A 57,671-nucleotide genomic window follows, 5' to 3' on the forward strand; every position below is an offset into this window, starting at 1 on the left:
TCTATGGTTTCTGGAACTTCAATAACGTGATCTGCTAATTCCTTAACACTCTTATCGCCTTTAGTGACTATACCAATGATTTTACCTTTTCTAGATTTTATTTCCTGAATATTACTTACTACTTTTTCGTAGTGTCCTTTTTTGGTAGCAATCACTACAACTGGCATTTGTTCGTCAATAAGTGCAATAGGCCCATGCTTCATTTCTGCAGCTGGGTAACCTTCAGCATGAATATATGAAATTTCCTTGAGTTTTAATGCGCCTTCTAAAGCCACTGGGAAGTTAAAACCACGTCCTAGATATAAGAAATTAGTAGCATCCTTGTAGATGTCGGAAATGGTTTGAACATAAGCATCAGATTTTAATGCTTCTTCTACTTTACCTGGTATCAATTCCAATTCTATCAGGTGATGTCTAAACTCGGAGCTAGAGATAGTTCCTTTAGCTCGAGCTAAACGCAACGCCATTAAAGTAAGTACAGTGATCTGAGTAGTAAATGCTTTTGTAGAGGCTACGCCTATCTCTGGACCAGCATGTGTATAAGCACCAGCATCGGTTTCTCGAGCAATTGATGAACCAACCACATTACATACACCAAATACAAAAGCACCTCTTGATTTGGCAAGCTTAATGGCAGCTAGAGTATCAGCTGTTTCACCAGATTGGGAAATGGCTATTACAATATCTTTTTCAGTAATAACTGGATTTCTATATCTAAACTCTGACGCATATTCAACTTCAACAGGAATTCGTGCTAAATCTTCGAAAATATATTCTGAAACCAAACCAGCATGCCATGAGGTCCCACAAGCTACAACAATAATTCGATCAGCAGCTAAGAACTTTTTCATGTTGTCTTCTACTCCCGCGAGTTTTACCATTGCTTCTTTACTGAGCAATCGTCCTCTAAAGGTGTCTAGTATAGCCTCAGGTTGCTCATAGATTTCTTTTAGCATAAAATGGTCGTACCCACCTTTTTCAATCTGTTCGAGATTAAGCTGAAGTTCCTGAATATAGGGATCGACTAAGGCATCATTCTTAATTTTTCTAATTTTAACCTCTTTGCCTCTTCTTACAATGGCCATCTCTTCATCTTCGAGGTAAATGGCATTCTTTGTAAACTCTATAAAAGGAGATGCATCACTGGCAATGAAAAATTCATCTTCTCCTATACCAATAGCCAGAGGACTACCTAATCTAGCTACTACAATTTCATTTGGTTTGTTCTTATCAAAAACGGCTATGGCATAAGCGCCAACAACTTGATTTAAAGCAATTTGAACAGCTTTGCCTAGTTTTATGTCCTCATTCTTTTTTACATCTTCAATGAGATTAACCAATACTTCGGTATCCGTATCCGATTTGAAGGTGTAGCCACGCTTAATCAACTCTTTTTTTAAGGCATCATAATTTTCAATGATCCCATTGTGAATTATGACTAAATCACCTGAGTTAGAATAATGTGGATGAGAATTAATATCATTGGGTACGCCGTGCGTAGCCCATCGTGTATGTCCTATCCCCAAAGAACCGATAGTAGAAATTTCACTTTCTAACTTTTCTTTAAGGTCAGAGACTTTTCCTTTGGTTTTTGAAAGTTTAATATCGCTACCGTCGTATAGTGCAATACCTGCACTGTCATAACCACGATATTCTAGTCTTTGAAGCCCTTTAATTATTATAGGATAGGCCTCTCGATGGCCAATATATCCAACAATCCCACACATAGGTTAATTTTTAGTTGTTTGGTTCGGTGTAAAATATTTCTAAATACACTTTTTTACTTTCATCTTCAGTGTTATTGCCATGCAATACTGTACCTCTTGGTGACATTACTGAACTTATCGGTGACCGTAAATCAGAATCGTCGGCTGTTTGTACTTCTCTCTGCACTGATGGGCCTTCTAAATTTACATTTAAGGAAACGGATAAACCTAACTCTACATTAGTTGAATCCCTCAATAAGAGATTGTTTAAGTGTTCAGTAAGTCTAAATTTATATTTAATGCCATCTCCATTTGGCTCATCATTAACACGTTGTAAAGGACCAAGATGGTTCAATTTTGAAAACGAAGGTAAAGTATTATTGGTTATGTCTATAAAAAAATCTGTCAATGGTGCTTTATTATCTATATCATACAAGTATAGGCGGTCTGGTTCACCACCGTTAACCATATCCTGATCTACGTAAAAAACTAAATTGGCTTCATTAATTAAACGTTTGGCTCTAACAAATTTACCTTCTGCGTCTGTTTCAACAAATTCGTTCTTCCATTCTTCAAAAGTATTCATTGTGTCGTCATCATCATCTAAATCCTCACCATTAAACAACTTTATTCTAGCTATTGAACCTTCACCACCTTTTAAGAACAGCCGTGCATCACCAGTATCGGGATCACCATCTGGAATAGACATATTAAAATCATTGTCTAAAAAGTTAATGCTATTACCAGCAAATCTCATCTCAAATGATGCCTGTTCCCTTGCGGTCTCATCGTCTGTGGTAGATTCTGTTAATCTTGAGTAATAAATGGTAATATTGGTAGCAGTAGAAGCCATACTGAGAAAAAGAAAACTACCCGTATCATTGATGGTTTCTGCCTTAAAGTAAAGCCCTCTAAAATATTCCAAGAAATTGTTTTCGTTGCTGAGTACAGCCTGTTCTTGTTGATTTATAATTTTGTCTTGCCAAAATGTTGGCTCTAACATAATTCTCATTCCAGGAGGTAATCTAGTGATGGAAGCTTCTACTTCTTCATCTTCTTCTTCAGGAGGCTCCGGACCTCTTAAAATGTAGCCCTCATCATTGATTTCTATTATATTATCAACAACAAACATATTGCCTTCATCATCATAGTCTACAAATGTTAACTCTTGATGTTCTAGAGCAGCATCTGAAATCATTTCAGTAGGTGATGCAGATCTATTTGAGAAATAAGCTTGTCTTTCGCTAAACTCACCGTTAGGGTCAAAATCCCTAATGAAATAGTTGCTCTCGTAAAGGCTTAGGCTTATAGGTTCCATACCTATGATTGAATCGACATCGTAGATTATGTTCTCATCTTCGTCTATTTCTGTGATACTAAAAAAATAAGGGATATATAAAGCAACAGAGTCTATTTGTACATCATCACCAAAATCAGGTGCATAGTTAGTTAGAGTCAATTGGGTTACAAAATCAGATTCTACTCTTCCGTAGGTTTCATCATCATACAGGCCAAGTGTGTTAAGAACTAGACCATTGGTCTGTACTGGTCCAAGCGTATTGGTGTATGTAATAATGTCGTACGTGTCATCTACAATGTCAAAGTTGGTTGCAACACCATCGTTTATAGCATCCGATTCTAATGTTGAAAAATCATTGTCACATGCAATAAAGCTTAGTGTTATGAGTATAAATACTAAAATTTGAAGGGCTATCTTATTTCTTTTCATGGGTTGTATTAACCGTTAAGGACTCTATTTTTGTAAAACTCTGTGTAAGGGTCGGCAAACTCTTCTATAGGATGGAAATCTAAAACAGGTTTTGTTAATTCACTTATGTAATTATCTAATTCCTTAGGCAATTCTTGAGAGCCTCTAATTACAGCATCAGAATTATCTATTGCTATTTTCATTAAGTTAATATAATTGGGCTTTTCAAGTAGATTAATAGCTTCTCCATCCAAGTCGTCGAATCTAACTTTATCTATCATTCCTTTATCTAACGTGCCATCAAAGTTTTGATTGTACACTGAGGTGACAATTTTACTTTCGGTAAATAAAGGCTCGGTTTTATAGAACTCTTTCAGATAGAGTGGTAATAATGATGCTAGCCAACCATTAACATGTATAATGTCTGGTGCCCAATTGAGTTTTTTTACTGTTTCTATTACACCTTTAGCAAAGAAAATTGCGCGCTCATCATTATCCGAGAATAAGTTGCCATCTTCATCCGTTAAGGTGGCTTTTCTCTTAAAATACTCTTCATTATCGATAAAGTAAACTTGAATACGCTCCTTAGGTATTGACGCCACTTTAATAATCAATGGCATGTCTAGATCGTTAATAACAAGATTAATCCCAGAAAGTCGTATTACTTCGTGCAGCTGATGCCTTCTTTCATTAATGTTGCCAAAACGAGGCATAAATATACGTATCTGGCCTCCTTGCTTGTTTACCATTCTTGGAGCTTCAAATGACATTGAAGAAATCTCTGTTTCTGGCAAATATGGAACGACCTCTGATGACACGTATAATATTCGTTTATCTTTCATAAATCTGCTGCTTTTGAAAATTAAGAGTAAAAAACATGCAAAATTACAAAAATTTGTGCAGATTGCCAGTAAAATATTATGTTTGCACGCGTTAATTTTTGTTACTGCCTTGAAAGTTTTTCATAATAAATCCGAATTATCTCACTACATAGATCAATTAAAAGTTAATGGTAAATCTATTGGCTTTGTACCTACTATGGGGGCACTTCATAAAGGACATTTGTCCTTGGTTAAAAAAGCAATGAGTAAAAACAATGTTGTTGTGGTTAGTATTTTTGTAAATCCAACACAATTCGATAATCAAGAAGACCTTATTAAATATCCCAGGACTCTTGAAGCCGACGTATTGCTTCTTAAGGCATTAAATGCCAGGGGGATCATAGTCTATTCGCCTACGGTAAGAGATATATATGGCGACAATGTACGGTCTCAATCATTTGAGTTTGATGGTCTGGAGCATGAGATGGAAGGTGCCTTTAGACAAGGGCATTTTGATGGCGTAGGAACCATAGTAAAACGACTCTTCGAAATTGTAAAACCAGATAGGGCCTATTTTGGAGAGAAAGATTTTCAGCAATTGCAAATCATTAAAAAGCTCGTTGAGCTTTACAACATTCCTGTTAAAGTAATTGGTTGCCCAATCCACAGAGCATCAGATGGTTTGGCCATGAGTTCTAGAAACACAAGACTGACAAAAGAACATAGAAAAGCCGCACCATTTATCTATAAAACACTAAAGTCTGCCAAAATTAAATTTGGCACAAAAAGTGCTAACTCTGTATTGGAATGGGTTGATAAGCAATTCAAAAAACAACCACTCTTAGAACTAGAGTATTTTATTATTGCAGATACAGAAACCTTAAAGCCAGTAAAACGTAAATCAACAAAAAAGACATATAGAGCATTTATAGCTGCATATGCAGGAGATATAAGACTTATAGACAATATCGCCTTAAATTAATTATCTTTGCCTCATGCAAATTCAAGTTGTAAAATCTAAGATACATCGCGTTAAATGTACAGGCGCAGACCTTAATTACATTGGTAGTATAACCATTGATGAAGATTTAATGGATGCTGCCAATATCATACAAGGTGAGAAAGTTCAGATTGTGAACAACAATAATGGTGAACGTTTAGAAACCTATTGTATACCTGGTCCTCGAAATAGTGGTGAGATCACCCTTAATGGTGCGGCCGCACGTAAGGTTGCTGTTGGTGATGTTTTAATCTTAATCACTTACGCTTTTATGGATATTGAAGATGCTAAAGTGTTTAAACCATCTTTGGTTTTTCCGGATGAGGCTACCAATCTTCTAAAATAAACTTTTTGAGTAGCTCAAAATCCATCCTAAAAGTTGTACTGCCTTTACTGTTAGGAATAGCACTTGTTTGGTACTCCTTATCTCAAATTTCAGTGTCAAAGCTTGTAGAGTATTTTAAAGACGCTAATTATTTTTGGGTGTTTCTCGGAACAAGTCTTGGAATATTGAGTCACACATCAAGGGCTTATCGCTGGTTATTTATGGCAGAACCTTTAGGTTATAAGCCTAAGTTTACAAATAGCTTCATGGCGGTATATTCAGCTTATCTCATTAATCTTACCATTCCTAGGGCAGGAGAAGTGGCACGAGCATCTATTCTTGCTAATTATGAAAATGTTCCTTTTGAAAAAGGATTTGGGACCATAGTTGCAGAAAGAGTTGCTGATACTATTATGCTACTCTTAATCATTGGTGTTGCGCTTATTGTAAAGTTTGATTTTATCTACGACGACCTCATGAAGAAGTTCAATCCTTCGTCATTAATAATTATGATGACTGCCTTACTGATCGTTGTTTCGGGAGTTTATTTTTTCATCAAAAAAAGCGCCTCAAAGTTTGCCTTAAAAGTTAGGAACTTTATCAATGGTCTTATAGAAGGTGCCCTAAGTATTTTTAAAATGAAAAAAAAGTGGGCGTTCATTTTTCATACGGTATTTATATGGGTGATGTATGTTTTGATGTTTTATGTCACCACAAAGGCTTTACCAGAGTTAAGTGGCATTTCTATAGGAGCGGTTTTAATAGGTTTTATTTTGGCGAGTTTTAGTATTGCTGCTACTAATGGTGGTATTGGTTCTTTTCCAGAAGCGATCGTCATTGCTTTTTTATTGTTCAATATGCCCGAAGATCCAAGCAGGGCTTTTGGTTGGATCATGTGGTCTACCCAAACATTAGTTATCATAATTCTAGGAGGATTATCTTTAATTTACCTGCCAATCTACAACAGAAAGAAAGCTAAAATATAGAAATATTTTTTACCTTGCTTTAACTTTTAATTCTACCCACAACATGAGGAATTTTTATGTGTCAATCATCTTGTCCCTGTTAGCATTCAACCTTCAGGCTCAGGCTATTTACAAAACCATTGACTCTTATAAACTCGATGGTACACGCGAGTTAAAAATTCAACTGCCAAGAAACTATGATTCTGAATCTGAACGTAGTTATCCTTTGGTTATAGTTCTAGATGGTGATTATCTGTTTGAACCAGTAGCTGGCAATATAGATTATCAAGCTTATTGGGAAGACATCCCAGACTGTATAGTTGTTGGCGTAAAGCAAGATGAAACAAGAGAAGACGATTTTTTTTACAGTGATGATACTTATTTCCCATCTGATAAAGGTGCCGATTTTTATGAATTTCTCGGTGCTGAACTTTTGCCATACATAGAAGACAGTTATAAGATTTCAAATTTTAGGGTAATTGTAGGTCACGACTTAAGTGCTAACTTCATTAATTATTATCTTTTTAAGGATGTTCCATTATTTCGAGCTTATGTGAGCTTAAGTCCAGAATTGGCGCCAGAAATGATCGATAGGCTATACCAGCGATTGCCTACTGTAGCACAAGAAACATTTTACTACATGGCCACTGCTGATGCAGATATAAGGGCTTTAAGAACCGATATCCTAGAGTGCGATGCCAAACTTAAGACCATTGAAAATACAAACTTGAATTATAAGTTTGATGATTTTGAAGATGCTAATCATTACTCGCTTGTAGGAAGAGGAATCCCAAAAGCACTAAACGAAATATTCACTATTTATAAACCAATAAACGGAAAGGAATACAAAGAAAAAATTCTGACTTATGAAGGCTCTCCTTATGATTACCTCATAAAAAAGTATGAAAACATAGAGCATTTTTATGGGTTTGAAAAAAAACTAATTGAAAATGATATTAGAGCTATTGCCGCTGCTTGCAAAAACAGAGAAGATTTAGAATCCTTAGAAAAATTAGCAAAACTTGTTAAAAAGGAGTTTCCAAAATCTATGTTGAGCGCCTATTATATGGGCATGTTCTATGAAAAAGAAGGGAATCTTAAAAAAGCACTAATGCGCTACAAAGGGGGGCTTTTAATGCAACCTTCGCAATACATTGATAAAGAGGTAATGCTCGAAAAAATGTATGAAGTTCAAGATGCAATGGATAATTGATTGCATTTCATCGAAAAAAATTTACAACTTAACGATATTTTAGTATGTTTGGTAATCCAAAGCTAAACCTACTTATAAATGAGAAAAACTACCCTAATAGTTTTGGCATATGTGCTTTGTATGCCTTTATTTGCTCAAATTAGTTATGATGAAATACGATCATCAAAATTAAATACAGTAAGAAAATTAAAGATTAAGCTCCCAAAGAACTACGACCCTTCCTCAGAACTAAAGTATCCTCTAATTATAGTTTTTGATGGTGATTATTTGTTTGAACCTATAGCAGGTCAGGTTGATTTTCAAACGTATTTCGACGATATGCCAAGTTCAATCATAGTAGGCGTGGTACAAGGCAGCGAAAGACGTTACGATGGCTATTGTGATGAAGTTACAGGCTTGCCCAAAGAGTCTGGTTTACGTTTTCATGATTTCGTTGCTGAGGAACTTATTCCTTACTTAGATGAAAAATACAATACAAGTAAGTTTAGGGTTGCCGTAGGCCACGATTTAATGGGGAACTTTATCAATTCTTACTTGTTTAAAGACGATCCACTTTTTAATGCCTATGTATGTATTAGTCCAGATTTATCAGGAACTGTTAGAGACTATCTGGGAAAACGTTTGGAGTTTTTTAAGGACGACATTTTTTACTACATGGCCACCTCAGATAAAGACTTACCCTACATAAGAGAAGCTGTTTTAAATGCCAATTCACAGATATCACAAGTTAAAAACCAGTATCTAACATATTACTTTGATGATTTTAACAACGATACACACTATACATTGGTGAACAGTGCCATTGCGAGATCGTTCGACAAAATTTTTGAATTGTACAGGCCCCTTCGAGAAAAGGAACTAGAGGAAAAGGTGTTTCCCTATGAGGGAACTTTAGATAGGTATCTTGTAGATAGATACAATAGAATTGAAGAATTGTTTGGTATAAAAAAACCCATAACTGATGAAGAATTTGAAAAGGTTGTTAAGGTAGCTGAGGAAAGAAACGATTTAGAGTCTTTAGAGAAAATAGGGAGACTTGCAAAAAAAATAAATCCCGAGTCATTATTAGGTACATATTACCTAGCCCAACATTCTGAAAAAATAGGAAAGAATAAAAAAGCTAAGAAATTATACGAATCTGCATTGACACTAAATGATGTGAGTCACATTGACCGAGACTTTATTTTTTCTAAAATTGACGAACTCACAGTTGTTGATACCGATGATGAAAACGAGGAGGGAGACGATGAAGAAAATTAAGAAGAAACCACTATCAACTGATTACTTTTTTGAAGCTTTGTTTAAAAGAGCGAGAACATTTTTGCTTACAAATATTTCTGCGAAATTGGCTACTTTAAAAATTTTAGCTGTCATAAATTGGTTTAAAGACATCAATTAAAATTGTATTAATTTAGCAGTTCTAAAAATACTTCTCTAAGCATTTAGTTTTATAATTAGAACATGGCTAAAGTAAAAACATCCTTTTTCTGTCAAAATTGTGGTGCACAATATGCCAAATGGCAAGGGCAATGCACATCTTGCAAACAATGGAATACCATTGTTGAGGAAGTGATACAAAAACCAGAAAAAAACGATTGGAAATCACCCTCTTCCAATACAAAACGTGTTTCAAAGCCTCTCAAAATTCATGAAATTGACACCTCGTTAGAAGCTAGGCTAGATGTTCAGGATTCCGAATTTAATCGTGTTTTAGGTGGTGGAATGGTACATGGTTCAGTAACCCTCTTGGGGGGTGAACCGGGTATCGGTAAAAGTACACTTCTACTTCAAATGGCATTAAAGCTTAGGAAGAAAACCCTTTATGTCTCAGGAGAAGAAAGTCAGAAACAAATTAAAATGCGTGCAGAGCGCATCAACCCTCAAAGTAATGATTGCTATATTCTAACGGAGACAAAAACTCAAAATATCTTTAAACAGATTGAGCAGTTAGAACTCGATGTTGTAATAATCGATTCGATCCAAACGTTACATAGTGATTACATTGAGTCTTCAGCAGGGAGTATTTCACAGATCAAGGAATGTACTGCTGAATTCATCAAGTTTGCAAAAGAAACTGCAACTCCTGTGTTGTTAATAGGTCATATTACTAAGGATGGCCATATTGCAGGGCCAAAAATATTGGAGCATATGGTCGATACTGTCTTACAGTTTGAAGGCGACCGAAATCATGTTTTCAGAATTCTTAGAGCTCATAAAAACCGTTTTGGCTCAACCAATGAAATAGGCATTTATGAAATGCAAGGTTCAGGCTTAAGAGAGGTGTCCAATCCATCAGAAATTTTAATATCTGAAAAGGATGGAGAGCTTTCAGGTAACGCTATTGCAGCAACACTAGAAGGATTAAGACCAATAATGATAGAAGTACAGGCTCTGGTAAGCACGGCCGTTTATGGTACGCCGCAACGCTCCACAACTGGGTTCAATGCTAAACGTTTAAATATGCTTTTGGCAGTTTTGGAAAAGCGTGCTGGTTTTCGCCTAGGAGCTAAGGATGTTTTTTTAAATATTACGGGTGGTATTACTGTCGATGATCCTGCAATTGATTTGGCCGTTGTAGCATCCATATTATCCTCTAATGAAGATATTGCCCTTCCGAATGATTATTGTTTTGCTGCCGAAGTAGGCTTATCTGGTGAAATAAGACCTGTACAGCGAGTAGAACAGCGCATTTTAGAAGCAGAAAAACTTGGATTCTCAACAATTTTTATTTCTAAGTATAGCAAGTTTGCTCTTAAGAAGACTTGTATTAAGATTCAGCAAATTTCCAAAATCGAGGATTTAGTTAACTTTTTTGTTTAACTACTTAAAAATATCTGTTTTGCTTTTAGTCTTTATAAGTCAAAAGATCTGCAAGAATACTGTGATGCGTTTGAATAATTAACTAGAGTATTGTCTATTATTGGTGAATGGTCTTTTTTCTTTAATAAAACAACTAATTGTCTATCTTTAGATGTTGATTTAATCAATAATTAAGTAGCTTAATATTTAAAATTTTAAATTCTTAAAATCATGGAAGACCCTAACTTTGATTTTTTGAGATCAAAATTCCATGTTTCAAAAGAAGCATATGCGATTTTAAAAAGTCTGGCATCTTATAAAACATTAAAACAAGATGAAGTATTAGTAGAACAAGGTTCAAAAAGTAATAACATCTTTTTTCTAAGTTCGGGCTTAATGAGGGCATATCAAGTGCTAGAATCTGGTAAGGAGATCACAAAGAATCTTTATACATCCTATAGTTTTGTTGGTCCTTTTTCCTCAATATTGAAGAATGAAACCTCTTTACTAACTCATCAAGCTTTGACCGATTCTATCCTATATGAGATAAATTTTCTAGAATTCATAAAATATTCTAAAACCAATATCGAAATAAGCAATATATATAACAGAATATTGGAGTATATATTCATTGTTTATGAAAAAAAGTATCTAGATCATATTTCATTGAATGCTACAGAGCGCTACCAAATTCTAAAAAAGCAAATACCAGATATAGAAAGCTTAATCCCGCAATACCAAATCGCGTCTTATCTCAACATCACCGCTGTTCAATTGAGCAGAATTAAAAAAGACCTGCCTAATTAACATATGTTAATCAATAAAAAAATTATTCAACCTACTTTTGAGTAAGATTAAATTACTAACCAAGATTAGTTAATGGCCCTAACAAAAAGAAGCAAACGAACATCGTTTGCTTTTTTTTATGATATAAACGGCCTTTTGGTAAGAAATTATTAATTTCGCGATTCGATAAGGATATTTGATGATATGACTACAAAGTTCCCTGAATATAAAGGACTTAACTTGCCAAAAGTTGCTGATGAGATAAGCAATTATTGGGAAGAAAACAACATCTTCGAGAAAAGTGTCACCACTCGACAAGGTAAATCACCTTTTGTGTTTTTTGAAGGGCCACCTTCAGCAAATGGTTTACCTGGAGTACACCATGTTTTAGCAAGAGCTATTAAGGATATTTTCCCTCGCTACAAAACCATGAAAGGTTTTCAGGTAAAACGTAAGGCCGGTTGGGATACCCATGGATTACCAATAGAACTCGGTGTTGAGAAAGAACTAGGCATCACTAAAGAAGATATTGGCACTAAAATTACAATCGAAGCATATAATGAGGCTTGTAAAAAAGCCGTAATGCGTTATACGGATATCTGGAATGACCTCACCAAAAAAATGGGTTATTGGGTAGATATGGAGAATCCATACATCACCTACAAATCCAAATATATGGAGTCTGTTTGGTGGTTGTTAAAACAAATCTATGATAAAGACCTCTTGTACAAAGGCTACACCATTCAACCGTATTCGCCAAAAGCAGGAACGGGTCTAAGCTCGCATGAGTTAAACCAACCAGGAACCTATCAAGATGTTACGGATACCACGGTAGTAGCTCAGTTTAAAGCAAAACCAGAGTCATTGCCAGAGTTCTTGCAAAATGAAGATGATATTTACTTTCTAGCTTGGACAACAACCCCTTGGACATTACCAAGTAATACGGCATTAACCGTTGGGCCAAAAATTGATTATGTGTTAGTTGAAACCTATAATCAGTATACTTTTGAGCCCATCAATGTTATTTTGGCCAAGAGTTTAGTTTCTAAGCAGTTTAGCGGGAAGTATAATGAAGTTGAGGCAAAGTCAGAGTTAGTAGGATTTAGTAAAGAGGATAAAAAAATTCCTTTTTATATAGTTAAAACATTTAAAGGGGAAGACTTAGTTGGTATTACATACGAACAGCTTTTAGCCTACGCTTTACCAAATGAACATCCTGAAAATGCATTTAGAGTAATATCAGGAGATTTCGTAACTACCGAAGATGGTACAGGTATTGTACATACAGCGCCAACATTTGGTGCAGATGACGCCCTAGTGGCAAAACAAGCGCAACCAGAAGTACCACCAATGTTAGTAAAAGACGAAAATGGAAATCTGGTGCCACTAGTAGATTTACAAGGTCGCTTTAGACCAGAAATGGGCGAATTTGCAGGGAAATATGTGAAGAATGAATATTATGAAGATGGTGAAGTACCAGAGAAATCTGTAGATGTAGAGTTAGCTATTAAACTAAAGATTGAAAATAAAGCCTTTAAGGTCGAAAAATACAAACACAGCTATCCAAATTGCTGGCGAACAGATAAACCGATACTTTACTATCCTTTAGACTCTTGGTTTATAAAGGTAACCGATGTAAAAGATCGTATGCATGAGTTGAACACTTCCATTAACTGGAAACCAAAATCTACTGGTGAAGGCCGTTTTGGAAATTGGTTGGCAAACGCAAATGATTGGAATTTATCCCGTTCGCGGTTTTGGGGAATACCATTACCGATATGGAGAACAGAGGACGGCAAAGAACAAAAATGTATTGGCTCGGTTGAAGAACTAAAAGCCGAAATGCAACTTGCCGTTGAGGCAGGTATAATGCAGTCTGATATCTTCCAAAGTTTTGAAGTTGGAAATATGAGCGAGGACAACTATGAGAAGATTGATTTGCATAAAAACATCGTTGATAAAATTGTTTTAGTATCACCAACGGGCCAACCCATGAAGCGCGAAAATGATTTAATCGATGTATGGTTCGATTCGGGTTCTATGCCTTATGCACAGTGGCATTATCCTTTTGAAAACAAAGATCTTATCGATAAGAACGAAGCTTTTCCGGCAGATTTCATTGCTGAAGGTGTCGATCAAACACGTGGATGGTTTTATACCTTACATGCTATAGCTACAATGGTATTCGATTCGGTGGCCTATAAAAATGTGGTATCTAACGGATTGGTCTTAGATAAGAATGCACAGAAAATGTCTAAGCGTCTTGGAAATGCTGTGGATCCTTTTGAGACATTAGCCAATCATGGTGCAGATGCAACCCGATGGTATATGATTAGCAATGCGAATCCTTGGGATAACCTAAAGTTTGATATTGATGGTGTTGAGGAAGTAAAGCGCAAATTCTTTGGAACGCTGTATAATACCTATTCATTCTTTTCGCTTTACACCAATTTGGATGGATTTAATTATTCAGAGGATGATATTCCTTTAAATGAACGGCCAGAATTAGACCGTTGGATACTTTCAGAATTAAATACACTTATTGAAAAGGTAGACAAGTTTTATGCAGATTATGAACCAACCCGAGCAGCTAGGGCTATTTCAAACTTTACCCAGGATTATTTAAGTAACTGGTATGTGCGTTTAAGTAGAAGGCGTTTTTGGAAAGGCGATTACCAAAGCGATAAAATTTCGGCATATCAAACGCTTTATACCTGTATGGTAACTATTGCAAAGCTAGGTGCACCAATCGCTCCATTTTTTATGGATCGATTGTATCTGGATCTAAATGCAGTAACGAATAAAGAGAGTTTTGAAAGTGTTCATTTGGCTCAATTCCCAACAGCAGATACATCAGCAATTGATAAGGTGTTAGAACGAAAAATGGAAAACGCGCAAACAATATCGTCCTTGGTATTATCGTTAAGAGCCAAAGAAAAGATTAAAGTGCGCCAGCCTTTACACAAAATAATGATTCCCGTTGATAGTCAGCAGCAAAAGGAAGAAATTGAAGCCGTTGCAGCTTTAATAAAGCATGAAGTAAATGTCAAAGAAATAGAGCTCTTAGAGGATGCTTCAGATATTTTGGTAAAGCAGATAAAACCCAATTTTAAGGTTTTGGGACCTCGATTTGGAAAAGATATGAAGCTTGTTTCTGACACTATAAGAGCTTTTTCTGCCGAAGACATCAAAAAAATCGAGCAAAAAGGCACTTTAGACGTTGAAGTTAACGGAAAAAATATTACATTGGTATTAGATGATGTGGAAATTACATCTCAAGATATAGAAGGTTGGCTCGTTGCTAACGAAGGGCCATTAACCGTAGCCCTAGATGTAACAATAACAGAAGAATTACGCGAAGAAGGTATTGCACGTGAGCTCGTAAACCGTATTCAGAATTTGCGTAAGGATTCAGGGTTCGAAGTTACAGACCGTATAGACGTCCAGCTTCAAAATGATGAACAAGTTTCAGCAGCGATAGCTTCAAATGAAGCCTACATTAAATCTGAAACCTTAACAGAAAATTTAAAGATTATTGATAATTTAAGTGATGGTATAGAAATTGCCTTTGATGAGGTCAATACCAAATTATTTATACAAAAACATTAAGCACATGGCAACAGATACAAAAAACAGATACTCTGATAAAGATTTAGAAGCTTTCAGAGTTTTAATTCAGGAAAAAATAGATAAAGCTGAACACGATTTAGAATTAATAAAAAGTGCCTATATGAACGACCACAATAATGGCACAGACGATACGTCTCCAACGTTCAAAGCTTTTGAAGAAGGAAGTGCCACCATGAGTAAGGAAGCAAATTCTGCATTGGCAATTCGCCAAGAAAAGTTTATTCGCGATTTAAAGAATGCCATGATTAGGATTGAGAATAAGACTTACGGAGTTTGCAGAGTTACGGGCAAACTGATAAATCCCGAACGCCTAAAATTAGTGCCTCATGCTACACTAAGCATTGAAGCTAAGAACATGCAGAAGTAAAATGTTAAATAAATATAGATTAAAGCCTTGGAACAATAGTTTTAAGGCTTTTTTTATTTTGGTTTAGCTTTTGGTAAAGTCCAAAATATCTTAATAAAAGAGATTGAAGCTATTGCTATTAAAATAACTTTAAAAAAGACAGCATTGAATACTCCCAAAATAAGTACATCCTAAAATCTATTAGTGGCAATATTGCTGTGGTTAAAAAGAATAATCAATTACATTTGCCCAAAATCGTTTAATGTCCCTAAAGAAAGCTTTCATTGTAATTGTCCTTATTTTACTTATTGATCAAATCAGTAAAATCTATATCAAAACGCATTTTGTGTTAAATGAGGATGTTACTGTATTTTCTTGGTTTAAAATCGCTTTTGTTGAAAATGACGGTATGGCTTGGGGAACAAAATTGAGTGATTTCTTTACTTTTATTTCAGACAAGTCTGCAAAGCTTATTTTAACTTTGTTTAGAATTGTAGCGGTTACGGGAATTGGATTTTGGCTAATGGATGTTATCAAAAAAAAGAAATCTAAAACACTTGTTTTTGCCATAGCCTTGATTTTTTCAGGTGCTTTGGGTAATATAATTGATTCAGTTTTTTATGGCGTGTTGTTTAGCGATAGTTATATGCAAGTCGCTACGTTTTTACCAGAAGGAGGAGGTTATGCTAAAGTGTTTCATGGTAAGGTGGTAGATATGCTTCATTTTCCTATTTGGAGTGGCATTTTACCAGAGTGGCTACCCTTTTTTGGCGGAAAATATTTTTCGTTCTTTGATCCAGTATTCAACGTTGCTGATATAGCCATCAGTACTGGGATTGGTATTTTGATTGTGTTTAATAAGAAAGCGTTCAAAGATGCCTCTAAAAGTGAAACACTTGATGGGGAGTCACACAATAATCCAGCTTAATATCGTCTTCTGAGGTTTCAAAGTACTCTTCTTCAGCTTCAAAAAAGGATAATCCTATTTTTATAGTTTCAGGGTTGCACTGAGCCAAAAACCGATCGTAAAAGCCCTTACCATAACCTATTCTATTCCCACGCTGATCAAAAGTCAATAGGGGTATAAAAACGACATCTATTTGAGACGGTTTAATCTCAATCCCATCAATAGGTTCTGGAATATTATAGGCGTTTTTTGTTATTCTGGTACCATCGGTAAGCAGATAATGCGTCATGCTAAAATCTTCGAAATTACTCTTAGAGATGACAACATTTTTATCCTTGCCAGCAAGAATATTCAAAATATACTCGGTATTGATTTCCTTTTGCTCTTCAATAGTTAAAAAGAGATGATAAAACTCCTTATCCCAAATGCGGAGTTGCAATAATTGATTGGCAATAGCGAGACTGTTGTCCTCTATTCTATCCAATGGCATTTCTTTTCGAAGCGACTTGTATTTCTTTCTAAGCTCAGATTTGGTCACAGTTTTAACTTTGTTGAAATATGGAAAATAGCATCTCCTTGGTAAATAATGGGTGATTCGTTCACATTAAAAATATAACCGTTATTAGGTGCTTTTACAAAATGGTTAAAGCTTCCGTAAGGATCTGTAATATGTCCTAAAACATCTCCTTTTTTTACTTGGGTATTTACAGAGATCTTAGACTTAAACATCCCAGAATGACTTGCCCTAATCCATTTGCTTTCAATTATTTTAATACCATTCTTTTTTGGTTTTGACGCTTTAAATTTTCGGTTTAGCATTCCTAAATGGTGTAAAACCCGCTTTGTGCCATTAACACCGGTATTAGTTACCGTTTTGTCTATATGAAAAGACTTTCCGCCTTCAAAAAGTAGTATAGGAATGCCCAGTTTATAGCATGTGTGCCTAAAGGACTTGTTTAGATTTTTTGAATAATAAACAATAGGTGCACCGAAAATCTGCGCTAATTCGTCTAAAACAATCTCATTTTTTACTATTCTAATTTGGGCAGCATTGAATCTATCAGCCCCACCCGTATGGAAATCCAAAATTAAATCGGCGTGTGGCACAATTTCAGTCATAAGCTTATGGGCTACCCTACTTGCTAATGAGCCATTTTTACCACCAGGGAAAACACGATTTAAATCTCTACCGTCAGGGAATTCCCTGTCCATATGAATAAAGCCAAAAACATTAATTACCGGAATACAAATAATGGTCCCCTTTTTTGGCTTGTTGATCCCTTTGGCTATAATCTGTCGTACAATTTCTACACCATTAACTTCATCGCCATGAATACCAGCTGTTATCAATACCGTTGGACCAGGTTTTTTAGAACGTTCTATAATTACCGGAACATCAATAGTATTTTGGGTGTGTAATTTGGCAACATTAAAACTCACTTTAGCACTTTTGCCTAGTGCTACTTTTTCTCCTAGTATATCTAATACTTCTTTTTCACTCATCTATCTTCGATTGCGTTCTATAAAAGTAATAATTGCCCTCGCTATATTTTTTTGGGTTGCTCTTTCAATACCTTCTAAGCCAGGTGTGGAATTAACTTCCATAATCAATGGTCCTCTATTTGACTGAAGCATGTCCACACCACAAACAGGCAGCTTCAAAGCACGTGCTGCTTTGATGGCTAGTTTTAATTCATCTTCTGATAGCCGAATTAAGTTGGCACTTCCCCCTCTGTGTAAGTTAGAACGAAATTCGCCTTCTCTGCTTTGACGTTTCATGGCGCCAACCACTTGGCCATCTACGATCAATGCTCTTAAATCTGCGCCTTTAGCTTCAGCAATATATTCTTGTACAAGTGCTCTAGCTTGTAAACCATTAAAAGCTTCTAAAACAGATTCAGCAGCATTTTTAGATTCGGCCAAAACGACACCTAGTCCTTGAGTCCCTTCTAATAATTTTATAACTACAGGTGGTCCGCCAACATGATTCAAAACCTCTTCAACATCTCTAGAGTAATTAGTGAAAACGGTTTTAGGCATACCAATGCCAGCTTTAGACAGGCGCTGAAAACTTCTCAGTTTGTCTCTACTTCTTAAAATAGCATCAGAAGTTACGGTTGTAAAAACATTCATCATTTCAAACTGTCTTACCACAGCACAACCAAAAAAGGTCACGGACGCTCCAACTCTAGGAACAATGGCATCTACATAATCTAAATATCGATCTTTATAGTAAATAGTAGGTTTCTCCCTTTCAATGATGATATCGCACTTAAGTGGGTCGATGACTTCCATATCGTGTCCTCTTTTTTCACCTTCTTCAACTAGACGACTCGTAGAATACAAATTTTCATTTCGGGAGAGTATGACAATGTTCATAATAACACTTAAAGTGTCTAAAGTTAAAAAGTATTTAGAGTTAGTCAAACTTATTAGACTCATAACTTAAGATACCTATAACTTATAACTTTTATTTACCTTTGATTTAATGTCAGAAACTTCGTTAGAAATACAAATAAAAACTTTGCCTCATCAACCAGGAGTGTATCAGTATTTTGATGCTGATGAAACCTTGATTTATGTCGGTAAGGCCAAGGATATTAAAAAGCGGGTAAGTAGTTATTTTACGAAGCATCATGATTATGGAAAAACAAGAGTTCTAGTAAAGAACATAGCACAAGTAAAGCATATAGTTGTAGAGACGGAAAATGATGCACTCTTGCTAGAAAATAATCTTATAAAGAAGTATCAACCTAAGTATAACGTGATGCTTAAGGATGATAAATCCTATCCATGGATTTGTGTTAAAAAAGAGCGCTTTCCTAGAGTATTTTCTACGAGAAGAGTTATTAAAGACGGTTCAGAATATTTTGGTCCTTACACTAGCATGAAGACGGTTAGAACCCTTTTAGACCTTATAAAAGGACTCTATCATTTACGTACCTGTAATTATGATTTGTCTGAGGCTAAGATCGAAGCAGGAAAGTATAAGGTATGCTTAGAGTTTCATTTAGGCAATTGTAATGGCGCTTGCGAAGGTAAAGAAACAGAAGCATCTTACCATTCTAACATAAAATCCATTAGAGAAATTCTAAAAGGGAATTTTAAAGATTCTTTGCAACAGTTTAGGGCACAAATGAAAGCGTATGCTGAGGCTATGCGATTTGAAGATGCCCAAAAAATAAAGGAAAAGTTAGAGATTTTAGAGAACTATCAGGCCAAATCAACAATAGTTAATCCCAAGATTAGTAATGTGGATGTGTTTTCGATTATGAGCGATGAGACCTATGCTTATATTAACTTTTTGCAGTTAAGTTACGGTTCCATCATAAGATCCCATACCTTGGAAATAAAGAAGAAGCTACAAGAAACGGATAAAGAACTATTGGAAATCGCCATTACTGAAATCAGGCAGCGCTTCAATTCCAATTCAAAGGAAATTTATGTGCCTTTTAAACTAGATTTAGGGGAGGGCATTAAGGTCACCATTCCAAAACTAGGCGATAAAAAGAACATTCTCGACTTATCCAAGCGCAATGCCATGTACTACCGAATGGATAAGCTAAAACAAATAAAAATTGTAGATCCAGATCGGCATGCTAATAGGATTATGGCACAGATGAAGGCAGATCTGCGCTTATCGGTAGAGCCAAGGCATATTGAGTGTTTTGATAATTCCAATATTCAGGGCACTAATCCCGTAGCGGCTTGTGTGGTATTCAAAAATGGAAAACCAAGTAAAAAAGACTATCGCCACTTTAATATTAAAACAGTCGAAGGCCCAGATGATTTTGCATCTATGGAAGAAGTCGTGCACAGACGTTATAAACGTTTATTGGAGGAGGATCAACCTTTGCCCCAACTAGTTGTTATAGATGGCGGTAAAGGGCAATTATCATCGGCTTTAAAGAGTCTTGATATTTTAGGATTAAGGGGAAAAATAGCAATCGTCGGAATTGCTAAACGTTTAGAAGAATTATTCTATCCAGATGATCCAATTCCATTATATTTAAACAAAAAAAGTGAAACGCTAAAGATCATTCAACAATTACGTAATGAAGCCCATCGTTTTGGTATTGAGCACCATAGAAACCGAAGGAGTAAGAGTGCTTTAACAACTGAATTAGAGAATATACCAGGTGTAGGAGAACAAACCATTGTTGACCTGATGAAACAATTTAAAACGGTTAAACGGATAGCGAATGCCAAATTAGATGAGCTAGAAGCTATAGTAGGAGTCTCGCGTGCTAATAAAGTCTATAATTATTATCATAAAGAATAAATTGAAATTGTCCCAAACATATTATTTAAAGTACAAACCTTTTGCAATTATTTTTCTGCTTTGTTTTTTGTTCTCTAACACATATAAACTACAAGCTCAAAAAGAAAAAGAACCAAAAGTAGGGTTAGTTTTAAGTGGTGGAGGGGCAAAAGGCTTTGCGCATATTGGTGCCTTAAAAGTTATAGATAGTTTAGGTATAAAAATAGACTACGTTGCAGGCACTAGTATGGGAGCAATAATTGGCTCTCTGTATGCAACTGGTTATTCGGGGAAACAATTAGAGGATTTATTTGGTGCTATTGATTTTGATGAATTGATTAATGATGAATTCCCAAGATCGTCAAAACCTTTTTATGAACGTAAAAATGCTGAAAAGTATGCTGTAAGTCTCCCATTTGACAACTTTAAAATCAATTTGCCTTCTGGTCTATCGCGAGGTCAAAATGTATATAATTTACTTTATCAGTTAATGCTGCCAGTTAATGAAATAAGGGATTTTGAACAATTGCCAATTCCATTTTTTTGCATTGCAACAAATATAGAGACAGGTGAATCTATCGTTATGGACAAAGGAAGGTTGGCCGAAGCCGTAACCGCAAGTGGAGCTCTACCTTCTTTATTTCAACCCGTAACTATTAACGATACCATCTTACTCGATGGAGGTGTAACCAACAATTTTCCGGTTGAAGAACTTAGAGCCAAGGGCATGGATATTATAATCGGTGTTGATGTGCAAGATGCGCTTAAAAACAGGGAGTCTTTGAAATCCGCACCAGAGATCTTAGTTCAGATTAACAATTTTAGGACGATTAATGCAATGAAGAGTAAAGCGCCTTTAACGGATGTCTATATTAAACCAGACATTACAGACTTCACTGTCATTTCTTTTGATGAAGGGGGCGAAATTATTGCAAGTGGTGAGGCTGAGGCAAGAGCAAATATAGAACAGCTATTGAATGTAAAACGTCAACAAATATCACCTTTAAATAGACCTAAACGCCATATTTTAGATAGTATAAAAATAAATTCAATTAACATAAGTGGTAATGAAAGGTATACGAGGTCGTATATTTTAGGTAAGCTTAAATTTAAAAACAATGAAAAAATAAGCTACGATGATTTTAAGGAAGGTATAAATAACCTTATAGCTACCAATAATTTTGAGGCATTTAGGTATTATTTAGAGCCAAGTACAGGGAGTTCCGGTTACAATTTAGTAGGCGATATTAGAGAATCCGAGGCGTCTACTTTTTTAAAGCTAGGCGTGCATTACGATGGTCTGTATAAGAGTGCAGCATTAGCAAATTTTACCAAAAAAAGACTGCTTTTTAATAATGACATAGCTTCCTTAGATATTATTTTGGGGGATAATTCCAGATACAATTTTGATTATTTTATTGACAAAGGGTTCTATCTTAGTATTGGAATAAAGTCGCGTTTCAATCAGTTTAATAAAAATGTAAATCCCTTATTGGGACTAGATGAAGATTCCCCTTTGCTAACAGGCTTAAACAAAATTGATGTAGAACTTACTGATTTTACCAACCAAATATATTTACAGACTATTTTTAGAAGAGATTTTGCGCTTAGGGTTGGAGCTGAACACAAACGTCTTAAAATTACCTCAGAAACTATCATAGATGATAATCAAGGAGATGAGTTTACTTTTGAGAATACAGATTATTTTAGTGTTTTTGGAAACTTGGTTTTTGATGATTACGATAATCCTTATTTTCCTAAATCTGGCTTTTACTTTAATGGAGATTTTCATCTGTATCTCAATGCATCTGATTTCAATAACGATTTTGAGCAATTCTCAATTGCCAAGGCAGATATAGGGTATGCTTTTAGTTTTACAGATAATGTGGCCCTGAAGACAGAAACCAGTGGCGGTTTTAAAATTGGAGATAACTCTAGTACAGCTTTAGGTTTTGGTTTGGGAGGCTATGCCAATAATTTTATAAATAATTTCCAGTCCTTCTATGGCTACGATTATTTGGAATTGTCTGGAGACAGTTTTGTTAAAGCTACCTTCACTTTAGATTACGAGGTTTTTAAAAAGCACCATATTCTCTTAGCTGCCAATTATGCTAATATTGAAGATGGAATTTTTGAAACTGGCGAATGGTTGTCGTCACCAGATTTCAGTGGTTATGCATTAGGGTATTCACTAGAGACGTTTCTTGGGCCTTTGGAAGCTAAATATACTTACTCGCCAGATACAGGTAATGCTTATTGGTTTTTTAATCTTGGATTTTGGTTTTAAGCCAAAAATTATCAACTTTGTAACTATATGGAACCCTTCTGGTCAGATATAAAACTTCATTTGCACTTCCTTATCAAAAGGAACCCAGAATAATTTTGCATTTTTTGTACCTTTAAAACAGAATAGGTCTGTGCGATTCGTCGTATAGTAAACTCAACTTTTTAAATCATTAAAAAATGCCATTTTACCATAAATTAGGAAAGATTCCACCAAAACGCCATACACAGTTTAAAAAATCAAATGGCGACTTTTATTATGAACAATTGTTTGGTACGATAGGGTTTGACGGTATGTCTACCAATAGCTATCATGAGCAACGACCAACACAGGTAAAGACCATAAATAAACAGTATAGTATAGCGCCCAAAGTGGCCAAAGCCAATAATATGCAATCCTATCGTTTTCATGGATTTAAAGTAACACCCGAAAACGATTACCTAGATAGCAGGAAAGTAGTTTTAACCAATAGCGATTGTAACATCATCTTAGCTGCTCCACAAGAGTCGACCAAAGACTATTTTTATAAAAATACAGATGCTGATGAGTTGATTTTTATCCATAAAGGCTCAGGGAAACTAAGAACTCATCTCGGTAATTTAGACTTTAAATACGGTGATTATTTATTAGTGCCAAGAGGTATTATTTATAAAATGGACTTTGATACAGAAGACAATCGTTTATTTATTGTAGAGTCTTACAGACCTATTTATACGCCAAAGCGATACCGCAATTGGTTTGGGCAGCTTTTAGAGCATTCACCTTTTTGTGAACGCGATTTGAGACAACCTCAAGAATTAGAAACGTATAACGAATCGGGGGATTTTTTAATAAAAATCAAAAAACAAGATGAAATTATAGAGATGGTATATGCATCACATCCTTTCGACGTGGTCGGTTACGACGGCTATAATTATCCATATGCGTTTTCAATCCATGACTTTGAGCCTATAACAGGTCGTGTACACCAACCGCCACCAGTACACCAAACGTTTGAAACGGATGCATTTGTAGTATGTAGTTTTGTACCTAGATTATACGATTATCACCCTTTAGCTGTACCAGCACCTTATAACCATAGTAATATAGATAGCGACGAAGTACTATACTATGTCGATGGGGATTTTATGAGCAGGAATGATATTGACGCAGGTCATATTTCCCTGCATCCAGCCGGTATTCCTCATGGGCCGCATCCAGGGGCAATGGAACGTAGTATTGGTAAGGTAAAAACTGACGAACTAGCAGTAATGGTAGATACATTTAAGCCTCTAAAAGTCACTGAAGAAGCTTTAAAAATTGCTGACGAGGATTATTACAAGTCTTGGTTAGAATAATATTAAATTAGATAACCATGTACATGAATCAGAATAAGCTTCCTGCTGATCCTTTAGCATTAATTTTAGGAATATTGGCATTGGTTATTGGTCTTGCAGGATGTTGCTGCTATGGACTTACGGCCATAATCCCGTTAATTATGGCAATTATTGGATTGACAACCGCTAATAAAAGCTTAAAGCAATTCGGGGAAAATCCTGAAGCGTTTTCGTATCAATCCAGAAGTAACGTTAACACAGCAAAGACTATAAATATCATCGCTATAGTCTTAAATGGTTTGATATTATTGGGAACAATAGTTATTCTGATTTTTTATGGTACAATGTTATCATCAGGAATGCTTGAAGAGTTTAATAATGATATCTATGATAGAAGTTTTGAAGATTTAGAAATTGAGGTTGATACAACTTCTGGTTCATGGGATGAAGACACCTATATTATTGAAGAAGATACATTAAAAACGAATGAAACCGAAGAGAAGTCATTCGATGAAATTATGAAAGATTAAGATTCAAAATACTAAAAAATAAAGTTTCGTATTATGGCAAAAGAAGTAAAGTCCGTTAATTACGGTTTAGAAAAAATATTTGAAGGCGCTCAAGACTTCCTACCGCTTTTAGGAACAGATTATGTTGAGTTTTACGTTGGTAATGCCAAACAGTCCGCACATTTTTATAAAACCGCTTTTGGTTTTCAGTCCTATGCTTATAAAGGTTTGGAAACAGGTTCAAAAGATCACGTTAGTTATGTCCTAAAACAAGACAAAATACGTTTGGTGCTTACAACACCATTAAATAGTAAATCGCCAATAAATGACCATATAGTGAAGCATGGCGATGGAGTTAAGGTCATTGCGTTATGGGTCGATGATGCGCGTAGATCTTATGAGGAAACCACAAAACGTGGAGCAAAATCATATATGGAACCCATTGTAGAAAAGGATGAATTTGGTGAGGTGGTAAGAGCAGGTATCTATACTTATGGAGAGACCGTACATATGTTTGTAGAACGTAAAAATTACAATGGAACCTTTATGCCTGGTTTTGTGGAATGGAAAAGCGATTATAACCCAGAACCTGTAGGTCTTAAGTATATAGACCACATGGTAGGTAATGTGGGTTGGGGGCAAATGAATACCTGGGTAAAGTGGTACGAGGATGTTATGGGTTTTGTAAATTTCCTATCCTTCGACGATAAACAGATACATACAGAATATTCGGCCTTAATGAGCAAAGTGATGAGTAATGGCAATGGACGTATAAAGTTTCCCATTAACGAACCTGCAGAAGCTGCTAAAAAATCACAAATAGAAGAATATTTAGATTTTTATGAAGATTCGGGTGTGCAACATATAGCAGTTGCCACAGACGATATTGTAAGAACCGTATCGCAACTAAAAGCCAGAGGTGTTGAGTTTTTACCACCACCACCGCAGGCCTACTATGATATGATCCCAGAACGGTTAGGTGTCCATATGGAGATGATGAAAGAAGATATAGCCGAACTTCAAAAGTTGTCTATCCTAGTCGATGCTGACGAAGAAGGGTATTTGCTTCAGATATTTACAAAACCCGTTGAAGACAGACCGACTTTATTCTTCGAAATTATTCAGCGAATGGGAGCCCAAGGCTTTGGTGCAGGTAATTTTAAAGCTTTATTTGAGTCCATTGAGCGCGAACAAGCAAAGAGAGGAACTCTATAAAATTAAAGCGCGTTTAGATCCCTACTTCTAAACGCGCTAATAAAAAACCAACTCTAAAATTTATAACAGAAAACATTGATTAATGTCTTCTGTATTTTGGTTTGTTCTACTTTAATATCGATAAATATCAAAAATGTGAGCATTAATCGAAAAATTTTTAAGAACAACTAAGGTTCTTGCTTGTATTACAGGGTTTTGATAGATTTGGAACAGTAATTGTATTTAAGATAATAGTAACATTGATATTACGTTACATTAGTTAAATTTACGAACTGTAGAATATGAAGTATTTTTTTACCATATTAGTTTTCTTAGTTGGACTTAAGGCTCCTAGCGTTCAAAAAGAAACTGCCTTTCAATCAGGAGAGTGGTTTAAGTTTAGAATGAGCTACAGTGGGTGGTTTAAGGCCGGTGAAGGAACCTTAAAAGTTGAAGAGAAAAAATTAAAGGGAAAGACTGTTTATCATGTTGTAGGAAAAGGCAAAACTACCGGAATAGTAAATACCTTTTTTAGAGTTAGGGATCGCTATGAAAGTTATTTTGATACAGAAACGGGTGTTCCTTATAAATTTATAAGAAAGGTAGATGAAGGAGGCTACACAAAAGATATTGAAATTGATTTTAATCATGAAGAGCAGAAGGCAACAGTAAATAACAAGAAACACAAAAAAGTAACAACCGTAACTACCGAAAAGGATGTTCAAGATATGGTTTCTATGTATTATTATCTCAGAAACAAAATAGATATTGAATCTTTAAATAAGGGCGATGAAATTAGGTCCAATATGTTTTTTGATGAAGAAAATTATGGGTTTAAACTCAAATACCTTGGTAGAGAGACTATAAAAGTGGATATTAATGGTTCTAGAGTTAGGGTAAAGGCCTTAAAATTTAGACCTTACGTTATGGCTGGTCGTGTTTTTAAGGAAGAAGAGAGTTTAACACTATGGGTAAGTGCAGATAAAAACAAAATTCCATTAAAGATAAAAGCAGACTTGGCAGTAGGATCCTTAAGAGCCGATTTAGTTCAGTTTAAGGGCTTAAAACACTACTTTCCAATAATTTTTGATAATTGATTTATGTCAGAACAACCTAATTACGAAGACATTATAAAAGCACTTCAAGAGAAGTACACCAAAATAGATCAAGATACCGACGACCACTTATACGGCTTGCTTTACAGCAAGCCGATTACATATTGGGACTATATACAGACCGATGCATTGTTAAACCTTCAGATTCAACGTACAACGCTTCCAGATGAAATGGTATTTATCGCCTATCATCAAATCAATGAACTCATTTTTAAAATGATTCTTTGGGAAATTTCACAAGTTGCTGAAAAAGAAAACTTAGATGTTGTCTTTTTTGAAAGTAAAATAATGCGTATTAGTCGTTATTTCGATATGCTTACCACATCTTTTAACATAATGAGAGATGGCATGGAGGTAGAGCAATATATGAAGTTTAGATACACTCTAACTCCAGCCAGTGGTTTTCAAAGTGCGCAGTACAGGCTTATTGAGTTTGCATCAACCGAACTTATAAATCTCATAGACTATAGATTTAGGGAAAATATAGATAGAAATACACCTTATACACATGCCTTTGAACATTTGTATTGGCAAGCAGCAGGAAAAGATCACAAAACAGGCAAAAAATCCACGCTTTTAGTTAATTTTGAAAAGCGTTATAAAGATGAGTTCTTAAGGTTTATGGAAGCATACAATACCAAAAATCTTTGGACACGTTTTAAAGAGTTGCCAAAAGAAGATCAAAAAGATAAAGACTTGGTAAAAGCCATGCGTCATTTTGATTATACAGTTAATGTCACTTGGGTAATGGCGCATTATAATACTGCTAAACATTACATAGATAGCGGTATTGGCGATGGTGAAGCCACGGGAGGAAGTGATTGGAAAAAGTATATGCATCCAAAATATCAAAGACGAATTTTCTTCCCGGATTTATGGACGGAAGAAGAATTGAAAAATTGGGGAAATAATATATAATTAGCATAGTTGATGTACTTAAAACGATTAATAGCAATTGCCGTTTTTATAGTACTTTTTTCTGCATGTAAGGAAGATAGGCCTCCTATACAACCTAAAAAGGATATTGCAGAAAAGGTAGAAAAAGAAAAAATTATAGAGTTTGGTTTTGATCAAAGCCAATACGAGTTCAAGAGAGACACCATAAAAAAAGGGGATACTTTTGGAATTATTTTGGAACGCCATAATATAGGTTATCCAAAAATCTATCAAATCGCAGAAAAAGCAAAAGATACCTTTGATATTGCGACAAAACTTCAAGTTGGCAAACCCTATACCTTACTTTTTTCTAAAGATAATGCTGGAGACAGTATTCAAAAGCCTACCACCTTCATTTATCAGCAGAATTTAGAAGACTATGTGGTTATTGATTTTAAGGATTCTATTCAAGCCTATACAAAGACAAAACCCATAACCTATGTCGAAAAAACGGCGACAGGTATTATAGAGAATAACATTTCCGAAACATTAGAGCAAAAAGGCTTAAGTCAAGTACTGGCATACAAAATGGCCGATGATATATATGCTTGGACCATAGATTTTAGACGGCTCATGCCTGGCGACAGGTTCAAAGTAATTTATACGGATAAGTATATTAACGATACTATTTATGCAGGTGTAGACAATGTTAAAGCTGCTTATTTTGAGCATAATGGTGATTCGCTTTATGCCTTTGAATTTGAAACTGATTCTATAAAAGGGGTTAAAGATTATTTTAGCGAAAAAGCTAAAAACCTACGAAGAGCTTTTTTGAAAATGCCCGTAAAGTTTGGCAGATTATCTTCTCGCTATAATCTTAAACGGCGAATTGCTTATTACGGTTACAAAGTGAGACCACATAAAGGAACGGACTTTGCAGCGCCAATTGGCACTCCAATAATGGCAACGGCAAACGGTACCGTCATTGAATCTACCAGACGAGGAGGAAATGGCAAATATGTAAAAATAAGACATAACGCTACATACACCACGCAATACTTGCATATGAAAGCCCAAAATGTAAAGAAGGGACAATATGTTAAGCAAGGCGACATTATTGGTTGGGTTGGTATGACAGGAAATACTGGTGGCCCACACGTATGCTATCGTTTTTGGAAAAATGGAAAACAAGTCGACCCATTTAAACAAAAATTACCTGAAGCAGAACCTATTTCAGATAGTCTAAAAGCAAAATATTTAGAATATATTAAACCAATTAAGCAGAGGCTGGATAATATTTTCTTTTTAGAAGGAGAACCTAAAGAAACTGAAAATACAATAACCGAAGATCCAATTACAGACATACAATAATGGCACTTAAATCTATCAACCCCACTACAACAGAATCCTGGAAGAAATTACAGTCGCATTTTGAAACCATAAAAGCAAAACACCTTAAAGATCTTTTCGACGCTAATCCAGATAGAGTTAAAGATTTAACAGTGAAGTGGGAGGACTTTTATGTCGATTTTTCCAAGAACAGAATTACAGATGAGACTCTAGCTCTTCTTATTGAGTTGGCCAATGAAGTTGATTTAAAAGATGCTATTTCAAAATATTTTAATGGAGATATTATAAATGCTACTGAAGGAAGAGCAGTTTTACATACAGCACTTAGAGCACCAGAAACTGCAAAAGTCTTAGTTAATGGAGACAATGTAATACCAGAAGTTTTTGAAGTAAAAGCAAAAATTAAAAAGTTTACAGAGGATGTTGTTTCTGGAGAGCATAAAGGCTATACAGGTAAAGCAATTACTGATATTGTAAATATCGGTATTGGAGGCTCTGATCTTGGGCCGGCCATGGTCGTAGACTCTTTACAATATTATAAGAACCATCTTAATACACATTTTGTGAGTAACGTTGATGGTGATCATTACAATGAGATTATTAGAAGTTTAAATCCTGAGACTACACTTTTTGTTATTGTTTCTAAAACCTTTACGACCCAAGAAACGTTATCAAACGCCAATTCGATAAGAGCTTGGTTTTTAGAGTTGTTACCTCAAGAAGCAGTCTCAAAACACTTTGTAGCGGTATCTACAAATATTGATAGTGTTAAAGCTTTCGGTATTGACGAGGAAAATATTTTCCCAATGAAAGACTGGGTTGGTGGTCGTTTTTCCTTATGGAGTGCTGTTGGCTTATCGATAAGTTTGGCTGTAGGCTATAACAACTTTGAAAGTCTATTGCATGGCGCCCATAAAATGGACGAACATTTTAAGCATTCAGATTTTAAAGAGAACATACCAGTAATTTCAGCATTATTAACAGTTTGGTACAATAACTTTTTTAATGTCGAGAGTGAAGCTGTAATACCATATACCCAATATTTAAGTCAGTTTGCTACGTATTTACAGCAAGGTATTATGGAGAGTAATGGGAAATATGTAGACAGATCAGGAAAAGTAACGGGCTATCAAACTGGTACAGTAATCTGGGGCGAACCAGGAACCAATTCACAACATGCTTTTTTCCAGTTGATCCATCAAGGTACAAAGCTAATTCCGGCAGATTTCATTGGATTTGTAGAATCACTTCATGGAAACAAAGACCATCACAATAAGTTAATGTCTAATTATTTTGCACAGACAGAAGCCTTGATGAATGGTAAGACTGAGGCCGAAGTATTGTCTGAGTTAGAGAATCAACCGATATCAGAAGAAGAAAGCAAATTACTTCCTTTCAAAATATTTCAAGGTAATAAACCAACAACATCAGTATTAATAGAAAGGCTAAGTCCAGAAAGCTTAGGAAAGCTTATTGCGATGTACGAGCATAAGATATTTGTGCAAGGTATCGTATGGAATATTTACAGCTACGATCAATTTGGTGTTGAGTTAGGCAAGCAATTGGCTAAAACAATTCTTAAGGAGTTAAATTCGGAAACAAATACAACTTTACACGACGCATCTACTGAACATTTAATCGCACATTTTAAAGAAAAACAGTAGTGTAATAAGTCAATTCACCACCCTTAATCATAAGTTAACATAGACAATATTTGATAAACAATAGTGTTAAATATCTTAACATTTAGGTAATGCTCTACTCATGGGGTTACGTAATTTTGAGCCATATAACAAACCAATAACATGTATTGATTATGAAAAAAATTACGCTGGTATTATCTTTTATGTTAATGCTATTTTTTCCAGCCATGCTGATGGCTCAAGGTGTGACTACATCATCAATGGGAGGTCAAGTGACTGATAATAATGATGAGCCATTGCCTGGTGCTAGTGTGGTTGCAGTTCACGTTCCTACAGGAACTAAATATGGTGCGTCGACCGATTTTGATGGTTATTATCGTATTTCTAACATGCGTTCAGGAGGTCCTTACAAAGTGACAATAACTTACGTAGGTTTCCAGGATTTCGTTAGGGAAAATGTTTATTTACAGCTTGGACAATCAGAGAGGATAAGTACAAAATTAGCTGAATCTGCTGAGGCCTTAGATGAAGTTGTAGTTGTTGGTACAAGAGACGGTATCTTCGATTCTAATAAGACAGGATCTTCTACAAACATTACTCAGCGAAATATAAAAACATTACCAACCGTTTCGCGTTCGGTTGCAGATTTTGTAAGATTGACGCCTCAGGCTCAAATTACAGAAGGAACAGATGGTTTTTCAATTTCATTAGCAGGACAAAATAACCGTTACAATGCCATTTATATTGATGGTGCTGTTAATAACGATGTCTTTGGATTGGCTGGGTCTGGAACCAATGGAGGTCAGACTGGAGTTAACCCTTTCTCTGTGGATGCTATTGAATCTTTCCAAGTATCTTTATCGCCTTTCGATGTTAAGATTTCAGGTTTTGCTGGAGGTGCCATAAGTGCAATTACACGAAGCGGTACTAATGAATGGACAGGTTCAGTTTATGGATTTGTTAGAAATGAAGACCTTGCAGGAAAAACCCCACCAGACATAGCGGGTGAAGATGGAAGAGAAAAATTAGGTGAATTTACTGCAGAAAACTATGGTTTTAGAGTAGGTGGTCCAATAGTTAAGGACAAAGTGTTCTTTTTCTTAAATTATGAAAGAGAAAATAGAGATACACCACAACCATTTGCAGCAGATACTTATAATGGCGACAGTGGTTTAACTGAAATAGAAAACTTAGCAAATTTTGTACAAACTACTTATGGTTACGATGTAGGAGGTTTTACTGATAGCGCACAGACTCTAGAGAGTAACAGAATCGCAACAAAAATAGACTGGAATATTAATGATAATAATAGATTGTCATTATCCTATAGATATACTGATGCTGAAAATCTAGAATCTAGAAACTCAACGGCAAATGGAATAGGTTTCTCCAATGGTTCAGAATTATTTAATAGTGTAACTAATTCAGCAACATTAGAATTAAACTCAACAATTGGGAATAGGTTTGCAAATAGCTTTGTGCTTGGTTATACGGGTGTAAGAGATGATAGAGATCCGTTAGGAGATCCTTTCCCAACAGTTAGAATTGGAGATGGCTTAAACCCTTTTGCTTTTCAAGGTATTGAGTTTGGTTCTGAGCGTTTTTCTACTGCCAATTTGTTAAATACTGACGTTTTTACAGTTACAAATAATTTTGAAATATACAGTGGGCGTCATACCATTACTATTGGAACACACAATGAATTTACTTCTGTAAAGAACTTGTTCTTTGCAAGTAACTATGGGTTGTATTTCTATAACACAATCGATGAATTCATCTCTGGTGCTAATCCATTTTTATATGAAACAGGATATTCTGTTGCCGATTCTAACAGAGCTGTAGGAGATGATTCTTCTGGTGCTGCTGAGTTTAATTATTCCCAACTTGGATTCTACATTCAAGATGAGGTGAATTTTTCAGATAATTTTAGACTGTCAGCAGGTATTCGTTTTGATTTACCACTTTGGGAAGATGGAAGAGCAAACGACGACTTTAATAACAGAGCAGTTGGCGTATTGGAAGCTGCTGGGAAAGATTTGCAAGGCGCCCGTGTAGGTAGAGGTGTAAGTCCTACTATCCATATATCACCTAGAATTGGATTCAATTGGGATGTCAATGGAGACAGAAAAACTCAGATTAGAGGTGGTATCGGTATATTTACATCAAGATTACCATTAGTATGGCCAGGTGGTACTTACAACAATAATGGAGGTGTAACAGGTGGTTTTAGTGATGAAAACGACTTTGACAACATTACATTCAATCCAGACGTAAATTCACAGCCGCAGCATTTAGATTTTGAGTCAGGTAATGTCGGTGGAAATGTAGATTTATTTGCATCAAACTTTATGTTGCCACAAATATTAAAGTACAATATCGCAGTTGATCAAAAATTACCATTCTGGGGTTTAATTGCATCAGCTGATTTCATTTATAATGATAACATTAATGCAATCTTTTATGAGAATTTAAATATTGCTGGTCCTGTAGGAGAAGTAGAAGGAGACGATGGTAGACCAGTATACTCAAGATCACCTATTGATCCAACGTATAATAGAATAATACTTGCTTCTAATACAGGTGAGGGATACTCTTGGAATGCTTCATTTACGCTTACTAAGCCATTAGAAAATGGTTTTGCAGGTAGCTTAACATACTCGTATGGTGATGCACAGTCTATATTTGATGGTACTTCTTCTCAAAATAGTTCTCAATGGAGAAATATTCAGACTGTAAATGGTAAAAATAATCCGAATTTAGCTACTGCCGATTTTGCACAAGGGCATAGAATCTTAGGTAACTTTGGTAAAGAATTTAGATGGAACGAAGATATCCGAACTTATATCGGTTTTGTTTATGAAGGTTTAGAAGGTCAACCATTCTCACATATTTATGGTGGGAACAGAGTATTAAATGACGATTCTCGTGACAATGCCTTAATATACATCCCTGCAAATCCCTCTGAAATTACATTAGTGGATTCTAACACTAACGGAACTACTGAAGATGAGTGGGCTGCTTTAAACGCTTATATAGAAGGAAGTGATTACTTAAGCAGTAGAAGAGGGCAACATGCAGAAAGAAATGGAGATCGTTACAAGTGGAGCCATATTGTAGATCTTAAATTCTTACAAGACTTTAGTATAAATATTGGTCAGAAAAAGCATACGTTCCAATTATCTTTAGATATCTTTAATTTCACAAACTTATTGAATAAAGATTGGGGTAAGCGTTACGTACAAAATGACAATTTCTCATTCTTGGATAATACATCTTCTAACGGAAGTAACACGCCAGTATTTGAATTTGATCCTGGTGCTGACAGAGATATTCTTGATGATGTAGGTATTTTATCATCTAGATGGCAAATGCAAGTTGGATTAAGATATAGTTTCTAATGCTAAAGAAACAAATAGCAAAAAAAAAGCAGCCTTCAAAGGCTGCTTTTTTTTGCATCTAATTAAAAAATTAGATAGACTATTCTTTCCAACGTATAGATTCCATAATATGCTTTATGTCCTTTTTAAGATACTCTGAAGCTGGATAAATAGAGTCATAGTTGGGCTTTGCATAGAAATATAAAGACCCACTCAAAAAATGGTTGGTGCTGTCAGTGACATAAAATTGGGATTGCGAAGCTGCATTACCTCCTATTTCGTAAAACATCCCATATACATCATTTTCAATATTCTCATAAGCATTATAAGATATCTCATCTGCCTTAATGGTGTGTTTTTGAGTAAGGTTTTGTGCATCGCGAAGTAAACTGTCTAAATTGTTTCCTACCTCTTTGTAAGTAAGATAAATTGTAGCCTTCAAAGAGGGGTATTTAATATCTACTCCTTTTGTTTTACCAGAGGTCTTTACATTTGATACAGGTGCCGACAACGTATTCTTTTCAAAAGTAAAGGGGAGTGGGACCTTAGTTTTTTTGTAGACAGCTTTAGGGTATTCTAATCTTAAATAACCTTTCGGTTTAGGCAGGGGATCATCGCCACAACCCAACATGAAAAGACTCAGTATAGATATCATTAAACGCTTCATAAGTTGGTGTTCAATAACGTGAGTTTAATTTGCTTAATTCGTTTGCGTTCTAAAGCTTCAATAGTGAAAACGTAATTTTTAAAATTTATTTTACTTCCTACCCTTGGAAAACCTCCAGAGATTTCCAAAACAAAACCGGCTAGTGTTTCGGCTTCACCTTTACGATTTTCAAAATCTTCGGTTTCGATTTCTTCTATGCCAATAATCTTGTAGACATCCTTTAATGGTGTTTTTCCTTCAAAACTATAGTTATAGTCGTCTAATTTGGTGTAGATTAAATCGTCATCGTCGTATTCGTCACTAATATCACCTACAATTTCTTCGATAATATCTTCTAGAGAAACTAGGCCAGAAGTACCGCCATACTCATCAACAACAACAGCTAGATGAACTTTTTTTGTTTGAAATTCTACCATTAAGTCATCTAATTTCTTGTTTTCAGGTACAAAGAAAGGGGCTCTTAAAATACTAGGCCAATCAAATGTTTTCTTATTTAAATGCGGCAATAAATCTTTCGCATAAAGTATACCTTTAATAGTATCTATACTTTCTTCGTAAACAGGAATTCTAGAGTAGCCATTATCTACGATTTCTTCTAAAATACCCTCATACGGTGTTTCAATATTAATGGCAAATATGTCCATTCGTGGCCGCATCACTTGCTTTGTGTCCGTATTACCAAAAGAAACGATACCCTGAAGTAGTTTTTGTTCTTCTTTGGTTGTATCGTTGTCATCTGTTAGTTCTAATGCCTGAGATAATTGATCGACACTGAGGTTAGATCTCTGTTTTCCAAACCGCTCTTCGATTTTTAATGTTCCATAGCGCATTGGGAGACTAATGGGCGAAAATACAACATCCAAAATCTTCAATGGCCTTGCCATAAACGAAGAGAACTTTACACTATTTCTACTGGCGTAGATTTTTGGTATGATTTCCCCAAAAAGCAAGATTAAAAACGTAGCAGAAACGACTTCTAATAAAAACCGTATTATTGGTTCGTTGATGTCTTTAAATACTGTTTCGCCTATGTAGGCAAATAGCAGCACTATGGCGATATTTATAAAATTGTTGGCTACTAAGATGGTGGCTAGTAATTTTTTTGGTCGTTCGAGTAGAGAAGCAATAATTTCCATAGCTGAGGATTTATTCTCAATGCCTTCATCGATATTGGATTTTGTCAATGAAAAAAGCGCGACTTCGGCCCCAGAAATCAAAGCTGAGCATCCAAGCAGTATAAACAGCAATACGATACTAGTAATAAATGATGTATTGTAAACTAATAAATTTGAAAATAAAACCGAGGGTTCAGGATCCAAGATATAATTATATTAAATTAAAATGGTAGATCATCATCTTCAGCCTCTGGTACAACACTATTTTGAGCTGGTTGTTGTGGTTGGGCTGGCTGATTGGTAACCGGTGGTTGCCCTTGCTGTTGTTCATTCTTATTGGTTAAGAATGTAAAATCAGTACACTGTATCTCGGTAGAGTAGCGTTCCATACCTTTGTCGTCTGTCCATTTTCTGGTTTTAATACGGCCTTCTATGTAAACTTTATCTCCTTTGCTGAGGTATTTTTCACAAATTTCTGCAGCTTTATTTCTCACCACAATATTATGCCATTCGGTATTGGTAATACGTTCGTTTGTTGTTTTGTTAGTGTACGTTTCATTAGTTGCCAATGGAAATCTCCCTACGCAATTTTTATCATCGAAATAATGCATTTTTACTTCATCTCCCAAATGCCCAATGAGCATTACTTTATTTAGCGTTCCAGACATAATAAAATTGATTTAGCCTACAAAGTTAGTTAATTTGAAATGGTAACTTTAAAATTAATAAAAAATTGTGAGTTCTATGGGCTATCAAAACCAAAGGCTTCAATAAAGTCACTTATAAGTACTGGTGTGGGATATAAATTTAAATCACTTACTGAAACAGCTTCTTTTGGCAATTCATCAATTTCAATAATCCAAAACTTAGTATAAAGATGTTGGTGCGATAGTTTATGAATGATGTCTTCCTGGTTATATAGCGAATATTCAAAATCCACATCTTTTAAAAAGCTGTTTTTTGTGTTCAAATAATGAAACTCCTCAGAGCTAAAGCTTTTGTTAGACTCTATTAGTGGGAATTGATAAAGATTTTGCCAAATGCCTTTTCCTGTTCTTTTTTCAAGTACCGTGTTGTTGTTTTTATCAATGCATACTAAAAAGTTGAAATATTTTATAGCTATTTTGGTTTTCTTTAGTTTAACAGGAAGGGTATCTATTAAATTTCTCTGAAGTGCAATACAACTATCATTCAACGGACAAACTATGCAATAAGGATTTTTAGGCTTGCATTGTATTGCCCCAAATTCCATAATGGCCTGATTAAAGATTGCTGGCTGCTTATGGTCTATAAGTGAGGTTGCCAATGTTTTAAATTCTTTAATTCCAGCCGCAGAGTTTATAGGCGTGTCGATTCCGAAATAACGTGCCAATACGCGGTAGACGTTACCATCAACCACAGCAGCGACTTCATCAAAGGCTATTGAAGCTATGGCACTTGCCGTGTAATCACCAACGCCTTTTAACTGAATTAAGTCTTTGTAATTGTTTGGGAACTTTCCATTTAGCTCAAAAGCAATATGTTTAGCTGTGGTATGCAAATTTCTTGCCCTAGAGTAATATCCTAGCCCTTGCCATAGTTTTAAGACCTCTTGCTCTGAAGCATTTGCAAGGTCGAAAATAGTAGGATAGGTCTTAACAAAAGCTTCATAATAAGGCAACCCCTGCTTAACTTGGGTTTGCTGTAAAATTATTTCAGAAAGCCAAATGTAATATGGATTTCTGGTATTTCGCCATGGCAAATTTCGCTTATTTATTGAATACCAGTTAGTTAATTTATTTTTAAAATCCATTCACTTTTTAAAAGACAAAGCAAAATTAATTCTTTATTACGTTAAATTTTAATTAATTACGCTTGAAATATTGAAATTAAATTACATATATTTGCATCCCTTAGAATTAATAGTAACCCTAAAACTAATTACAATGACAAAAGCCGATTTAGTAGCTAAGATATCTGACAAGTTAGGTATGGAGAAAGGTGACGTTCAAGCTACAGTAGAAACCTTTATGGAAGAAGTAAAGTCATCTCTTGAGAGTGGTGACAATGTATATTTAAGAGGTTTCGGAAGTTTCATCATTAAAACAAGAGCAGAAAAAACAGGTCGTAACATTTCAAAAAATACGACAATAAAAATTCCTGCTCACAACATACCAGCTTTTAAACCAGCTAAAGTGTTTTTAGAAGGTGTAAAATCTAATGTTGAAGTTAACTAAGACTTTAAAAAAATATTAATTAAAAAAAGCATTATTCATTATGCCAAGTGGTAAAAAAAGAAAAAGACACAAGGTAGCGACGCATAAGCGTAAAAAACGTAGACGCGCTAATCGTCACAAAAAGAAATAAGCTGGGGAAAAGTAGTTTTTGGACTACTTTTTTCAGTTTAAAAAAACGTTCTTTGATATAGAATTAGATGTAGATTAATTGTACATCGTAATTTGTTGGATTTTCCGATTTTTTATCGGAATCCTGTGTCAAAAATAATTTAGTAAAATCCATCCTGACGGTAAACATCAGGATATAAATTAACATTATGAACAAGGAATTAATCGTAAGATCGAGTTCGGATATTGTTGATTTTGCCTTATTAAAAGATGGAAAACTTATTGAATTACATAAAGATGAAGAGGATAATAACTTTGCCGTTGGCGATATCTTTATTGCCAAAATACGCAAAGTCATTCCTGGTCTAAATGCTGCATTTGTTAATGTTGGCTATGAAAAAGATGGTTTTTTACACTATCACGATCTTGGACCAAAACTCCCTTCACTTTTAAAATTCATTAAACGTGTAAGCACAGGGAAATTAAGAGATTATAGACTCAAAGACTTTCCATTTGAAAAAGACCTAGATAAGCATGGCGCTATTGCCAATGCGTTAAAATCTAATCAATCTATTTTAGTACAAGTGGTAAAAGAGCCTATCTCCACAAAGGGACCGCGCATTAGTTCAGAATTATCAATTGCCGGTAGATACATTGTCTTGGTGCCATTTTCTAACCGTATTTCAATTTCACAAAAAATTGAATCTCAAGAAGAAAAAGACCGATTAAAACGACTGGTTAAAAGTATTACACCCAAGGGATTTGGCGTTATCATCCGTACAGTAGCAGAAGGCAAAAAAGTTGCCGAGCTCGATAATGATTTACAGAATTTGCTGGCTAGATGGACAGCAATGTGTAAAAAGTTGTACAAAGCACATCACCCAACGAAAGTACTGGGGGAAATGAACAAAGCCTCCTCAATTTTGAGGGACATTTTTAATGATTCATTCTCAGGGATCGTGGTAGATGACGAAGAATTGTACATACAAGTAAAAGATTATGTGCAGCAAATTGCACCCAAAAAAGAGTCTATTGTAAGGTATTACAAAAACGGAGTTCCGATTTTTGAAAAGTTTGGTATTGAGCGCCAAATAAAAACATCGTTCGGAAAAACCGTTTCCATGGCTAAAGGCGCCTATCTGGTTATAGAACATACCGAAGCTATGCATGTTATAGATGTTAATAGCGGTAACCGTTCTAATAAAGAAAAAAGCCAGGAAGATACAGCCTTAGAAGTTAATCTTATCTCTGCAACGGAAATCGCCAGACAATTGCGCTTGCGCGATATGGGTGGTATCATTGTTATCGATTTTATCGATATGGGACGAGCAGAGAACCGTAAACAACTTTACAATCATCTCCGGGAAGAGATGAGAGACGACAAAGCAAAGCACAAAATATTGCCGCCGAGTAAGTTTGGTTTGGTACAAATTACTAGACAACGTGTTAGGCCAGAGCGCAAAATAAAAACTAAGGAAGAGAATCCTAATCTTGTTGGAGGTGATGAAATAGAAGCACCAATTAAAGTCGTAGAACGCATAAAACAAGACTTAGAACGGATTCTTAAAAAAGACTATAAAAAGATAACATTGAATGCGCATCCTTTTATAGCAGCCTTTCTCACCAAAGGGTATCCATCAATCCGTACAAAGTGGTTCTTTGAACACAAAAAATGGGTAAAGGTTTTACCTAGAGATGCTTACACTTATCTTGAATACCATTTTTTTGATAAAGATGGTAACGAAATCAAATAATATCTATTAAAGCCCTTCCAATCCCGATGACTATCGGGAGGAAGGGCTTTTTGTTTTATTTTCATAATTTTTTAAGGCGCTGGATTTGGAATCTCAGCATGGACAGCGTTTATAGCCGCCATCACTTCTTTACTCAACGTAATGTTGATGCTATCAATGTTTTCCTCAAGCTGTTTTAAATTGGTAGCACCAATAATATTACTGGTTAAAAATGGTCTTTCATTTACAAAGGCTAATGCCATTTGGGCTAAAGTCATGCCATGGTCTTCGGCAATCTTTAAATAACGTTTGGCGGCCTCAGTAGCTTGCTCACCACTGTAACGCGCAAATCTTGGAAACAGTTTTAGACGTGCATTGTCGGCAGCAGTGCCTTTAATATATTTCCCCGATAGCACTCCAAAAGCCATTGGAGAATAAGCCAATAAGCCTATGTTTTCCCTGTGGGCAATTTCTGCCAATGCCCCTTCAAATGGTCTACACAACAGAGAATATGCGTTTTGTATGGTAATCATTCGAGGTAAATTATTGTGTTTGGCTTCTTCTAAATAGCGCATGGTGCCCCAAGCCCCTTCATTAGAAATACCGATATGCCTTATTTTGCCAGATTTAATGATCTCATCAAGGTTATGAAGAATTTCATTAAAGTTATCTTCCCACGGATCGTTAGGGTTATGGACATAATCTCTTATTCCAAACATTTGTGTTTGTCGCTCAGGCCAATGGAGTTGGTAGAGATCTATATAATTGGTCTTTAAGCGTTTTAAGCTGTTATCTACAGCTTCGTTAAGAGCTGCTTTACTAAAGCCAGTGGTTCTAATATGAGCTGTGTAATCACCCGGGCCGGCAATTTTAGTCGCTAGTACTACTTTATCTCTGTTTCCGATTTTTGCAAACCAATTTCCTATAATACGTTCAGTGTCTGCATACGTGGCTGCCGTGGCAGGAACTGGGTATAATTCGGCAACGTCAAAAAAGTTGATGCCTTTATCTAAAGCCATATCCATTTGGGCAAAACCTTCTTCTTGTGTATTTTGGTTGCCCCAAGTCATGGTGCCAAGGCATATCTTACTTACTTTTATGTCTGTGTTGGGTAGTGTGGTATATTTCATAATTAATAAAGTTCTTGCATGTATTCGATTTCGTTTATTCTTAGTCTTGTAAAGAAAATCATGGATTGCATAAAAACAATGCCACTTGTATGCCCTCTATAACCATCTGATTTAAATTGACTTACACTTTTTCTTTTGGTTTCCCAATGCAACTGTTGCTGCTCGAAAACACTCATAAGGCTATCTTTTGCATTGATAAACTCGTTTTCTTTTATACCCTTTACAAAAGAATTGAAATTTTGAAGCATTATAGAGTCGATTTCTCTAAGTTCTATATTTAAACAAACACGAAGTTCTAAGTTCGTCCCAGAAATACTATCACAATTTATTCTATCAGCATATTCTAGATATGGCATATCTTTTATAAAACCAACATCTTTAGTGTTTTGAGAATAGATGTTAATCAAGGCTGAAAGAGCAAATATGTAGAATAGCCTATATCTCATTCAATAACTTAGAAATCTCATCTAACTTCGGTGTGAGAATCACTTCGATGCGTCTGTTTTTGGCCTTGCCTTCAGCGGTATCATTTGAGGCTACCGGAGCATATTCACCGCGCCCAGCAGCAGTTAAATTTTCAGGATTAATAGATGCATTTTCCCGTAAGATATTGACAATGGCCGTAGCACGTTTGGTTGATAAATCCCAATTACCGCTTAACTGTGCACTACCTTTATAGGGAACGTTATCGGTATGACCTTCAATTAAAATAGCAATATCAGGATTTTCGGCCAAAACATTACCCAATTGTTGAACGGCCTTGCGACCTTCTGTACCTACAGACCAGCTTCCGGATTTAAATAATAACTTGTTCTCCATAGAGACGTATACTTTACCATCGCGTTGCTCCACGGTAAGCCCTTTACCTTCAAAATTAGTTAAGGCTTTAGAGATAGCATCCTTTAAAGCACGCATATTAGCATCTTTTGCTGCTATGACACTTTCGAGTTCTGCAACGCGCTTAGAACGATTTTCCAGTTCTTTTTTAAGGTTTTCCAAACGTGCATTTTCGGCAGCTAGGGCTTGTTCCTTAGCTTCGAGCTGTGCTAAAAGCTCTCTGTTCTTTTTTGAATTTTTTGCAATTTCTGCCGAACTGTTTTTTTCTAAGGCATCGTAAGAGGCCTTTAGGTTTTCGAGATTGGTTTTGGTAGCTGCATAGTCTGAACGTAATTGATCTCTTTCTTTTACTGCTTCGTCATAAGCAGCTTTTAAACTGTTGAGATCATTAGTCAACTTGGTTTTATCGGCAGAAAGAGCCTCTAGATCATCCGTTAAACGTCTATTCTCCTTTTTAAGATTAGCATATTTATCTTCAAGATCAGTATAAATCTTTTTAGAAACACATGAGGTTAATGTGAAAAGAGTTAGTGCTATTAATGAAATTCTTTTAATCATTTTTAAAATTTTTAAGTCATTTTTATACCCCTAAAGTCTCTTCAAGGAGACAAAATTTAAATATGGGAGCAATAATATCAAATATCGAGTTCTAATAAAATAGGGCAGTGGTCGCTATGCACTGCCTCAGTGAGTATAACGCTTCGTTTAATTTTTTCTTGCAAGGGTTCGCTAACCATGGCATAATCTAATCTCCAACCTTTATTATTAGCTCTGGCATTGGCACGATAGCTCCACCACGAAAATTCTTGTTTTTCGGGATGTAAGTACCTAAAACTATCAATAAAACCACTATCGATAAACTTGCCTAGCCATTCGCGCTCTTCCGGTAAATAACCCGACACACCTTTCATTTTAGGATTATGGATGTCAATAGGTTCGTGGCAAATATTGTAATCTCCACAGACGACTAAGTTTGGTTTTTCATGTCGAAGATTATTCAAGTACTCATGAATGAGATCCATGTATTCAAACTTATGGGCCAATCTTGCATCGTTAGTCCCAGAAGGTAAATACATACTCATAATAGAAACTCCTTTATAATCTATCCTTAGGTTTCTGCCTTCAAAATCCATGGATTCGATGCCAGTACCATATTCAACATGATCGGGTTCATTTTTACATAAAACCGCAACGCCGCTGTAGCCTTTTTTTTGTGCGCTAAACCAGTAACTATAATCATAACCGGCATCTATAAATATATCTAAGTCTAGTTGTTCTTTTAAGGCCTTAATTTCTTGTAGACAAATAACATCTGGGTTAGAGGCTTTTAACCAGTCTATAAAGCCTTTATTTATGGCGGCTCTAATACCATTAACGTTATAGGATGCAATTTTCATAGATTAAATAGGTTGAATTATTTTTACCAAATGCCCATTAAGGGTCTAAATTAAATAATAACCTACTTTTACACCATTAATTTGAGCCTATTTTAACAATAAAATATTTCAAGTTTTAAGTAGTTATTATTCTACATGAAACATCAATTACTAATTTTAAATCTATTCTTAGACAGTATTAAAGATGTTCCATCTGACCGATTTAAAAAAATAAGAATCTGCAGATGAAAAAAGCGCTATTTCTATTCTTATTATGTTTTTCTTTTTTGGGCTTTGCCCAAGAGACAACCAGTAATTATAAGACAGGGCGTTTTGCCGTTAAGGATTCAATTCAAATCGATTCGGTGAGTATCAACGCTTCAAAGTTTGTCGTAAGAACTAAGGATGGCGTAGTAGTGGATTCTACGCGGTATACCATAGACTATGCAAAAGCTGTTCTAAAGTTTAAACAACCTATAGAATTAGACTCTGTGCAGATAGAATATTTACGTTACCCAAAGTTTTTAACTAAGGTGTATAAGCAATTAGATGAAGAGGTTATAGTTAACCGATCATCTGGTACACCAACCTTATATAAACTCGAAAACACCAATAGGCGAAATCCTTTTACACCTTTTGAGGGTTTAACCACATCGGGAAGTATCTCTAGAGGGGTTACTATTGGCAACAATCAAAACTCGGTTCTAAATAGTGAATTGGATTTACAGATTTCCGGGAAGTTAAGTGACAAGGTTTCGTTGAGAGCCTCGATACAAGACGCCAATATTCCACTCCAAGAGAGCGGGTATTCCCAGCGCTTAGACGAATTTGATCAGGTATTTATAGAGTTGTTTAGCGATAACTGGAATATTAGAGCAGGTGATATCGATTTGGTAAATGCCGACAGTTATTTTGCTAATTTTTCAAAGCGTGTTCAGGGCTTATTGGTTAGTGCTAATTTGAGTGAAAAAACATCTGTATTTGCTTCTGGTGCTCTGGTAAGAGGACAATTTACCACCACACAATTCACAGCCCAAGAAGGTAACCAAGGGCCTTATAAATTGAGAGGGCCCAATAATGAATTGTTTGTGCTTATTGTTTCGGGCAGCGAAACGGTTTATGTCAACGGTGTACCATTAGAACGTGGAGAGAATCGGGATTATATTATCGATTATAATGCTGGTGAAATTATTTTCAACTCTACATATCCTATTACTTCCGAAATGCGTATTACCGTAGATTATCAGTTTAGCGAGCGTAACTATTCGCGTTTTACAGTGTTTGGAGGAGGCTCATTTAAGACTGAAAAACTGAGCTTAAATGTTTCGGTGTTTTCTGAGAGTGATGCTAAAAACCAACCTTTACAGCAAAATTTGTCATCAGAACAGACACAGGTATTAGCTGATGCAGGTGATGATACTAGTCTAATGGTGGCATCTTCTGCAACAGAAGAGTCATTTTCTGAAAATAGGATTCTTTACCGACAAGAAATCATTGATGGAGAGGAAGTTTTTGTGTTTTCCCAAGATCCGGATGACCAATTGTTTAGTGTTAGCTTTACCTTAGTTGGTGCCAACCAAGGTAATTATGTATTAATTAATGACGATGCCGTTAGTAATATTTTTGAGTATGTTCCGCCTATTAGTGGAGTCCCTCAAGGTAATTATGAACCCATTACGCAATTAGTTGCGCCCGAGCGTTTGCAAATAGCAGTTTTGAATGGACGTTACCAACCCAATGAAAAAACAGATGTGCTTTTTGAATTAGCAGGAAGTAAAAACGACCTTAATCTATTTTCGGATATCGATGATGATGATAATGATGGTTTTGCAGGAAAACTAAGAGTAAATCAAAAGCTCATAAAAACGGATAGCCTCTGGAATTTGTCCGCTTTGATAGATGCGGATTTTATTCAAGAGAATTTTAGAACCATTCAACGTTTATACCGTGCTGAATTTCTGCGCGATTGGAATTTGGAAGACAATAGGGACGATCAGGGAAACAATATTATAGGTAACCAATTGTTATTAACTTCAGGATTACAGATATCTCACGCTAAAAAAGGAACAGCCAATTATAGTTTTGAATATCTGGATTATGCGAGCAATTTTAATGGAAGTCGGCATAATGCTTCGGCAAATTTACGGTTGGGGAATTTTAGTATTTTTTCAAATACCAGTTTTTTAAATAGCGAAAGCACTATAAATCGTTCAACATTCTTAAGATCGTTCAACCGCGGAGTATATGTTAAAAAGAACAAATGGATAGGTGCAAAGTTCGCCATTGAAGATAATGAACAAACTGTGATTGCAACGGATTCACTCACGCCATTAAGTCAAAAATTTACAGCTTACGAAGCTTTTGTTGGTATTGGTGATAGTACAAAGGTTTTTGCAGAAGTAGGATATATTAGGCGATTTAATGATAGTTTACGAAATAATTTGGTTGAACGTGTAAATGCATCTAACACTTATTATTTAAAGTCACGCTTAATTCAGAATAAAAACACTAACCTTCAGTTGTTTGTAAATTTTAGGGATTTAAAAGCAGAGGATGACACTTCGGAAGATGAGCAGAGTTTGAATAGTAGGTTGAATTATAACCAAAAATTATTTAACAATATTGTTTTATTGAATACCAGTTTCGAAACTAATTCGGGGACATTGCCACAACAAGACTTTACTTATGTTGAGGTAGAAGCTGGGCAAGGAACTTATACCTGGATAGATTACAACGAGAATGGTATACAGGAACTCAACGAATTTGAAATCGCTCAATTTGCGGATCAAGGTAATTATATTAGGGTGCTATTGCCTAATCAAATTTTTGTTCGTACGCACCAAAATCGACTAAGCCAAACAGTGACTATTAATCCGATTCAATGGAGTAAGTCGAAAAATAAAACCAAAAAGTTTTTCTCGCACTTTTACAACCAGGCATCATATTTAATTGATAGAAAAGTAAGACGAGAAGGTAATAACTTTAATCTTAACCCTTTTAATGTGGATGAAGAAAATGAACTGGCTCTAAACAACAGTGTACGTAATGTTTTATTCTACAACAGGGGGAAGCAGCGTTACACTACCTCTTATACCTTTTTAACCAATACAAGTCGTAGTTTGTTGTCTATAGGTTTTCAGGAAAACAAGTTAACGAACCATCAGTTGAATTTTAACCATAAGTTTGCAAAGAATTGGCTTATAAATGCTTTAGCCAGTTTTGGAACCGATGAAAGTTTAAGTGAAAACTTTGCCAGTAGAAATTTTAATATCGAAGAAGAACGCTTTCAGCCAAAATTGTCTTATGTTTTTAACGAAAATGCACAATTCGATGTCTTCTATCAATTCACCTCTAAAAATAATACTATTGGAAGCTTAGAGTCTTTGGCACAAAACAATTATGGATTATCATTTACTTATAACAAGGCTGCTAAAATTGCGTTAACTGGCGAGTTCAATTTTTTTGAGAATAAGTTTGAAGGCGATCCTAATACGCCAGTAGCCTATCAGATGTTAGAAGGCTTACAGCCGGGTCAAAACTTTACTTGGAGTTTGTTGGCACAGAAAAAAATAACGAAATTCCTAGACCTCAATCTCAATTATTTTGGCAGAAAAACTGAGACTTCTCAGGTGATTCATACAGGTACGATTCAACTTAAAGCGTATTTCTAATTTATTCGGGTGTGGATTCGTTCGGAAATTGTTTTTTAAATTTATCCCAGTAATCGGCTACGGTAGCTTTCATATCTTTCCGAAGCATGAGAATACCAAATAAATTGGGGAGTGTCATTAAGGCAATGGTAATGCCAGATAAGGTCCAAATGATTGTTGTATCCGCAAATGAGGCAATAAAAAAGCCAATCACGTAAACAATGCGATAATATTTTACTGATTTAGTACCCAATAGAAAGGTCATGGCCCTTCCGCCATAGTAGGACCAACTAATGGCCGTACTAAATGCAAATAGCAATAGACCGATAGAAACTATGTATTGTCCATATTGTCCAAAATAGCTGCGCGTAAAAGCTTCTGCCGTAAGAGGTGCACTGTGAACCAATGAGGCACCCTCAAAGGTGATACTTAAATCCTGTGGTTTGCCTTCAATTATGGTAATAGATCCTGTTATTGGAGAATTATCGCGTTTTACCAGAACGTCTTCTGCTAAAGAACGTGCATTGATAATGGAAACTTGATCTTGTATTTTACCTTCTACAATATTAAGATCACCATTATACAAGGGTAAGGGGTCTTCTTCACTGATATGGCGCGCCAGTAAGGCTTTGCCTTCATCAGTTTTATCGGTATACGTTTCGGCAAGAATCTGCATATCCACATAATCAAACTGGTTGGTGAGTTTTTCTGTCCATACACCAGAGGATAATAACACTAATGCCGTAAGAGTACAAATAAATATGGTATCAATAAAGGGTTCTAATATGGCGACTAGACCTTCAGAAACAGGTTGATTGGCTTTGGCTGCAGCATGTGCTATGGGTGCACTACCTTGCCCAGCTTCATTAGAAAAAAGACCTCTGCCTACACCCTTGTTGAAAGCAAAAGCGATGGATGCGCCTAAAAAACCACCTGTAGCAGCGGAGCCTGTAAATAGGTCGGTAAAGATGGAAACAAACGACGGAATAATATTTTCATAGTTATAAAAAATAACAGCCAAAGCACCAACGAGATAAATAAAAGCCATTGCTGGCACAAGTCGAGATGTAACGGCCGCGATGCGCTTAATACCTCCTATGATTACCAAGCCAAGAAGAACAGCCAAAATACCACCGACCAACATCTCGTTGAGGCCAAAAGTCGCATTTAAAGAGGAGGCTATACTATTAACTTGTGGTAAAGAGCCTGTACCGAATGAGGAAAGCACTGTAGCTACTGCAAAAATAACGGCCAACCACTTCATGTTGAGTTTGTTTCTCATGTAGTACATAGGACCACCAGCCATAGAACCATCTTCTGCCTTTTCTCTGTATTTATGAGATAGTGTGACTTCCACAAATTTGGTACACATACCAACCGCAGCAGTCATCAACATCCAAAAGACCGCAGCAGGGCCACCGACATGAACGGCAAGGGCCACGCCTGCAATATTGCCAGTTCCTACAGTTCCTGATAAGGCAGTCGTCAAAGCCTGAAAATGGTTGGTATCCCCTTCATTTCCTTCTTTGTCGTATTTGCCACGAACTACCTTAAAGGCAAACCTAAAGTACCTAACCTGAGGGAATTTGAGATAAATCGTAAAAAAAAGCCCTGTCCCCAACAATACATATGGAAACCAAGCTGCACTACCAATATAACTATCTAAAAGGGATAAAAAGTCGTTAAGCTCTTGCATTTATTTATTTGAAGTTCTAACAAAAATAGGATTTTATGGGATGTAGCTGCAACATTTCAAACAAAATGTATTTTCCTACGCAACGAAAAGGTGTTTTTTTATCTCTAAAAACACAATCCATATGTAAAGAGTTAATCATAACGCTATAAAGTCAATCACCCTTTTTGCCTTCTGACTGTTTTGCGTCTCTAGTTTAAGTGCTCAAAAATCCTCAGATGAAAACATATCAACTTCGGCTTCAGTTATATTATTAAGAAGACACATTTCTCCCAAGTTAATATAGAGGAACTATTCCTATGAGGGCTTATTTTTAGTTGAAGTGGTATTAAACTCTTCAGAATTTTCCTTATTAATTATAAGTATTGACTTTATAAATTTGATACGATTATTGTTTAAAAAGTAAAATCGAATTCAGAATGAAAACAATTAAAACAGTTTTGTTAGTGTTAACAATTACCGCAGGATTAATTATGCAATCTTGCAGTTCTGATGATAATTCCTCTATTGAGACTAATTGCTCTAACATAACAGATCAACCCGTACAGGGTAATTTTATGGGAACAGATTTCATTTCCCCACAAGGGTACTATCAAAGGGGAGGCTTTGAAAACGACGAAATATTATATTATTGTGAGATTTACGTACGAGAGCCTATTGGAGGAGATTGTTTATTCGCTGTTTTTGACGGGCCAAAAGATGATATTAGATTTCTTTTACCTTCTCTGGAGCCACAAATAGTTGATTTATCAAGTAGTATAGACAACCAAGTTCTCGCCTTTAACAGAATAGTTAATGGAACCACTGAAATAGAATTCGCTAATTGTGCAACAGTTGAGATTACAAATTATGACTCTGAAGCTGGTGAGTTACAAGGAAAAATTTACGCTGAGGGTGAAGAAGGAAGCATTGTAGACGGTAATTTTACATTAGATTTTTGTGGTATTGATTAAAATCTTAGATTAAAAAAACCCAAGTATTTACTTGGGTCTAGATTTATAAATGTATTTTGAATCGAGTATAAAAGAAGGGCTATTTCATTCGCATCAGCCAATGCTTTACATCGACTTCAACTTTAATTAAATCTTTTAGTTCTTCAATCTTAACGCGCTTTTGCTCCATCGTGTCTCTGTACCGTACAGTAACGGTATTGTTTTCTATACTTTCGCCATCTACCGTAATACAGAATGGCGTGCCAACTGCATCTTGTCTTCTGTAACGTCTACCTACAGCATCTTTTTCGTCATAAGCGACATTAAATTCCCACTTAAGCTCATCAACAATAGCTTTTGCCATTGTGGTTAGGGCTTCGTCTTTTCTTACTAATGGTAATATAGCAGCTTTTGTTGGTGCAAGCACAGCAGGCAATTTTAAAACATCACGTTTGGAACCATCCTCTAGGGTTTCTTCAACTAAAGAATTAGAGAATACGGCTAAAAACATACGGTCTAAACCAATGGAGGTTTCTAATACATAAGGTGTGTAGCTTGCATTCTCTTCATGGTCAAAGTATTGCAGCTTTTTACCCGAGTATTCTTCGTGCTGACTTAAGTCGAAATCCGTACGGGAGTGTATCCCTTCGAGTTCTTTAAATCCGAATGGGAAATTAAACTCAATATCTGTTGCCGCATCGGCATAAAATGCTGGTTTTTCATGGTCATGGAAGCGATAATTATCTTCTCCCATACCTAAGGATTTATGCCACTTTAGTCGTGTTTCTTTCCAATAGTCGAACCACTCTTTTTGTGTACCTGGTTTAATAAAGAACTGCATTTCCATCTGCTCAAACTCGCGCATTCTAAAGATAAATTGTCTGGCAACGATTTCATTTCTAAATGCTTTTCCGGTTTGGGCGATACCAAAAGGAATCTTCATACGTCCCGTTTTTTGAACATTAAGGAAGTTCACAAAAATACCTTGGGCTGTTTCTGGTCTTAAATATACTGTTGTGGCACTATCTGCTGATGCCCCTAACTGCGTACCGAACATTAGATTGAATTGCTTAACATCAGTCCAGTTTTTGCTTCCAGAAACTGGGCATACGATTTCTAAATCTACAATGAGTTGCCTAAAACCTTCAAGATCATTTTCTTCCTGTACTCTGGTTAACTCTGCAGTAATGTCATCTATTTGTTTTTGACGACGAAGCACATTGCCATTTGTGGATCTAAATTCATTTTCATCAAAAGCATCACCAAAGCGTTTTTGCGCTTTTGCAATATCCTTATTTATTTTTTGCTGAATTTTTTCTCTAAAATCTTCTACCAGCACATCAGCTCTATATCGCTTTTTAGAATCTTTATTATCAATTAGCGGATCATTAAAAGCATCGACATGCCCAGAGGCTTTCCAAGTGGTTGGATGCATAAGAATGGCGGCATCGATACCCACAATATTATCGTGCATTTGTACCATGGCTTTCCACCAATAGTCCCTTATATTTTTCTTTAATTCAGCACCATTTTGTGCATAGTCATAGACAGCACTTAAACCGTCATAGATTTCACTACTTTGAAATATGTAACCATACTCCTTTGCGTGAGAGATTACTTTTTTGAATTTGTCTTCGTTTGCCATGCTGCAAAAATAAAAAACCGCTCAAATTAACAAGCGGTTTCATGAAATTTATAAAATCAATTTATTTTAATTGAATACTTGTACTTCCTAATTTTCTGTTTTCATGAAAAACATTTATAAAATATGTGCCTTTCTTGAGAGGTCGGTCTTCTTTGTATGTAGCGACAGTAGTACAAATATTTAAGTCTTTATTGTTAAAGTCAATGATTTCTTTCTTACTGTATATTAAAGAGGTGTTACTAAAAAATACCTCGCCTTTATCAGCAATGATATTATTATCTGGGCTTACGATTTGTATGTAAATCTCTTTTTTCCCTTTCTCTGTCAGCGGATTTTCCGTAAGATAAATACAAACATCCATAGCATTAACACGTCTTGCTCTTAAGGTAGCTTTCTTTTTGGAGTTGTTTATTTTAAACGTATTTACTTCAACACTATTGGCTTTTAAAACTGACGCAATGTCAATGGTTTTATTAAGAGAGTCATTGGCTTCCTCTAGTGCATTTATGGCTAAGGTGTTTTTTTCTATGGTATTCATAGCGAGGCGTTTCTCTTTCTGTAATCTTAAATTTGCAGAATTAAGAGAATCTACGGTAGCTAGAAGTACCTTACTTTTGGTTTTTAGTACCGAAAGCTGGTTTTTAAATCTAGTGATTATTGATAAGTCACTTTTTAATAATCTTAGAGAATCTAAAGCAGTTTTAGTTTCTAATTTTGCTTCTTGGAGCTGTGAAGCCATAAGATCATAATCTTGGCTGAGTTCATCATAACTTGTTAGCATTTCTGATAGTTCTTTTTCTATCAAAAATTTTTCTTGCTTTAGGAATTCTTCGTAGGATTTAATGGATTTATAGTTTGTAAAACTATAGATTCCTAAAACGGTTAAAACAACCAATAAAGAACTTATAATTAATCTGTAGTTAAATAATTGAGGGTTAACTATCATCATTAATTTCTTAGTTGCATGCGAAATTAGAGTATATTAGAGTGCATTTTTATTTTATTCGATTAAGTGGTAAAAAATTTGTTAAACTTATTTTTCCCGAAAGTCTGTGAAGCGTGTAATAATGTTTTGACAGATAATGAGTTAGTGGTATGTGTATCTTGTAGGCATCGATTGCCTGTAACTAACTTTCATTTTGATAACTCCAAAGCCGTTGAAAAAATAGTCTATGGACGTGTAAAACTCGAAAAAGCGACAGCACTTTTGCATTTTTCAAAAAAAGGGATCGTTCAGCAATTATTACATAACTTAAAATACAGAGGCCATCAACATATCAGTGGTTTTTTGGGGAAATGGCTAGCTGCTGAGTTACGTTCGGCAAATTGTTTTGATGATGTTGATGTTGTTGTTCCGGTGCCTTTGTACAAAACCAAGCTGCGAAAACGAGGGTACAACCAAGTAGCGCAGTTTGGAAAACAAATAGCCAAAGCATTAGATGTGGAGTACAACGATGATGTGCTTATTAAAGCAAAACCCACTAAGACCAAAGTTTTTAAAGGAAGGTTGTCTCGATGGAATGATGATAATGCAGTATTCTCTATTTCAGAGGACAAATCGTTACGAGGCAAACATATTTTATTGGTAGATGATATGATCACTACAGGTGCTACGGTTGAAGCCTGTGCTGCCGAGTTGTTAAAAATTGATAATATTAAGTTAAGTCTTGCAACCATGGCAATTGCCGATTGATTTTTTCGTTTGTAAGCTTTAAAATTGTTTCTTTGTGCAAAATTATTTTAAGCTAATGCCATTGTCTTTAATGCGAAATTTAAGAATAGTTTTCTTTGCCCTTATTTTGGCAAGTTGTGCCAATCGTGGTTCGCCTGGTGGTGGTGAAATAGATCAAGAACCACCAGTAATTATCGAAGAACAGCCTAAAAATTTCTCTACTAATTTTAAAGGTGATGAGATTATAATTTATTTTGATGAGTACGTGAAAATAAATGATTTAAGAAAGCAACTTATTATCTCACCACCAATGGATACAGAACCTGTTATCGTTCCCATGGGTGCTGCAAGTAAGTATATTTCCATTAAGATAAAAGATACACTAAAAGAGAATACCACATATGCGTTCAATTTTGGGGAGAGTATTGTAGACAATAATGAAAGTAATCCATATCCTTATTATCGTTACGTTTTTTCTACTGGCGATACCATTGATTCGCTATCGGTAAAAGGCTATGTAGAAGACGCTCTACTAAAAGAACCAGACACATTTATATCCGTAATGCTTTATGAAGTAGATTCCTCTTATACAGACTCGATCGTATATAAAGAAAAACCCAGATACATTACCAATACCTTAGACAGTGTCACAACATTTAGTATTGATAATATTAAAGCCGGAATATACAAACTTGTAGCGCTAAGCGATAAGAATTCCAATTATAAGTTTGACCAAAAAGACGATAAAATTGGGTTTTATGAGGATTATGTTTCGGTTCCTGATTCATCAGAGCATGAGTTGACCTTATTTAAAGAAGACGTAAACTTTAAGGCCATAAGGCCAAAACAAGAAGGAGCGTCTAAGATTATATTTCCATATGAAGGCGATTATAAGTCTATACGTATAAAAGTACTAGGCGATACGCCAGAGGGCTACCGAACAAGGATTGTAAAAGATCCTGAGACGGATACCCTGTACTATTGGTATAAACCAAAGTTTGAAGTAGATACTACTTTTTTTGTAGTGACGAACGGAAAGCATATTGACACTTTTAAGCATCGTTTTAGGAAGCTAGATGCGGATTCCTTGGAAATAAATACAATAACTAGGGGGACATTGAACACTGAAATGGATTTTACCATTGAAGGTACTGTCCCGTTTACAAGCATAGACACGTCAAAAATTGAATTAATTAATCGAGACTCTCTAAAAATAGATTATAAGGTTGAATATGATTCCATATTAAACCGCTACAGTTTTCCTATTGAAAAAGAAGAGGCCCAAAAATATTTTTTTAAAATCCTCCCAGGAGCATTTACGGACTTTTATGAGGGCATAAACAAAGATACCTTAGATTATACATTCAGGACTAGAAGCAAATCTGAGTATGGTAATATTAGGGTTAATTTAATTAATGCCAAGTTTCCTTTGATAGTGCAGTTGGTAAACGAAAAGGGCGAAGTACAGTATGAACAGTATGCTACAACGTCACCTATTGTAGATTTCTTTGATTTGTTGCCAAAAACATACGACCTTAGAGTAATATATGATACCAATGGTAATGGTAAATATGACGCAGGAAATTATTTATTGGGAATTCAACCAGAACGAGTAAGCTATGCTCCTCAAATAGATGAGGTTAGAGCTAGTTTTGACAATATTATCGAATTTACACTTCTAGATTAAAATTATCACGATCCTTTAAGAAACCGAGTTTATTCCTATATTTTTTAATGTGATTCTTTTCAAGAGTTACAACATTTACTGCTACTTCATTTACTGGTAAGGTATCTATTCTATGTCCTAAGACATCATAAGCTGCCGAATGCCCCGTATATTCATAGTTATTGCCATCTAAACCAACACGGTTAACACCAATGCAGTAACTCATGTTTTCAATAGCACGTGCTTTTAGTAAAGTGTCCCATGCATCGACCCTTACTTTTGGCCAATTGGCAACATATAGTAATAGGTCATAATCTTCTATATTTCTTGCCCATACAGGGAAACGTAAATCATAACAGATTAAAGGGCAAATCTTCCAATCCTTATAGTCAACAATAACTTTTTCTACTCCAGCGGTATAAACGTTGTGTTCACCTGCGAGTGTAAACGTATGCCTTTTGTTGTAATGTGTAATTTTTCCTGAAGGTTCTACAAATACTAAGCGGTTAAAGTAATTCTTGTGTTCATAAATGACTAAGCTACCCGTTATAGCTGCTTTTTTTTCTTTTGCGAGTAGTTTTAACCAAGATATTGTCTTACCATTCATTGTTTCTGCTACTGAAGCTGCATTCATAGTAAAGCCAGACGTGAACATTTCTGGTAAAACAATAAGGTCGGCACCTTGTATGGTACTGACCTTATCTAGAATATTTTTCCTGTTAGCTTCGGGGTTTTCCCAAACTAAATCGGTTTGTATTATAGCAACGGTTAGGGAATTGCTCATGAGTTATAATTTTCGTTTTGCTTTTTCGGCTTTTTTAGTCAACTTTTCAATTTTTTCAAGCCATTTACTGTCATCTACTGGTGATAATTTCCCTCTTTTCTTTAGCTTTTCGTATTTATTTTGGGCCTTGGCTAGTTTATCTTGAGATTTTTTATAATTAGCTTTGAGCTTTTGTTCCTTTTTTAAGGCTTTTTCAGCTCTTTTTTGCTCTTTTCCGGCTTTTTTTACTGATTTTTCGAGCTTTTTGGCCTCTTTTTCTTTTTCCTTTTCGAGTTTTTCTTTCCTTTTTTTTTGCTTTTTCATTTATTTCCGTTTTCTCGGAAATTGTCGCAGCTTCTTTTAAAATGATATATTTTTTTTCGATATTGAGCGTATCGGTTACATCTTCACCATTTAAGAATATTTTTTCTTTTTTAACCTCATAGATTTTTCCATCTTTTTTAATCTTTTGTGCTAAAGATACTAATGAAAATCCTAGAAATAAGATTGTAATGTAAAATTTCATGTCATTTGTTTTAATTCAAGCTTGAGACACAAGAATGTGAAAAAAGTAACTTAAATTCTACATAAAATCTCAGCAGCCTTAATCAAAGTTTCATCAGTTTTTGCAAAACAGAAGCGTAATACCATATCGTCTTTATCAGCTTCATTAAAAACAGAAAGTGGAATCGAAGCGATTTTGTGATCTTTGGTTAATCGTTTGGCAAAATCTACATCGTGCTGATCTGTAATTTCCGAATAATCCAAAACTTGAAAGTATGTGCCTTGGGATGGTCTAAACTTAAAACGGGATTCAGAGATTAGATTCAAAAATAAATCGCGCTTTTGTTGAAAAAAGTTATTTAGATTTAAATAAGTTTGGGAGTCTTGCATATAATCAGCTATGCCTTTTTGAGCAGGATGATTCACAGAAAATACATTGAATTGGTGTACTTTTCTAAATTCGGACATCAAGTATTCTGGTGCGCAGCAATACCCAACTTTCCAACCTGTGTTATGAAATGTTTTACCGAATGAAGCGGTCACAAAACTTCGATGCTTTAAATCGTTAAACAAGCAGACACTTTGATGTAATGTTTCATCAAAAACGATATGTTCATATACTTCGTCACTTAGCACAATGATGTTTGTATTCTTGGTTAAGTTTTGAAGCTGCAGCATATCGTCTTTAGACCAAACAGTTCCGCTAGGATTATGAGGCGAATTAATAATAATCATCTTGGTCTTTGAGGATAATTTTGAAGCTACCTCCTGCCAATTGATTTTGTAATCTGGAGCTGAAAGCTGGATGGAAATCGTTTTTCCGCCATTAACTTCAATAGCTGGTTGGTAGCAATCGTAGGCAGGTTTAAAAATGACGACTTCATCATTGGGTCTTATAAAGGCTGAAATAATAGTATAAATGGCTTGAGTGGCACCGGCTGTTACGGTTATTTCTTTTTCAGGATGATAATTGCTACCGTACAATAGCTCATATTTATCGGAAATTCCTAATCTTAAGTCAAGATTACCAGACATCGGCGCATATTGGTTATAACCATTGTTCAAGGCATCCGTAACTAAATCATTTAATTTTTGTGGACTCGAATAATTGGGGAAGCCTTGCGACAAATTAATAGCGTTATATTGATTGGCCAGTGCACTCATTACCGTGAAAATAGTGGTACCTACGTTAGGGAGTTTTGAATTGTAATCCATTCTGAAATATACTATAAGTTAGGCATAAATCAAGATGAAAGTCAACAAAACGTTTCATAAAGGTTAAGCAAAATTTAAATCGTTACTAAATAAATAAAACTGTAATGATACAGTAAAGATCATTTAGGATATTGGGACTAATAATTTACTTAATTAATCGATTCGACCAGCGCGTGAGAAATTTTTGCATTTTTGTAATTTTTTTGTTTTGCAAGGTTTTGTATGCCCAATCAAGTAGTAAAGAATCTACTTTGTTAGACAAAAAACTTTACAAGCTTAAGGTTGAATTGGAAACAGCTAAGACGGCGTTTAATGTACCTAAAATTGCTAATGCACAATTAAGGCTCGGAGATTTTTTCAATCAATTGGGGCTGTATAGTGAAGCGACTAAGCACTATCAAGCTTTTTTGGATATACATAAGTCCGAAGATTCAGTATTGGTTAATGTTCAAAATGTTTTAGCTAAGATTAATCTTAATCTCAACAAGTATGAAGACGCTAAGCAACACGCTCTAATAAGTCAAAAGACCTCATCGCAAATCAATTTTCTAAAAGGAAAAGCTGTTTCAAACACTTTATTGGGAAGTGTATCTGAGAAGCAAAGCAATTACGAAGAGG

The 57,671-nt window shown here is 35.4% G+C and carries 47 protein-coding genes (2 of these 47 cut by a window edge); 27 read left to right on the top strand and 20 right to left on the bottom strand.

The features are described 5' to 3' along the window. The 3 genes in view from glmS to Q0972_RS12285 are tightly spaced (at most 10 nt apart) and all read right to left on the bottom strand, a layout consistent with a single transcriptional unit that may run on beyond the window. Positions 1 to 1,727: the 5' portion of a glutamine--fructose-6-phosphate transaminase (isomerizing) gene (gene glmS, locus Q0972_RS12275; RefSeq protein WP_299366011.1), read on the bottom strand. Its footprint begins 121 nt before the window's first position; 1,727 of the gene's 1,848 nt are visible here — the first part of the coding sequence; its start codon is at positions 1,725 to 1,727; its stop codon lies beyond the left edge, outside the window. A 10-nt stretch (positions 1,728 to 1,737) separates the two neighbouring features. Further along, complete coding sequence (locus tag Q0972_RS12280) at positions 1,738 to 3,435, bottom strand: DUF4270 domain-containing protein (RefSeq protein ID WP_299366012.1); 1,698 nt, start codon at positions 3,433 to 3,435, stop codon at positions 1,738 to 1,740. Between the two features lie 8 nt (positions 3,436 to 3,443). Then, positions 3,444 to 4,256, bottom strand: coding sequence for a glycogen/starch synthase (locus Q0972_RS12285; RefSeq protein ID WP_299366013.1), 813 nt, complete (start codon positions 4,254 to 4,256; stop codon positions 3,444 to 3,446). Between the two features lie 109 nt (positions 4,257 to 4,365). Here Q0972_RS12285 and panC point away from each other — a divergent pair, with 109 nt between their 5' ends. The 10 genes from panC (at position 4,366) to Q0972_RS12335 (ending at position 16,227) form a co-directional block, all read left to right on the top strand. Continuing rightward, positions 4,366 to 5,217 (top strand): pantoate--beta-alanine ligase, encoded by an 852-nt coding sequence (panC, locus tag Q0972_RS12290; RefSeq protein ID WP_299366568.1) that lies wholly within the window; start codon positions 4,366 to 4,368, stop codon positions 5,215 to 5,217. A 13-nt stretch (positions 5,218 to 5,230) separates the two neighbouring features. Beyond that, positions 5,231 to 5,581 (top strand): aspartate 1-decarboxylase, encoded by a 351-nt coding sequence (panD, locus tag Q0972_RS12295; RefSeq protein WP_111682403.1) that lies wholly within the window; start codon positions 5,231 to 5,233, stop codon positions 5,579 to 5,581. A gap of 5 nt (positions 5,582 to 5,586) precedes the next feature. Continuing rightward, on the top strand, positions 5,587 to 6,546 hold the full coding sequence (locus Q0972_RS12300; RefSeq protein ID WP_299366014.1) for a lysylphosphatidylglycerol synthase transmembrane domain-containing protein: 960 nt from the start codon (positions 5,587 to 5,589) through the stop codon (positions 6,544 to 6,546). Between the two features lie 43 nt (positions 6,547 to 6,589). Next, positions 6,590 to 7,738, top strand: a complete 1,149-nt coding sequence (locus tag Q0972_RS12305; RefSeq protein WP_299366015.1) for an alpha/beta hydrolase-fold protein — start codon at positions 6,590 to 6,592, stop codon at positions 7,736 to 7,738. 78 nt (positions 7,739 to 7,816) lie between these two features. Then, positions 7,817 to 8,998: an alpha/beta hydrolase-fold protein gene (locus tag Q0972_RS12310; RefSeq protein WP_299366016.1), complete on the top strand. Its 1,182-nt coding sequence runs from the start codon at positions 7,817 to 7,819 to the stop codon at positions 8,996 to 8,998. Between the two features lie 201 nt (positions 8,999 to 9,199). Further along, positions 9,200 to 10,558 (top strand): DNA repair protein RadA, encoded by a 1,359-nt coding sequence (radA, locus tag Q0972_RS12315; protein WP_299366017.1) that lies wholly within the window; start codon positions 9,200 to 9,202, stop codon positions 10,556 to 10,558. A gap of 210 nt (positions 10,559 to 10,768) precedes the next feature. Continuing rightward, positions 10,769 to 11,344, top strand: coding sequence for a Crp/Fnr family transcriptional regulator (locus Q0972_RS12320; RefSeq protein ID WP_299366018.1), 576 nt, complete (start codon positions 10,769 to 10,771; stop codon positions 11,342 to 11,344). A 183-nt stretch (positions 11,345 to 11,527) separates the two neighbouring features. Continuing rightward, positions 11,528 to 14,932, top strand: a complete 3,405-nt coding sequence (gene ileS, locus Q0972_RS12325; RefSeq protein ID WP_299366019.1) for an isoleucine--tRNA ligase — start codon at positions 11,528 to 11,530, stop codon at positions 14,930 to 14,932. A 4-nt stretch (positions 14,933 to 14,936) separates the two neighbouring features. Then, positions 14,937 to 15,320, top strand: coding sequence for a TraR/DksA C4-type zinc finger protein (locus Q0972_RS12330; RefSeq protein ID WP_299366020.1), 384 nt, complete (start codon positions 14,937 to 14,939; stop codon positions 15,318 to 15,320). 241 nt (positions 15,321 to 15,561) lie between these two features. Further along, positions 15,562 to 16,227, top strand: coding sequence for a lipoprotein signal peptidase (locus Q0972_RS12335; protein ID WP_299366021.1), 666 nt, complete (start codon positions 15,562 to 15,564; stop codon positions 16,225 to 16,227). On the opposite strand, the gene Q0972_RS12340 is transcribed toward Q0972_RS12335, so the two are convergent. From Q0972_RS12340 to rimK, 3 genes are read right to left on the bottom strand one after another with little or no spacing between them, the layout of a single operon-like run. Further along, positions 16,181 to 16,744, bottom strand: coding sequence for a 5-formyltetrahydrofolate cyclo-ligase (locus Q0972_RS12340; protein WP_299366022.1), 564 nt, complete (start codon positions 16,742 to 16,744; stop codon positions 16,181 to 16,183). The two genes, Q0972_RS12335 and Q0972_RS12340, sit on opposite strands and share 47 nt — an antisense overlap. Beyond that, positions 16,741 to 17,709, bottom strand: a complete 969-nt coding sequence (locus Q0972_RS12345) for a succinylglutamate desuccinylase/aspartoacylase family protein (protein ID WP_299366023.1) — start codon at positions 17,707 to 17,709, stop codon at positions 16,741 to 16,743. Before Q0972_RS12345 ends, Q0972_RS12340 begins: the two co-directional genes overlap by 4 nt. Continuing rightward, positions 17,710 to 18,585: a 30S ribosomal protein S6--L-glutamate ligase gene (gene rimK / locus Q0972_RS12350; protein ID WP_299366024.1), complete on the bottom strand. Its 876-nt coding sequence runs from the start codon at positions 18,583 to 18,585 to the stop codon at positions 17,710 to 17,712. It abuts the gene before it with no gap. Positions 18,586 to 18,694: 109 nt separating this feature from the next. Here rimK and uvrC point away from each other — a divergent pair, with 109 nt between their 5' ends. From uvrC to Q0972_RS12400, 10 genes are all read left to right on the top strand, one after another. After that, positions 18,695 to 20,488: an excinuclease ABC subunit UvrC gene (gene uvrC, locus Q0972_RS12355; RefSeq protein ID WP_299366025.1), complete on the top strand. Its 1,794-nt coding sequence runs from the start codon at positions 18,695 to 18,697 to the stop codon at positions 20,486 to 20,488. Position 20,489: 1 nt separating this feature from the next. Next, on the top strand, positions 20,490 to 22,754 hold the full coding sequence (locus Q0972_RS12360) for a patatin-like phospholipase family protein (protein WP_299366026.1): 2,265 nt from the start codon (positions 20,490 to 20,492) through the stop codon (positions 22,752 to 22,754). 176 nt (positions 22,755 to 22,930) lie between these two features. After that, complete coding sequence (locus Q0972_RS12365; RefSeq protein ID WP_299366027.1) at positions 22,931 to 24,088, top strand: homogentisate 1,2-dioxygenase; 1,158 nt, start codon at positions 22,931 to 22,933, stop codon at positions 24,086 to 24,088. Between the two features lie 23 nt (positions 24,089 to 24,111). After that, positions 24,112 to 24,597 (top strand): CCC motif membrane protein, encoded by a 486-nt coding sequence (locus Q0972_RS12370; protein ID WP_299366028.1) that lies wholly within the window; start codon positions 24,112 to 24,114, stop codon positions 24,595 to 24,597. Positions 24,598 to 24,630: 33 nt separating this feature from the next. Next, positions 24,631 to 25,791, top strand: a complete 1,161-nt coding sequence (gene hppD / locus Q0972_RS12375; RefSeq protein ID WP_299366029.1) for a 4-hydroxyphenylpyruvate dioxygenase — start codon at positions 24,631 to 24,633, stop codon at positions 25,789 to 25,791. A gap of 281 nt (positions 25,792 to 26,072) precedes the next feature. Continuing rightward, on the top strand, positions 26,073 to 26,867 hold the full coding sequence (locus Q0972_RS12380) for a DUF3108 domain-containing protein (protein WP_299366030.1): 795 nt from the start codon (positions 26,073 to 26,075) through the stop codon (positions 26,865 to 26,867). A gap of 3 nt (positions 26,868 to 26,870) precedes the next feature. Continuing rightward, on the top strand, positions 26,871 to 27,803 hold the full coding sequence (locus Q0972_RS12385) for a tryptophan 2,3-dioxygenase family protein (protein WP_299366031.1): 933 nt from the start codon (positions 26,871 to 26,873) through the stop codon (positions 27,801 to 27,803). 12 nt (positions 27,804 to 27,815) lie between these two features. Further along, positions 27,816 to 29,132, top strand: coding sequence for a peptidoglycan DD-metalloendopeptidase family protein (locus Q0972_RS12390; protein ID WP_299366570.1), 1,317 nt, complete (start codon positions 27,816 to 27,818; stop codon positions 29,130 to 29,132). Continuing rightward, positions 29,132 to 30,775, top strand: coding sequence for a glucose-6-phosphate isomerase (pgi, locus tag Q0972_RS12395; protein ID WP_299366032.1), 1,644 nt, complete (start codon positions 29,132 to 29,134; stop codon positions 30,773 to 30,775). Before Q0972_RS12390 ends, pgi begins: the two co-directional genes overlap by 1 nt. A gap of 152 nt (positions 30,776 to 30,927) precedes the next feature. Next, positions 30,928 to 34,152, top strand: a complete 3,225-nt coding sequence (locus tag Q0972_RS12400) for a carboxypeptidase regulatory-like domain-containing protein (protein WP_299366033.1) — start codon at positions 30,928 to 30,930, stop codon at positions 34,150 to 34,152. 79 nt (positions 34,153 to 34,231) lie between these two features. Here Q0972_RS12400 and gldD read toward each other — a convergent pair whose 3' ends face one another. The 4 genes from gldD to mutY form a co-directional block, all read right to left on the bottom strand. Beyond that, complete coding sequence (gldD, locus tag Q0972_RS12405; RefSeq protein ID WP_299366034.1) at positions 34,232 to 34,798, bottom strand: gliding motility lipoprotein GldD; 567 nt, start codon at positions 34,796 to 34,798, stop codon at positions 34,232 to 34,234. Then, complete coding sequence (locus Q0972_RS12410; RefSeq protein WP_299366035.1) at positions 34,795 to 36,117, bottom strand: gliding motility-associated protein GldE; 1,323 nt, start codon at positions 36,115 to 36,117, stop codon at positions 34,795 to 34,797. Before Q0972_RS12410 ends, gldD begins: the two co-directional genes overlap by 4 nt. Positions 36,118 to 36,134: 17 nt before the next feature. Then, positions 36,135 to 36,581, bottom strand: a complete 447-nt coding sequence (locus Q0972_RS12415; RefSeq protein ID WP_299366036.1) for a single-stranded DNA-binding protein — start codon at positions 36,579 to 36,581, stop codon at positions 36,135 to 36,137. Between the two features lie 74 nt (positions 36,582 to 36,655). Continuing rightward, positions 36,656 to 37,705, bottom strand: a complete 1,050-nt coding sequence (gene mutY / locus Q0972_RS12420) for an A/G-specific adenine glycosylase (protein ID WP_299366037.1) — start codon at positions 37,703 to 37,705, stop codon at positions 36,656 to 36,658. 133 nt (positions 37,706 to 37,838) lie between these two features. On the opposite strand from mutY, the gene Q0972_RS12425 reads away from it, so the two are divergent. Continuing rightward, entirely contained in the window at positions 37,839 to 38,129 is a 291-nt protein-coding gene (locus Q0972_RS12425) for an HU family DNA-binding protein (protein WP_076619727.1), read from the top strand. A 317-nt stretch (positions 38,130 to 38,446) separates the two neighbouring features. Then, positions 38,447 to 39,991: a ribonuclease E/G gene (locus tag Q0972_RS12430; RefSeq protein WP_299366038.1), complete on the top strand. Its 1,545-nt coding sequence runs from the start codon at positions 38,447 to 38,449 to the stop codon at positions 39,989 to 39,991. Between the two features lie 71 nt (positions 39,992 to 40,062). On the opposite strand, the gene Q0972_RS12435 is transcribed toward Q0972_RS12430, so the two are convergent. The 4 genes from Q0972_RS12435 to Q0972_RS12450 form a co-directional block, all read right to left on the bottom strand. Continuing rightward, complete coding sequence (locus tag Q0972_RS12435) at positions 40,063 to 41,100, bottom strand: aldo/keto reductase (protein WP_299366039.1); 1,038 nt, start codon at positions 41,098 to 41,100, stop codon at positions 40,063 to 40,065. Between the two features lie 2 nt (positions 41,101 to 41,102). Further along, the gene (locus tag Q0972_RS12440; RefSeq protein WP_299366040.1) at positions 41,103 to 41,546 is read right to left on the bottom strand and encodes a hypothetical protein; all 444 of its coding nucleotides are present in this window, start codon (positions 41,544 to 41,546) and stop codon (positions 41,103 to 41,105) included. Next, positions 41,536 to 42,495, bottom strand: coding sequence for an OmpA family protein (locus tag Q0972_RS12445; RefSeq protein WP_299366041.1), 960 nt, complete (start codon positions 42,493 to 42,495; stop codon positions 41,536 to 41,538). The genes Q0972_RS12440 and Q0972_RS12445 overlap by 11 nt, the downstream gene beginning before the upstream one ends. A 77-nt stretch (positions 42,496 to 42,572) precedes the next feature. Further along, positions 42,573 to 43,334 (bottom strand): exodeoxyribonuclease III, encoded by a 762-nt coding sequence (locus Q0972_RS12450; protein WP_299366042.1) that lies wholly within the window; start codon positions 43,332 to 43,334, stop codon positions 42,573 to 42,575. A 224-nt stretch (positions 43,335 to 43,558) separates the two neighbouring features. On the opposite strand from Q0972_RS12450, the gene Q0972_RS12455 reads away from it, so the two are divergent. Then, the gene (locus tag Q0972_RS12455) at positions 43,559 to 46,984 is read left to right on the top strand and encodes a hypothetical protein (RefSeq protein ID WP_299366043.1); all 3,426 of its coding nucleotides are present in this window, start codon (positions 43,559 to 43,561) and stop codon (positions 46,982 to 46,984) included. Between the two features lies 1 nt (position 46,985). Here the strand turns inward: Q0972_RS12455 and Q0972_RS12460 are convergent, their stop codons facing one another. Beyond that, the gene (locus Q0972_RS12460) at positions 46,986 to 48,659 is read right to left on the bottom strand and encodes a sodium:alanine symporter family protein (RefSeq protein ID WP_299366044.1); all 1,674 of its coding nucleotides are present in this window, start codon (positions 48,657 to 48,659) and stop codon (positions 46,986 to 46,988) included. 416 nt (positions 48,660 to 49,075) lie between these two features. On the opposite strand from Q0972_RS12460, the gene Q0972_RS12465 reads away from it, so the two are divergent. Beyond that, positions 49,076 to 49,609 carry a hypothetical protein gene (locus Q0972_RS12465; RefSeq protein WP_299366045.1) on the top strand — a complete coding sequence of 178 codons (534 nt, stop codon included), beginning with the start codon at positions 49,076 to 49,078 and terminating at the stop codon, positions 49,607 to 49,609. A gap of 79 nt (positions 49,610 to 49,688) precedes the next feature. Here the strand turns inward: Q0972_RS12465 and Q0972_RS12470 are convergent, their stop codons facing one another. Both Q0972_RS12470 and Q0972_RS12475 read right to left on the bottom strand, forming a co-directional pair. Next, complete coding sequence (locus tag Q0972_RS12470) at positions 49,689 to 51,233, bottom strand: glycine--tRNA ligase (protein WP_299366046.1); 1,545 nt, start codon at positions 51,231 to 51,233, stop codon at positions 49,689 to 49,691. Between the two features lie 61 nt (positions 51,234 to 51,294). Beyond that, entirely contained in the window at positions 51,295 to 52,182 is an 888-nt protein-coding gene (locus tag Q0972_RS12475) for a hypothetical protein (protein ID WP_299366047.1), read from the bottom strand. A 75-nt stretch (positions 52,183 to 52,257) separates the two neighbouring features. Here Q0972_RS12475 and Q0972_RS12480 point away from each other — a divergent pair, with 75 nt between their 5' ends. Together Q0972_RS12480 and Q0972_RS12485 are read left to right on the top strand one after the other, a co-directional pair. Beyond that, positions 52,258 to 52,926 (top strand): ComF family protein, encoded by a 669-nt coding sequence (locus tag Q0972_RS12480; RefSeq protein ID WP_299366048.1) that lies wholly within the window; start codon positions 52,258 to 52,260, stop codon positions 52,924 to 52,926. Positions 52,927 to 52,960: 34 nt separating this feature from the next. Then, positions 52,961 to 54,592, top strand: coding sequence for an Ig-like domain-containing protein (locus tag Q0972_RS12485; protein ID WP_299366049.1), 1,632 nt, complete (start codon positions 52,961 to 52,963; stop codon positions 54,590 to 54,592). Here Q0972_RS12485 and Q0972_RS12490 read toward each other — a convergent pair. The 3 genes from Q0972_RS12490 to Q0972_RS12500 form a co-directional block, all read right to left on the bottom strand. After that, the gene (locus Q0972_RS12490) at positions 54,576 to 55,355 is read right to left on the bottom strand and encodes an amidohydrolase (protein ID WP_299366050.1); all 780 of its coding nucleotides are present in this window, start codon (positions 55,353 to 55,355) and stop codon (positions 54,576 to 54,578) included. The genes Q0972_RS12485 and Q0972_RS12490 overlap by 17 nt on opposite strands. Before the next feature lie 3 nt (positions 55,356 to 55,358). Then, a complete protein-coding gene (locus Q0972_RS12495) occupies positions 55,359 to 55,658 on the bottom strand; it encodes a hypothetical protein (protein WP_299366051.1) in 300 nt (99 codons plus the stop codon). A 252-nt stretch (positions 55,659 to 55,910) separates the two neighbouring features. Next, on the bottom strand, positions 55,911 to 57,053 hold the full coding sequence (locus Q0972_RS12500; protein ID WP_299366052.1) for a methionine aminotransferase: 1,143 nt from the start codon (positions 57,051 to 57,053) through the stop codon (positions 55,911 to 55,913). A gap of 251 nt (positions 57,054 to 57,304) precedes the next feature. Here Q0972_RS12500 and Q0972_RS12505 point away from each other — a divergent pair, with 251 nt between their 5' ends. Beyond that, positions 57,305 to 57,671, top strand: partial view of a tetratricopeptide repeat protein gene (locus Q0972_RS12505; RefSeq protein ID WP_299366053.1) — the 5' end (the start) only. Its footprint extends 1,124 nt past the window's final position; 367 of the gene's 1,491 nt are visible here — the first part of the coding sequence; it begins with the start codon at positions 57,305 to 57,307; its stop codon lies off the right edge, out of view.

Origin of the sequence: Winogradskyella sp., from assembly GCF_028282165.1 — a bacterium.
Lineage (GTDB): Bacteria > Bacteroidota > Bacteroidia > Flavobacteriales > Flavobacteriaceae > Winogradskyella.

What these genes read in the sequence shown, in the direction of transcription:
- Q0972_RS12280 (WP_299366012.1), bottom strand. Translation starts at nt 3,435, where the DNA reads ATGAAAAGAAATAAGATAGCCCTTCAAATTTTAGTATTTATACTCATA.
- Q0972_RS12285 (WP_299366013.1), bottom strand. Translation starts at nt 4,256, where the DNA reads ATGAAAGATAAACGAATATTATACGTGTCATCAGAGGTCGTTCCATAT.
- panD (WP_111682403.1), top strand. Translation starts at nt 5,231, where the DNA reads ATGCAAATTCAAGTTGTAAAATCTAAGATACATCGCGTTAAATGTACA.
- Q0972_RS12305 (WP_299366015.1), top strand. Translation starts at nt 6,590, where the DNA reads ATGAGGAATTTTTATGTGTCAATCATCTTGTCCCTGTTAGCATTCAAC.
- Q0972_RS12310 (WP_299366016.1), top strand. Translation starts at nt 7,817, where the DNA reads ATGAGAAAAACTACCCTAATAGTTTTGGCATATGTGCTTTGTATGCCT.
- radA (WP_299366017.1), top strand. Translation starts at nt 9,200, where the DNA reads ATGGCTAAAGTAAAAACATCCTTTTTCTGTCAAAATTGTGGTGCACAA.
- Q0972_RS12320 (WP_299366018.1), top strand. Translation starts at nt 10,769, where the DNA reads ATGGAAGACCCTAACTTTGATTTTTTGAGATCAAAATTCCATGTTTCA.
- ileS (WP_299366019.1), top strand. Translation starts at nt 11,528, where the DNA reads ATGACTACAAAGTTCCCTGAATATAAAGGACTTAACTTGCCAAAAGTT.
- Q0972_RS12330 (WP_299366020.1), top strand. Translation starts at nt 14,937, where the DNA reads ATGGCAACAGATACAAAAAACAGATACTCTGATAAAGATTTAGAAGCT.
- Q0972_RS12335 (WP_299366021.1), top strand. Translation starts at nt 15,562, where the DNA reads ATGTCCCTAAAGAAAGCTTTCATTGTAATTGTCCTTATTTTACTTATT.
- Q0972_RS12345 (WP_299366023.1), bottom strand. Translation starts at nt 17,709, where the DNA reads ATGAGTGAAAAAGAAGTATTAGATATACTAGGAGAAAAAGTAGCACTA.
- rimK (WP_299366024.1), bottom strand. Translation starts at nt 18,585, where the DNA reads ATGAACATTGTCATACTCTCCCGAAATGAAAATTTGTATTCTACGAGT.
- uvrC (WP_299366025.1), top strand. Translation starts at nt 18,695, where the DNA reads ATGTCAGAAACTTCGTTAGAAATACAAATAAAAACTTTGCCTCATCAA.
- Q0972_RS12365 (WP_299366027.1), top strand. Translation starts at nt 22,931, where the DNA reads ATGCCATTTTACCATAAATTAGGAAAGATTCCACCAAAACGCCATACA.
- Q0972_RS12370 (WP_299366028.1), top strand. Translation starts at nt 24,112, where the DNA reads ATGAATCAGAATAAGCTTCCTGCTGATCCTTTAGCATTAATTTTAGGA.
- hppD (WP_299366029.1), top strand. Translation starts at nt 24,631, where the DNA reads ATGGCAAAAGAAGTAAAGTCCGTTAATTACGGTTTAGAAAAAATATTT.
- Q0972_RS12380 (WP_299366030.1), top strand. Translation starts at nt 26,073, where the DNA reads ATGAAGTATTTTTTTACCATATTAGTTTTCTTAGTTGGACTTAAGGCT.
- Q0972_RS12385 (WP_299366031.1), top strand. Translation starts at nt 26,871, where the DNA reads ATGTCAGAACAACCTAATTACGAAGACATTATAAAAGCACTTCAAGAG.
- Q0972_RS12390 (WP_299366570.1), top strand. Translation starts at nt 27,816, where the DNA reads ATGTACTTAAAACGATTAATAGCAATTGCCGTTTTTATAGTACTTTTT.
- pgi (WP_299366032.1), top strand. Translation starts at nt 29,132, where the DNA reads ATGGCACTTAAATCTATCAACCCCACTACAACAGAATCCTGGAAGAAA.
- Q0972_RS12400 (WP_299366033.1), top strand. Translation starts at nt 30,928, where the DNA reads ATGAAAAAAATTACGCTGGTATTATCTTTTATGTTAATGCTATTTTTT.
- gldD (WP_299366034.1), bottom strand. Translation starts at nt 34,798, where the DNA reads ATGAAGCGTTTAATGATATCTATACTGAGTCTTTTCATGTTGGGTTGT.
- Q0972_RS12415 (WP_299366036.1), bottom strand. Translation starts at nt 36,581, where the DNA reads ATGTCTGGAACGCTAAATAAAGTAATGCTCATTGGGCATTTGGGAGAT.
- mutY (WP_299366037.1), bottom strand. Translation starts at nt 37,705, where the DNA reads ATGGATTTTAAAAATAAATTAACTAACTGGTATTCAATAAATAAGCGA.
- Q0972_RS12425 (WP_076619727.1), top strand. Translation starts at nt 37,839, where the DNA reads ATGACAAAAGCCGATTTAGTAGCTAAGATATCTGACAAGTTAGGTATG.
- Q0972_RS12430 (WP_299366038.1), top strand. Translation starts at nt 38,447, where the DNA reads ATGAACAAGGAATTAATCGTAAGATCGAGTTCGGATATTGTTGATTTT.
- Q0972_RS12435 (WP_299366039.1), bottom strand. Translation starts at nt 41,100, where the DNA reads ATGAAATATACCACACTACCCAACACAGACATAAAAGTAAGTAAGATA.
- Q0972_RS12440 (WP_299366040.1), bottom strand. Translation starts at nt 41,546, where the DNA reads ATGAGATATAGGCTATTCTACATATTTGCTCTTTCAGCCTTGATTAAC.
- Q0972_RS12445 (WP_299366041.1), bottom strand. Translation starts at nt 42,495, where the DNA reads ATGATTAAAAGAATTTCATTAATAGCACTAACTCTTTTCACATTAACC.
- Q0972_RS12450 (WP_299366042.1), bottom strand. Translation starts at nt 43,334, where the DNA reads ATGAAAATTGCATCCTATAACGTTAATGGTATTAGAGCCGCCATAAAT.
- Q0972_RS12455 (WP_299366043.1), top strand. Translation starts at nt 43,559, where the DNA reads ATGAAAAAAGCGCTATTTCTATTCTTATTATGTTTTTCTTTTTTGGGC.
- Q0972_RS12460 (WP_299366044.1), bottom strand. Translation starts at nt 48,659, where the DNA reads ATGCAAGAGCTTAACGACTTTTTATCCCTTTTAGATAGTTATATTGGT.
- Q0972_RS12465 (WP_299366045.1), top strand. Translation starts at nt 49,076, where the DNA reads ATGAAAACAATTAAAACAGTTTTGTTAGTGTTAACAATTACCGCAGGA.
- Q0972_RS12470 (WP_299366046.1), bottom strand. Translation starts at nt 51,233, where the DNA reads ATGGCAAACGAAGACAAATTCAAAAAAGTAATCTCTCACGCAAAGGAG.
- Q0972_RS12475 (WP_299366047.1), bottom strand. Translation starts at nt 52,182, where the DNA reads ATGATGATAGTTAACCCTCAATTATTTAACTACAGATTAATTATAAGT.
- Q0972_RS12490 (WP_299366050.1), bottom strand. Translation starts at nt 55,355, where the DNA reads ATGAGCAATTCCCTAACCGTTGCTATAATACAAACCGATTTAGTTTGG.
- Q0972_RS12495 (WP_299366051.1), bottom strand. Translation starts at nt 55,658, where the DNA reads ATGAAAAAGCAAAAAAAAAGGAAAGAAAAACTCGAAAAGGAAAAAGAA.
- Q0972_RS12500 (WP_299366052.1), bottom strand. Translation starts at nt 57,053, where the DNA reads ATGGATTACAATTCAAAACTCCCTAACGTAGGTACCACTATTTTCACG.